Raw genomic sequence first — 57,671 nt, 5'->3', positions numbered from 1 at the left:
TCTTCACGGCGATCAGCGCCATCCGCGCCGCCGTGGACGTCCCGGTCCTCGTCATGACGTACTGGAACCCGGTGCTGCAGTACGGCGTGGAGCGGTTCGCCTCCGACCTCGCCGCGGCCGGCGGAGCCGGGCTCATCACCCCCGACATCACCCCCGACGCCGCGGCGGACTGGCTGGACGCCAGTGAACGACACGGCCTCGACCGGGTCTTCCTGGCAGCACCGACCTCGAGCGACGACCGCCTGTCGCTCGTGACCGAACGGTCCCGCGGCTTCGTGTACACCGTCTCCACGATGGGCATCACCGGTGCCCGGCAGGACCTCGACGCGGCCGCGAAGACCCTCGTCGGTCGTCTCCGCACGGCGGGGGCACAGCACGCGTGCGTCGGCATCGGCATCTCGACCGCGGAGCAGGTCCGCTCGGTCCTCGAGTACGCCGACGGAGCCATCGTCGGATCCGTGTTCGTCAAAGCACTCGCCGACGGCGGTGTCCCGGCGATCACCGAGGTCGCCCGTTCACTCGCGGCCGGCACCGCCCGCTGAGGGTATCCTCAGCACGTCGGCGATGCTGAAAGCCCTACACTCGATCAGAGTTCGTAACGAAAGGCGACCACTGCAGTGATTGCACCCCTCAGCATCCCGAGCCCGAACCCGGACATCGCGACCTTCAGCGTGGGCCCGTTCACGGTGCACATGTACGCGCTCTGCATCATCGCCGGGATCATCGCCGCCACCATTCTCACCTCCCGGCGGCTGACGAAGCGCGGCGCCGAGCCGGGCATCGTGCTCGACATCATCCTGTGGGCCATCCCCTTGGGGATCATCGGTGCGCGGATCTTCCACGTCCTGACCCACCCCGGCGACTACTTCTACCCGGGTGCCGACCTCCTGCGGACGCTCTACATCTGGGAGGGCGGCATCGCGATCTTCGGTTCGCTCATCGGTGGAGCGGTCGGCGCCTACATCGGCTGCCGCATGACGGGGATCCGGTTCTGGACCTTCGCCGACGCCCTCGCGCCCGGCCTGCTGCTCGCCCAGGCGTTCGGTCGCCTCGGCAACTACTTCAACCACGAGCTCTACGGGCTCCCCACGGACCTGCCCTGGGGCCTCGAGATCGAGGCCAGCAACCCAGCGTTCCCGATCGGTCTGCCCGCCGGCACGCTGTTCCACCCCACGTTCCTGTACGAGATCATCTGGAACCTGCTGGGGGTGGCCGTCATCCTCTGGATCGGACACCGCTTCAACCCGCAGTGGGGCCGCCTGTTCGGTGTCTACCTCATCTGGTACGGCGCCGGTCGCACGGTCTGGGAGACCATCCGGATCGACCCGAGCGAGTACCTCTTCGGCATCCGCGCCAATGTCTGGGCCGCGATCCTCGCGATCGTCGTCGGACTCGCGATCATCGTCATCCAGTCGCGTCGCCACACGGGTGCCGAGCCGTCGCCGTACGTCCCCGGCCGTTCCTGGGCCGATCCGAAGGCTGCGGTAGACTACTACGACACCGACGCGGAGAACCTGGGGCTGCGCAGTGCCTCCGCCGACGACGATGCCGACGGAGCAGACCGCACTGCGTCATCCACTCCGTCGTCCGAAGCCACGGTCGCCACAAGCAAGACCGGCTCTCGCTCCTAGGCTGAACGCACCCTCGTCGGCCCGGTGGATCCCGGCTCAGCAGGGGATCCATCACCCGTTTCGTCCCAGGGCCAGCGACGTCCCCCTTCTGATCCCCTTTCGTGAGGACGGTAATTCCATGGCGCATGCACCGTACGCTTCATTCAGCTCGGTTCCGCCCAAGCAGGGCATGTACGACCCGGCGAACGAGAAGGACGCCTGTGGCCTGGCGATGGTCGCGACCCTGACGGGCGAGGCCTCGCACAGCATCATCGACGCGGCCCTCGGTTCGCTCCGCAACCTGGAGCACCGCGGCGCGATCGGTTCCGACGCCGGGACCGGCGACGGCGCGGGCATCCTCACCCAGATGCCCGACGCCTTCCTCCGCGGCGTCGCCGGATTCGACCTGCCGCCGCTCGGTGCGTACGCCGTGGGCATCGCCTTCCTGCCCACCGACGCCTCCGAGCGCGCACAGCTCCAGACGCGCATCGCCGCGATCGCCGCCGAGGAGGAACTCACCGTCCTCGGCTGGCGTGAGGTGCCGGTCGACCCCGACGAGCTCGGGAAGCTCGCCCGTGCGGCCATGCCGGCGTTCGAGCAACTGTTCGTCACCGGGTCCGGCGCGTCGACGCCGACCGGGATCGCCCTCGACCGACTCGCCTTCCGACTCCGGAAGCGGGCGGAGCGCGAGCTCGGGGCATACTTCATCTCCCTGTCGAGCCGCACGCTCGTCTACAAGGGCATGGTCACGACGCTCCAGCTCGAACCGTTCTACCCCGACCTGTCCGACGAGCGGTTCGCGACCAAGCTCGCCATCGTCCACTCGCGGTACTCCACCAACACGTTCCCGTCCTGGCCGCTCGCCCAACCGCTGCGCATGATGGCGCACAACGGCGAGATCAACACCGTCGAGGGCAACCGCAACTGGATGCGCGCGCGGCAGTCGCAGCTCGAGTCCGAGCTCATCGGCGACATCCGCCCCCTGCTCCCCATCATCACGCCCGGAGCGAGCGACTCCGCCTCGTTCGACGAGGTCCTCGAGCTGCTGACGCTGACCGGACGGTCCCTCCCGCACGCCATGATGATGATGGTGCCCGAGGCCTGGGAGAAGCAGACCGGGCTGTCGCAGGAGCGACGCGACTTCTACGAGTTCAACTCCATGCAGATGGAGCCGTGGGACGGTCCGGCCGCCCTCACCTTCACGGACGGCTCACTCGTCGGCGCGACCCTGGACCGGAACGGCCTGCGTCCCGGTCGCTGGCTGGAGACGACCGACGGTCTCGTCGTCCTGGGCAGCGAGATCGGCGTCCTCGACGTCGACCCGAGCCGGGTCAAGCGCAAGGGCCGTCTGCGCCCCGGGAAGATGTTCCTCGTCGACACCGAGGCCGGGCGGATCATCGAGGACGACGAGATCAAGGACGAGCTCTCGGCATCGGCACCCTGGGGCGACTGGCTCGACGCCGGACGCATCAACCTGAGCGACCTGCCGGAGCGCGAGCACATCGTGCACACGCCGGCATCCGTCACCCGCCGCCAGCGGACCTTCGGGTACACCGAAGAGGAGGTGCGCATCCTCCTGCAGCCCATGGGCCAGAACGGTGCGGAGCCGCTCGGCGCGATGGGGTCGGACACCCCGATCGCGGTGCTCTCCGACCGCCCTCGGCTCCTGTTCGACTACTTCGTGCAGCAGTTCGCCCAGGTCACCAACCCGCCGCTCGACTCGATCCGCGAGGAGGTCGTCACCTCGCTGAAGCTCGGGCTCGGCCCGGAGCGCAACCTCCTCTCGTGGGGCCCCGAGCACGCCAAGCAGGTCGTCCTCGACTTCCCGGTCATCGACAACGACGAGCTCGCCAAGATCCAGCACATCGACCCGAACCCGGCGAGCCCGCTGACGACGACCGTCAAGGCGCTCTACCGCGTCGAGGACGGCTCGGCCGGACTCGAGACGCGCCTGCGCGAGATGTGTGACGAGGTCGACCAGGCGATCCTCGCCGGCTCGGAGTTCATCGTCCTGAGCGACCGTGACTCGAACTCCGACCTCGCGCCGATCCCGTCGCTGCTCTCGCTCGCCGCCGTGCACCACCACCTCATCCGCGCCGAGAACCGGATGAAGGTCGGGCTCGTCGTCGAGGCCGGCGACGTGCGCGAGGTTCACCACGTCGCGCTGCTCATCGGCTACGGCGCCTCCGCGATCAACCCGTACCTGGCCATGGAGAGCTGCGAGGACCTCGTTCGCAGCGGCCTCATCCAGGGCGTCACCCGCGAGCAGGCCGTCAAGAACGTCATCAAGGCGCTCGGCAAGGGCGTGCTCAAGATCATGTCGAAGATGGGCATCTCCACGGTGTCCTCCTACGCCGGAGCACAGGCCTTCGAGGCCGTCGGCCTGAGCCAGCAGCTCGTCGACAGCTACTTCACCGGTACGGAGACGAAGCTCGGCGGTGTCGGCATCGAGGTGATCGCCGAGGAGAACGCGAAGCGTCACCGGTACGCGTACCCCGAGGACGCCGCATCGACGGCCCACGAACGCCTGCAGTCCGGCGGCGAGTACCAGTGGCGTCGCGACGGTTCGCCGCACCTCTTCAACCCGGAGACGGTCTTCAAGCTGCAGCACGCGACCAAGACGCGCCGGTACGACATCTTCCGCGAGTACACCCACATGGTCGACTCCCAGGCGGCCCAGCTCATGACGCTCCGCGGGATGTTCACGCTCCGTGCCGGTGCGCGGCCGCCCGTCCCGCTCGACGAGGTCGAGTCGGTCGCGTCGATCGTGAAGCGGTTCTCGACCGGGGCGATGAGCTACGGTTCCATCTCGCGCGAGGCGCACGAGACGCTGGCGATCGCGATGAACAGCATCGGTGCCAAGTCGAACACGGGTGAGGGCGGCGAGGACGTCGACCGTCTCCTCGACCCGACGCGCCGCAGCGCGATCAAGCAGGTCGCCTCCGGCCGGTTCGGCGTGACGAGCATGTACCTCACGCACGCCGACGACATCCAGATCAAGCTCGCCCAGGGCGCGAAGCCCGGTGAGGGCGGGCAGTTGCCGCCGACGAAGGTCTACCCGTGGGTGGCGCGGACGCGGCACGCCACGGCGGGCGTCGGGCTGATCTCGCCGCCGCCGCACCACGACATCTACTCCATCGAAGACCTCAAGCAGCTCATCTTCGACCTGAAGCGCGCGAACCCGAAAGCCCGGATCCACACCAAGCTGGTGAGCCAGTCCGGCATCGGTGCGGTGGCCGCGGGCGTCGCGAAGGCGCTCTCGGACGTCATCCTCGTCTCCGGTCACGACGGCGGAACCGGCGCGAGCCCGTTGAACTCCCTGAAGCACGCGGGCACACCGTGGGAGCTGGGCCTCGCTGAGACGCAGCAGACCCTCATGCTCAACAACATGCGCGACCGCGTCGTGGTGCAGGTCGACGGTCAGATGAAGACCGGACGCGACGTCGTCATCGGCGCACTGCTCGGCGCGGAGGAGTTCGGCTTCGCGACGGCACCGCTCGTCGTCTCCGGGTGCGTCATGATGCGCGTGTGCCACCTCGACACCTGCCCGGTCGGCGTCGCGACGCAGAACCCGGTGCTGCGCGAGCGGTTCACCGGCAAGCCGGAGTTCGTCGTGAACTTCTTCGAGTTCATCGCCCAGGAGGTGCGCGAGTACCTCGCCGAGCTCGGGTTCCGGACGCTCGAGGAGGCGATCGGCCACAACGAACTGATCGACGCCGACCGGGCGATCGACCATTGGAAGGCGTCCGGGCTCGACCTGGCCCCGGTCCTCGTGGGTCCCGTCTTCGCCGACGACGAGCCGCGGATCAACCGCCGGCCGCAGGAGCACGAGCTCGAGAAGCACTTCGACCAGCAGCTCATCACGGCCGCCTCGGACGTGCTCGAACACGGCGGCCACTTCTCGGTCGACCTGCCCATCCGCAACACGGAGCGGGCGGTCGGCACCATGCTCGGCCACGAGGTCACCAGACGACACGGCGAGAACGGGCTCCCGGCAGGGAGCATCGACATCACCCTGCGCGGCTCGGCCGGGCAGTCCTTCGGTGCGTTCCTCCCCGGCGGCATCGCCCTGCGGCTCATCGGCGACTCGAACGACTACGTCGGCAAGGGCCTGTCCGGTGGACAGATCGTCGTCCGGCCATCCGAGCGCGCAGCCTTCGCGCCCGAGGAGAACGTGATCGCCGGCAACGTCATCGGCTACGGCGCGACCCAGGGCACCATGTTCCTGAGCGGGATCGTCGGCGAGCGGTTCCTGGTGCGCAACTCCGGCGCCACGGCGGTCGTCGAAGGCGTCGGTGACCACGCGCTCGAGTACATGACGGGTGGTCTCGCCGTCATCCTGGGTCAGACCGGCCGGAACCTCGGCGCGGGCATGTCCGGCGGCACGGCCTACGTGTTCGACCTCGAACGCGACCAGGTCAACCGCGACTCCCTCGCATCGGGGGAGCTCACCCTGTCCGAACTCGACAGTGCCGACGCCGAGATCGTCCGCGATCTGCTCGAGCGGCACGTCGTGGAGACCGGTTCTCCGCTGGCCGGCCGCCTGCTCGCCGACATCGAGGACTCACTCGCCCGCTTCGTCAAGGTCCTGCCGCGTGACTACGCGGCAGTCCTGGCGACCCGACAGACCGCACTCGACGAGGGGCTCGACCCCGACGGCGACATCGTATGGAACCGAATCCTGGAGGTGACCGGTGGCTGATCCCAAGGGATTCCTGAAGGTACCGGAGCGCGAGCTCCCGAAGCGCCGGCCCGTGCCGGTCCGCATCATGGACTGGAAAGAGGTCTACGAGCAGAGCGACCCCGCGACCGTCCGCAAGCAGGCTGGTCGCTGCATGGACTGCGGCATCCCGTTCTGCCACCAGGGCTGCCCACTGGGCAACCTCATCCCGGAGTGGAACGACCTCATGTGGCGAGGCGAGGGACGCTCGGCCATCGAGCGGCTGCACGCCACGAACAACTTCCCGGAGTTCACGGGTCGTCTCTGCCCGGCGCCGTGCGAGAGTTCGTGCGTGCTGGGCATCAACCAGCCCGCCGTGACCATCAAGCAGGTCGAGGTCTCGATCATCGATCAGGCGTTCGCCAACGGATGGGTCGAGTCCCACCCGCCGGAGCGGCTGACCGGCAAGACGGTCGCCGTCGTCGGCTCCGGGCCGGCCGGCCTCGCCGCAGCCCAGCAGCTGACGCGTGCCGGCCACACGGTCGCGGTCTACGAGCGCGACGACCGCATCGGCGGCCTGCTGCGCTACGGCATCCCCGACTTCAAGATGGAGAAGAAACACCTCGACATCCGGCTGAAGCAGATGCAGGACGAGGGCACCCGGTTCCGCGCCGGCGTGAACATCGGGGTCGACATCAGCTGGGACGAGCTCCGCGCCCGCTACGACGCCGTCGTCATCGCCACCGGTGCCATGGTGCCGCGCGACCTCCCGATCCCCGGTCGTGACTTCTCCGGGGTCCACTTCGCGATGGAGTACCTCGTGCAGGCGAACCGCGTCGGCGCCGGCGACACGGTCTCCGACCAGATCACGGCGGAGGACAAGCACGTGGTGGTCCTCGGCGGCGGCGACACCGGTGCCGACTGCATCGGCACGGCGCACCGTCAGGGTGCCGCCTCCGTCACGAACCTCGCCATCGGCACGCAGCCGGCGGGGGAGCGGCCCGAGCACCAGCCGTGGCCCATGATGCCGACGCTCTTCGAGGTCGCGAGTGCGCACGAAGAGGGCGGCAACCGCGAGTACCTGGTGTCGACCGTCGAGTTCCTCTCCAACGAGGCCGGCGAGGTGCGGGCGATCCGCGTGGCCGAGACGGAGTTCGTCGACGGCCGTCGCGTGCCGAAGAGCGGCACCGAACGGGAGATCCCGGCCGACCTCGTCCTCCTCGCGCTCGGATTCACGGGCCCGGAGGGCGAGACCCTCGAGTCGCAGTTCCAGCTTCCCTTCACGGGGCGCGGCAACGTGGCACGGGAGCACGACTACCAGACCAACCAGCCCGGCGTGTTCGTCGCCGGCGACGCCGGCCGTGGCCAGTCGCTCATCGTCTGGGCGATCGCCGAGGGCCGCGCTGCGGCGTCGGCCGTCGACCAGTACCTCGAGGGCGAGACCCAGCTTCCCTTCCCGGTCCGTCCCACGGACCAGCCCATCTCCCTCTAGGCTTTCAGGCGGACGACAAGCGTCGGACGCATCATGCCGAGCAGTGAGTACCGAAGCGCCTCGTGCGCAGAAACCATGGAGAACACACACACATGAGACGAGCCAAGATCGTCGCAACGCTGGGGCCTGCAGTCTCCAGCTATGAGAACATCCGGGCCATCATCGATGCGGGGGTCGATGTCACCCGGATGAACCTGAGCCACGGCAGCTACGACGTGCACGAGGCCATCTACGCCAACGTGCGCAAGGCCACCGAGGACTCCGGCCGTGCCGTCGCCGTCCTCGTCGACCTGCAGGGCCCGAAGATCCGCCTCGGCAAGTTCGAGGGCGGCCCGTACGACCTCGCCGTCGGCGACATCTTCAAGATCACGACCGAGGACATCCTCGGCACCAAGGAGATCTCCTCGACGACGTTCAAGGGCCTGCCCCAGGACGTCAAGCCGGGCGACTTCCTCCTGATCGACGACGGCAAGGTCAAGGTCGAGGTCGTTGAAGCGGACGACACCGTCGTGACCACGCGCGTCATCGTCGCCGGCCCGGTATCGAACAACAAGGGCATCAACCTCCCCGGCGTCGCCGTCAACGTCCCCGCGCTCAGCGAGAAGGACGAAGCGGACCTCCGCTGGGGACTGCGTCTCGGCGCCGACCTCATCGCCCTCTCGTTCGTGCGCGACGCGGCCGACATCGACCGTGTCCACGAGATCATGGCGGAGGAGGGCCGCAAGGTCCCCGTGATCGCCAAGATCGAGAAGCCGCAGGCCGTCGAGAACCTTGAGGGCATCGTCGAGGCGTTCGACGCGATCATGGTCGCCCGTGGCGACCTCGGTGTCGAGCTCCCGCTCGAGGCCGTCCCGATCGTGCAGAAGCGCGCGGTGGAGCTCGCTCGCCGCATGGCGAAGCCGGTCATCGTCGCGACGCAGATGCTCGAGTCGATGATCTCCAGCCCCATCCCGACCCGCGCGGAGACCTCCGACGTCGCGAACGCGGTGCTCGACGGTGCTGACGCGGTCATGCTCAGTGGCGAGACGAGTGTCGGCGCCTACCCGGTGATCACGGTCCAGACCATGGCCCGTATCGTCGAGTCGACCGAGATCCACGGTCTCGACCGCGTTCCGCCGCTCGGCACGAAGCCGCGCACCCAGGCCGGAGCGATCACGCTGGCGGCCGTCGAGGTGGCGGACTTCGTCGAGGCGAAGTTCCTCTGCGTCTTCACGGAGTCGGGGGAGTCGGTCCGCCGCATGGCCCGTCTCCGCAACCGGATCCCGATCCTGGCGTTCACGCCCGACCCGGCCATCCGTCGTCGGATGGCGCTGAACTGGGGCGTCGAGTCCTTCGTCGTCGAGCGCGTGACGCACACCGACCAGATGGTCGCCCAGGTGGACGAGGTCCTCGTCGCCACGGGCAAGGCCGCCGTCGGTGAGCCGGTCATCATCATCTCCGGTTCCCCTCCCGGCATCCCCGGGACGACGAACGACATCCGCGTCCACAAGGTGGGCGACGTCCTCTAGTCGTCGACAGCAGCGAAGGCCGTGGTCCTCCCGTACGGGGACCACGGCCTTCGTCGTCCGCCGGGGGTGCGGTGGCACCGCGATTCCGGACGCCGTGGGTCTAGCCTGATCCCCATGAACCGTTCCGTCCTCGTCGACGACACCCTCCGCAGCGCAGTGGGCCTGGAGCCGGGAGGCGTCGACCGTGAGGCGACCGGTGCGGCGGGACTCCTGGCCTCCCGATTCGCCGTCCTGGAGCTCGCCGCGGTCGCCGTCGGCGCCGTGGAGGATGCCGCCGACCGACTCCGCATCGCCCTCGGGTACGAGCCGTTGCACACGGCTCTCGACCTCGAGCGGATCGCCGCGGCCTACCAGAGCGACCGCCTGTTGCGGATCGACGGAGCAGCCGTGGACGCGTTCGCGCCACTGTCCGGCTTCTTCGCCGCGGCAGACGGCTGGGTGCGCACGCACGCGAACTACCCGCACCATCGCCGCCGCCTGAGCGCCATGCTCGGGATCGGCGACGAGGCCACCCGCGCAGAGCTCGCCTCGGCGATCGCCTCCCGCTCGGCTCTCGACTTGGAATCGGAGGCCGCGGGAGTCGGCGCACTCCTCGTCGCCGTCCGGAGCGCTGCCGAGTGGTCGTCCACACCACAGGCCGCCGTCGGTGATGGACCGCTCGTCAGGCGTCATGGCGGCTCCGTCGGCTCGGCGATCGCCTCGTGGGTGCGGCCGACGAGGAGACACCCCTTGCGCGGCCTCCGCGTCCTCGACCTGACGCGGGTGATCGCCGGTCCGGTGTCCACGAGGACCCTCGCGCTCCTCGGCGCGGACGTCCTGCGCGTGGATCCACCGCAGGTCCCCGAGATCCCGTGGCAGCACACCGACAGCGGCCAGGGGAAGCGGACGGCGACCCTCGACGCGTCGACACCGCGCGGCCTCGCGACACTGCAGACGCTGAGCGACGAGGCCGACATCCTGGTGACGGGGTACCGGCCAAACGCCCTCGAGCGCCTCGGTCTGCGAGGTCGCGACGGTCTGGTCACCGGCTCCGTCGACGCCTGGGGTACGACGGGGCCCTGGGGTGATCGACGCGGTTTCGACAGCCTGGTCCAGGCCGCCACGGGCATCGCGCTGGTCGAAGGGGAGGACGGCGCCCCGGGTGCCCTGCCGGCTCAGGCGCTCGACCACAGCGCGGGATACCTGCTGGCGGCGGCCATCGTCGACGACGTGGCGGCGGTCGTCGGCGGCGGTGATGCCGGCCGGTCGTCGGTGTCGCTCGCGCGCGTCGGTGCGGCGCTCCAGCGACTGCCACGATCCGGGGAACGCCCGCCGTCCGATCTCCCGGGAGCGCGGTGCCTGGTGACCCACGGTGCGGTGACGACGGCCCGCCCCGCGCTCAGCGCCTTCGACGACCACGCGTCCCCGGCGGCGGTCCTGGGGAGCGCCGAACCGCAGTGGACCCCGCGCAGCTGATCCCGGCACACTCCGCACCGGGAGATGACCGCCGTCCGGTCGCTCGCCTACCCTGGAGGTATGCGCCTCATCCTCATCAGACACGGTCAGACCTCGTCCAACGTCGCCGGCCTGCTCGACACCGCGATCCCCGGGGCCGTCCTCACCGAACTCGGCGAGACGCAGGCGGCCGCCCTCCCCAAAGCGCTCGTGGGGGAGCGGATCGACGCGGTCTACGCCTCCACCGCGGTGCGGGCGCAACAGACCGCCGCACCCGTCGCCGAAGTCAGTGGGCTTCCCGTGATCGTCCGTGACGGACTCCGGGAGATCAGCGCCGGCGACAACGAGATGCTCGGGTCGCCCGAGGCCGTCCAGGTCTACATCGACACCATCGTGGCGTGGGCGATGGGCGACCTCGACACCCGGATGCCGGGCGGCGAGAACGGCCACGAGGTGTTCGCGCGCTTCGACGCCGTGATCGAGGAGCTCGAGGGCTTCGGACTGGAGAGCGTGGTGGTCGTGAGCCACGGAGCGATGCTCCGGTCCTGGCTCGGGCTGCGCGGGGCGAACGTCGACGGGCACTTCATCGGCACGCACCCCATCACGAACACGGGCGTCATCATCGTCGACGGGGACACGACGACCGGTTGGCGGGTCGACACGTGGACGGGCGACGCCGTCGGCGGACCGGAGCTGACGACGGAGGCCGACGGTCCGGCCGCCGCCGTCGAGCGCGGCTTCTGATCAGTTCGCGCCGTCGGCCGAGGTCGCGCCGTCCGTGAGGAACGGTCCGGGCTCTTCGCCGGGCTGACCCGGCAGTGAGCCGACGAGACGGTCGAGCTCAGCGGCGTCGACGTCGATGCCCTGGTCGCTGAGACGGTCCGCCAGCGCTGCCCGGACGTCGAGGTCCGGGGTGAGGGACCGGTCTGCTGCGACCTGCACCAGGATGCCCTGGAGCCGGTCGTCGGTGCTGGCGTCGTGGACGTCCTGGCGCGGGTCGGTGTGCTCTGCGGTCATGGTGTCGGGTCCCATCGTGTCGGACGACGTGAGGTACGCCGTGCTCTCGACGGTACGCTACGGCGTCGCCGACACCTCCCGCAGGGGCTTGACGATCGGGCGCGGTTCACGAGTCGTCGGAGCCTGGACGGGCTGAGTCCGGAGCCTGAGTCCGGGCCTGAAATGGATGAAGAGAGTACCGGTGGTGGGACTCGAACCCACACGTCTTTCGACAAAGCATGTTGAGTGCGCCCGGAGGGCTTTCTCACTCATCGCGGTACCGGTGGTGGGACTCGAACCCACACGTCTTTCGACAAAGCATTTTGAGTGCTCCGCGTCTGCCATTCCGCCACACCGGCGCGTCCGCCGCACGGCGAACAGCAACCTGCATCAGAGTACCGTAGGATTTGAGGGTGACCGAGCAAGAGACCCCTCCCGCAGCCCCACGGCGCGTCGTCGTCGCTGAGGACGAATCCCTCATCCGCCTCGACATCGTCGAGATCCTCCGCGACAACGGTTTCGAGGTCGTCGGCGAGGCCGGCGACGGCGAGACCGCTGTCGCCCTCGCGACGGAACTCCGTCCGGATCTCGTGATCATGGACGTCAAGATGCCTCAGCTCGACGGCATCTCCGCGGCCGAGCGCATCGGTAAGGCGCACATCGCCCCGGTGGTCCTCCTCACGGCCTTCAGCCAGAAGGAGCTCGTCGAGCGGGCGAGCGAGGCAGGCGCCCTCGCCTACGTCGTGAAGCCGTTCACGCCGAACGACCTCCTTCCCGCGATCGAGATCGCCCTCTCGCGCTACCAGCAGATCATCACCCTCGAGGCCGAGGTCGCCGACATGGTCGAGCGCTTCGAGACCCGCAAGCTCGTCGACCGGGCGAAGGGCCTCCTCAACGAGAAGATGGGCCTCACCGAGCCCGAGGCGTTCCGCTGGATCCAGAAGGCCTCCATGGACCGTCGCCTCACCATGCACGATGTCGCGCAGGCCATCATCGAGCAGCTCAGCGCCAAGAAGTAGCGCTCCTCCCTCGTCGCAAGAGCGGCCCGTCCCCTCGGGGGCGGGCCGCTCTGCTGTGTCCGGTGCCGGGCTCGTCAGCCGGTCGGTGCGTCCTTGATGAGGTTCGTGATGCGGATCGTGGAGCACCGTCGTCCCTGCTCGTCGCTGACGGCGATCTCGTGCACGGTGAGCGAGCGACCGAGGTGGATCGGGGTGCAGACACCCGTCACGAGGCCCTCGGTGGCGGACCTGGTGTGCGTCGCGTTGATGTCGATGCCGACCGCGAGTTTGCCCGGGCCCGCGAAGAGGTTGGCGGCCATCGAGCCGAGGGACTCGCCGAGCACGACGTACGCCCCACCGTGCAGCAGCATCGCGGGTTGGGTGTTGCCCTCGACGGGCATGGTGGCGACGGATCGCTGCACCGTGAACTCCGTGAACTCGATGCCCATCTTGGCGGCGAGTGCGCCGCTGCCCCTCGTCCGCAGGAACTCGAGTGCGTCGTCGGTCTCGTTCGTCATGTCCACCTTCGGATCGGGCCTGAGCCGTGTCGGCACCGGCTTGTAGGCTGGGCGCGTGTCGGAATCAGAAAAGCCTACCCTCCTCGTCGTCGACGGCCACTCGCTCGCATTCCGGGCGTTCTACGCCCTGCCGGTCGACAGCTTCCAAACCCGCGACGGTCAGCACACGAACGCCATCCACGGCTTCATCTCCATGCTGATCAGCCTGCTCAAGAACGAGAACCCGAGCCACATCGCCGTGGCGTTCGACATCTCGCGCCGTTCCTTCCGCACCCGCGAGTACCCCGAGTACAAGGGCACGCGCGGTGAGACCCCGGTGGAGTTCAAGGGGCAGGTGCCGCTGCTCGAAGAAGCGCTCAAGGCGATGAACATCACGACGATCAGCAAAGAGGACTACGAGGCCGACGACATCCTCGCCACCCTCGCCAAGCAGGGCGCTGAGGACGGCTTCCGCGTGCTCGTCGTCTCCGGCGACCGCGACACCATCCAGCTCGTCACCGACGACGTCACCCTGCTGTACCCGTCGAGCCAGGGCGTCTCCGCGCTCACCCGGTACGACGGAGCCAAGGTCTTCGAGCGCTACGGCATCCGGCCGGAGCAGTACCCGGAGATCGCGGCGCTCGTCGGTGAGACGAGCGACAACCTCCCGGGCATCCCGAAGGTCGGCGAGAAGACCGCCGTGAAGTGGCTCAACCAGTTCGGCTCCCTCGAGCAGATCCTCGAGCGCGCCGACGAGATCACCGGCAAGGTGGGGGAGAGCCTCCGCGAGCACAAGGAGAACGCGGTCCGCAACCGCCGCCTCAACCGGCTCCTCACCGACGTCGAACTGCCTGTCGGACCGAAGGACCTCGAACGCCGACCGATCGACGCGGACGCGGTGGCGGCCGTCTTCGGGCGGCTCGAGTTCCGCACGCTGCTCGATCGGGTCCTCAAACTCGACGGACTCGAGGCCAACACGGATGTGTCCGCACCGCAGGCGGGCGGCGTGGTCATGCCGCCGCAGAAGGAGCTGCTCGACGAAGAGCTCGAGGCGTGGATCACCCGTGCCGTCGCCGCACATCCCGCCGGGATCGGTCTCCACCTCGACCTCGACGGAGGCCTGCCGGTCGCAGCCGGCCTCGCGACGCCCACGGAGATCGTCTCGCTCGCCTGGCGTCCCGGCGAAGCCGACTACGCCCCGCTCGAAGCGTGGTTGGCGAGCGACGCCCCGAAGATCATGCACGACGCCAAGCCACAGCTCCAGGCGGTCACGCGCGCCGGCCTGACGGTCGGCGGACTCGGCTACGACACCGCGGTCGCCGGCTGGCTCCTGCGTCCGAGCGGCGGCGACAAGACCATCGCCGACCTCATCACGCGCTATCTCGACGAGACGATGCCCGTCGCCGACCCGAACCAGCTCGTCCCCGAGACCGACCCCGTGGGTGCCGGCGGCACCGCCTGGTACGCCCTCCGGGTCGCCGAGGCGACCCGCACGGCGCTCGACGCCGGGTCGCTCGGCGTACTGCTCGACATGGAACTGCCGGTCCTCCAGGTGCTGGCCCACATGGAGCTGACCGGCGTGACGGTCGACCACGACATCCTGAGCGGCCTGTCCGAGCAGCTCGGGAACCGGGCAGCAGAGCTCGCGAGCAACGCGTATGAGCAGATCGGCCGCGAGGTCAACCTCGGATCACCGAAGCAGCTGCAGGAGGTCCTCTTCGACCAGCTCGCCATGCCGAAGACACGCGCCAACAAGACGGGCTTCTCGACGGACGCCGGCGCCCTGGCCGATCTCCAGGAGAAGAGCCCGCACCCGTTCCTGGGGCTCCTCCTCGAGCACCGTGATGCGACGAAGCTCCGCCAGATCGTCGAGACGCTCGACAAGGCGATCACGCCCGACGGCCGTATCCACACGACGTACGTGCAGATCGGGACCAGCACCGGTCGGATCTCCTCGACCGACCCGAACCTGCAGAACATCCCCGTGCGCACCGAGGAAGGACGCCGCATCCGCGCCGCCTTCCAAGCCGGCTCCGGGTACGAGACCCTGCTGACCGCCGACTACTCGCAGATCGAGATGCGGATCATGGCGCACCTCTCCGGCGATGCCGGCCTCATCGAGGCGTTCAAGTCCGGCGAGGATCTCCACCGCTTCGTCGGCGCGCGCATCTTCGGCGTCGCCGCCGAGGACGTGACCCCCGCGATGCGCAACAAGGTCAAGGCGATGTCGTACGGACTCGCCTACGGTCTGAGCGCGTTCGGGCTCTCGAAGCAGCTGCGGATCTCGAGCGCTGAGGCGAAGCAGCTCATGGTCGACTACTTCGAGCGCTTCGGTGCGGTCCGTGACTACCTGCGCAACGTCGTCGAGCAGGCGAAACTCGACGGCTACACCGAGACGATCTTCGGTCGTCGCAGGCTCTTCCCCGAGCTCTCGAGCCCCAACCGACTGGTCAGGGAGAACGCCGAACGCCAGGCGCTGAACGCCCCGATCCAGGGTTCGGCCGCCGACATCATGAAACGCGCCATGATCGGCATCGAGTCCGAGCTGCGCTCTGAATCCCTCAGCTCGCAGATGATGCTGCAGGTGCACGACGAACTGATCTTCGAGGTCGCCGAGGGGGAGTGGGACGCCCTGGAGCGCATCGTCCGAGCGCAGATGGCCGGTGCCGCCGAGCTGTCGGTACCCCTGGAGGTCCAGATCGGCCGCGGGCACGATTGGGACGCCGCAGCCCACTGAGCGCCCTGCGGGTCCGCACCCGGGCGTCGGGCGGGTGCGGACTAGGCTCGACGTCATGTCCCACGAAGAACCTCGTCAGAGCACACCGATCGACGCCATCGCCGAGAGCTGGGTGGAGACCCTCGTCCAGCTGAAACCGGAGGTCGGCACCTACATCGGCCGCACGGACGTCGGCGGGCGGTACGGCGATTACTCGCCTGCCGGCCACGAGGCCTACATCGAAGCGGCATCGCGCACGCTTCGCGAGCTGCGGTCGGCCGCACCGGTCGACGCTGTCGACCGCGTCACCCAGACCGACCTCTCGGCGGAGCTGGAACTCGACCTCGCCTCGTCGGAGGCCGGTCTCCAGCACCGCGACCTCAACGTGATCGCGTCGCCGTCGCAGGAGCTGCGCGACGTCTTCGACCTGATGCCGACCGCGACGGTCGAGGACTGGAGCACCATCCGGACCCGCCTCGGCGCGTTGCCGGACGCGGTCGACGGGTACATCGAGACCCTGCGCGAGGGCATCGCCCGGGGGATCACCCCGGCACGCCGCCAGGTGGCCGAGGTGTACGAGCAGGTCCTCCGCACCGGCGCCGACGACGGGTTCTTCATCGGCTTCGCCGCCAACGCCGGACCGGCGGACGGTCAGCTCCCGGCGTCCCTCGCCGCCGAACTCTCGACGGGTGCCGGCGCCGCAGCCGTCGCCTACAACCGTCTGGCGGACTTCCTCGCGCACGAACTGCTGCCTGCTGCGACCCAGGAGGACGCCATCGGCCGCGAGCTCTACGCACTGCAGTCCCGCCGATTCCTCGGCGCGACGGTCGACCTCGACGAGAGCTACGAATGGGGCATCGAGGAGCTGGCGCGCATGGTGTCGGAGCAGGAGGCGATCGCGAATGAGATCCTCCCCGGCGCGTCCGTCGAGGAGGCGGTCGCCTTCCTCGAACAGGATCCGGCGCGCAAGCTGCACGGCACCGACGCGCTCCAGCGATGGATGCAGGAGACGAGTGACCGTGCGGTCGAGGAGCTGGGGCGCACGCACTTCGACATCCCGCAGGAGATCCGCGCGCTCGAGTGCATGATCGCGCCGACGCAGGAGGGCGGGATCTACTACACCGGCCCGACGGACGACTTCTCACGCCCTGGCCGCATGTGGTGGTCCGTCCCCGCCGGCGTCACCGAGTTCGACACGTGGCGCGAGCTCACGACCGTCTACCACGAGGGTGTGCCAGGACATCACCTGCAGATCGGGCAGGCCGTCGTCAACCGGAAGACGCTCAACCTCTGGCGTCGACAGCTCGCCGGTACCTCCGGCCACGCCGAGGGCTGGGCCCTCTACGCCGAGCGCCTGATGGAGCAGCTCGGATACCTCGACGACCCGGCGGACCGTCTGGGCATGCTCGACGGTCAGCGGATGCGCGCGGCCCGCGTCGTCCTCGACATCGGTGTGCACCTCGGCAAGCCGCTGCCGGACGGCAGCGGGACCTGGACCGCCGAGTACGCCTTCGACTTCATGGGTCGCAACGTCAACATGTCGCCGGAGTTCGTCCGGTTCGAGGTCAACCGGTACCTCGGTTGGCCCGGCCAGGCGCCGTCGTACAAGATCGGCCAGCGCATCTGGGAACAGCTCCGCGACGACGCGGCCCGCCGCGCCGGGGACGCCTTCGACATCAAAGACTTCCACCGTCGGGCACTGGACCTCGGTGGCGTCGGGCTCGACACGCTGCGGTCGGCGATGCTCGGATGACGGCCGAACGGATCGTCGTCGCCGGCGCGTCCGGGTTCATCGGGCGTCGTCTGGTCGAGTCGTTCCGGGCCGACGGCGCCACCGTCTCCGTCATCGGGCGCGGTGCCGCCGACGCGCGGTGGGGTGACCACGCGGGCATCGCCCGGCTGGTCGACGGCGCGGACCTCTTGGTCAACCTCGCCGGGAAGAGCGTGAACTGTCGCTACACCCCGTCGAATCGTGCCGAGATCCTTCGGTCCCGCGTGGACACGACGACCGAGCTGGCGCGGGCGGTGCGTGCAGCCGCTGCGCCTCCGCCGCTCTGGATCAATTCGTCGACCGCCACGATCTACCGCCATGCCGACGACCGCCCGATGACGGAGGCCGACGGTGAGATCGGTTCCGGGTTCTCCGTCGACGTCGCGACCGCCTGGGAGCAGGCGTTCTTCGCGGACGAGCTGCCCGGGACACGACGGGTCGCCCTCCGCATCGCGATCGTCCTGGGCGACGGCGGAGCACTCACCCCGCTCAAGTGGTTGGCGCTCGGCGGCCTCGGCGGACCCCAACTGGACGGTCACTGGCCCCGTTCCCGATCGCGTCGTGCCGCCGGCACGGATCACCGCTTCGGGACGCCGGGCGGGCGGCAGCGGTTCAGCTGGATCCATCTGGACGACGTCGTCGGCATCGTCCGGTTCCTCCGTGGCCATCCCGAACTCGACGGCGTCGTCAACGTGACGTCCCCGAACCCCACCGACAACCGCGGATTCATGCGGACCGTGCGGTACGTGCTCGGGATGCCGGTCGGCCTCCCCGCACCCCGCTGGTTGCTGGAGATCGGGATGTCCATCCTGCGTACCGAGAGCGAGCTGGTCCTGAAGAGTCGCTGGGCGATGCCGGAGCGGTTGCTGCAGGCGGGCTACCGGTTCGAGCACCCGACGCTCGATCCAGCGCTGCGGGACATCCTCTCCGACCGTGGCTTGCCTGCACACCCGGAAAATCGCTAGACTGGACTGTCACAATTGTGACGTCCTATCCGCCTGCCCGTCTCGCAGAGCGACACCGATCCCCGGATCGGTTCACACAACAGCATCGCTTCGATCAACGTCCGTGGTCATCCACGGGTCCGGGGCCGTGCGCGAGGCCGGCCTGAATCATTGTCCACCTGGAGCAATTACTACATGACAAGCGCAACGACCGCCCCCAAGCAGGTCGCAATCAACGACATCGGATCTGCTGAGGACTTCCTCGCAGCGGTCGAAAAGACTCTGAAGTTCTTCAACGACGGCGACCTCATCGAGGGCACCGTCGTGAAGATCGACCGCGACGAGGTCCTCCTCGACGTCGGCTACAAGACCGAGGGTGTCATCCCCTCGCGTGAACTCTCCATCAAGCACGACGTCGACCCCTCCGAGGTCGTCAACGTCGGCGACACGATCGAGGCTCTCGTTCTCCAGAAGGAGGACAAGGAAGGCCGTCTGATCCTGTCGAAGAAGCGCGCGCAGTACGAGCGTGCTTGGGGCGACGTGGAGAAGATCAAGGAATCCGACGGCGTCGTCACCGGTTCGGTCATCGAGGTCGTCAAGGGCGGCCTCATCGTCGACATCGGCCTCCGTGGCTTCCTCCCGGCTTCGCTCATCGAGCTGCGCCGCGTCCGCGACCTCACGCCGTACCTCGGCCAGGAGATCGAGGCGAAGATCCTCGAGCTCGACAAGAACCGCAACAACGTGGTCCTGTCGCGCCGTGCGCTCCTCGAGCAGACGCAGTCCGAGAGCCGCACCACCTTCCTCAACAACCTCCAGAAGGGACAGGTCCGCAAGGGCGTCGTCTCCTCGATCGTCAACTTCGGCGCGTTCGTCGACCTCGGCGGCGTCGACGGTCTCGTCCACGTCTCCGAGCTCAGCTGGAAGCACATCGAGCACGCCAGCGAGGTCGTCGAGGTCGGTCAGGAAGTCACCGTCGAGATCCTCGAGGTCGACCTGGACCGCGAGCGCGTCTCGCTGTCGCTCAAGGCGACCCAGGAGGACCCGTGGCAGGTCTTCGCCCGCACCCACGCCATCGGCCAGGTTGCACCGGGTAAGGTCACCAAGCTCGTCCCGTTCGGTGCGTTCGTCCGCGTCGCAGACGGCATCGAGGGCCTCGTGCACATCTCGGAGCTCTCCGGCAAGCACGTCGAGCTCGCCGAGCAGGTCGTGTCGGTCGGCGAAGAGGTCTTCGTCAAGGTCATCGACATCGACCTCGAGCGTCGCCGCATCTCGCTGAGCCTCAAGCAGGCCAACGAGGGTGTCGACCCCGAGGGCACCGAGTTCGACCCGGCCCTCTACGGCATGCTCACGGAGTACGACGAACTCGGGAACTACAAGTACCCCGAGGGCTTCGACGCCGAGACACAGGAGTGGAAGGAAGGCTTCGACGCCGAGCGCGAGAAGTGGGAGCAGGACTACGCTGCCGCCCAGGCTCGTTGGGAAGCGCACAAGAAGCAGGTCGCTGCCGCAGCCGTCGAAGAGGCCAACCAGGCTTCCTCCTCGACCGCGTCCTCGTCGGCCGGTTCCTCGTTCTCGAGCGACTCCGCCGGCGGCGGCACGCTCGCTGACGACGAGTCCCTCGCGGCCCTCCGCGAGAAGCTCTCGAGCAACTAGTCCCACCAGCACCGACCAGCGTCGGTGTCCAGCAGGGGGTCGCCTTCGGGCGGCCCCCTGCTGCGTTGTGCGAGGGGCGCTCGTCGAAGGCGCTGCACGCTCCGCGGGTACGCTGGCTGACATGTACCTCATCGGCCTCACCGGCGGGATCGCCTCCGGCAAATCGACCATCGCGGCCCGGCTCGCTGAACACGGCGCCGTCGTCATCGACGCGGACGTCCTCTCACGAGAGGCCGTCGAGCCGGGGACCCCGGGACTGGCCGCCATCGCGAAGCGCTTCGGTGCCGACGTGATCGGGCCCGACGGAGCACTCGACCGCGCTGCGCTCGGCTCCATCGTCTTCGCCGACGACCAGGCGCGGGCCGACCTCAACGCCATCGTGCACCCGGAGGTCAAGCGGCGTTCACAGGCCCGGATCGCCGAAGCCTCGAGCGACCCCGGTGCCGTCGTCGTCTACGACGTCCCGCTGCTCGTCGAGACCGGCCGCGCAGACGAGTTCGACCTCGTGGTCGTCGCCGCAGCTCCGGAGGGGGAGCGCGCCCGTCGGCTCGTCGACCTCCGCGGGCTCGACCGGGGCGAGGCGGAACGACGGATCGCGGCCCAGGCGACCGAGGAGCAGCGCGCCGCCGTCGCCGACGTGGTGATCGACACCGCCGGCTCGCTCGAGCACACTCTCAGCCAGGTCGACGCGGTCTGGCACCGCGCCGCCGCGGCCGCTGTACCGGCGCCCGACCGTCAGGACGGCGTCTGAGCGCTTCACCCGCTCCGCTATGGGCGAAGCGGGGCAGTGGTGTCGGTGGTCCTCCGTAGACTCGGAGCATGGAACCAACACGCGCCGTCCGCCCCTTCGAGGTGATCAGCGAGTACGAGCCGAGCGGCGACCAGCCCGCCGCCATCGAGCAGCTGTCCGGGCGCATCAACGCCGGCGAGACCGACGTCGTCCTGTTGGGCGCCACGGGTACCGGTAAGTCCGCGACGACCGCCTGGCTCATCGAAGCCGTCCAGCGCCCGACGCTCGTCCTGGCACACAACAAGACGCTCGCGGCCCAGCTGGCGAACGAGTTCCGCGAGCTCATGCCGAACAACGCGGTCGAGTACTTCGTCTCCTACTACGACTACTACCAGCCCGAGGCGTACGTCCCACAGACCGACACCTTCATCGAGAAGGACTCGTCGATCAACGCCGAGGTCGAGCGACTGCGGCACTCGACCACCAACTCGCTGCTGAGCCGTCGCGACGTCATCGTCGTGTCGACCGTGTCGTGCATCTACGGTCTCGGTGCGGCGGAGGAGTACCTGGAGGCGATGGCGGCGCTGCAGGTCGGGCAGAACATCGGGCGCGACCGCCTCATCCGCAAGTTCGTCGGCATGCAGTACAACCGCAACGACGTCGACTTCTCGCGCGGCAACTTCCGTGTGCGCGGCGACACCATCGAGATCATCCCGGTCTACGAGGAGCTCGCGATCCGCATCGAATTCTTCGGCGACGAGATCGAGGCCCTCTACGCCCTGCACCCGCTCACCGGCGACGTCGTGAAGAAGCTCGACGCGGTGTCGGTGTTCCCGGCCTCCCACTACGCCGCCAGCCCGCAGACGATCCAGCGCGCCATCGGCACCATCCAGGAGGAGCTGGCGGAGCGGCTCCAGTCGCTCGAACGCGAGGGCAAGCTCCTCGAGGCGCAGCGGCTCCGCATGCGGACCACTTTCGACCTCGAGATGATGCAGCAGATCGGCTTCTGCTCCGGCATCGAGAACTACTCGCGCCACATCGACGGTCGCTCGGCCGGTGAGGCACCGAACTGCCTCCTCGACTACTTCCCCGACGACTTCCTCACCGTCATCGACGAGTCGCATGTCACCGTCCCGCAGATCGGCGCGATGTTCGAGGGCGACGCCTCCCGCAAGCGCACCCTCGTCGAGCACGGGTTCCGACTCCCGAGCGCGATGGACAACCGCCCGCTCCGGTGGGACGAGTTCAAGAACCGCGTCGGCCAGACGGTGTACCTCTCGGCGACGCCGGGCAAGTACGAGATGGGCATCGCGGACGGCATCGTCGAGCAGATCATCCGCCCGACCGGCCTCGTCGACCCGGCGATCATCGTCAAGCCCTCCAACGGCCAGATCGACGACCTCCTCGAGGAGATCCGGGTCCGCGCCGAGCGCGACGAACGCGTCCTCGTCACCACCCTCACCAAGAAGATGGCGGAGGAGCTCACCGACTTCCTGACCGAGGCCGGCGTGCGCGTCCGCTACCTGCACTCCGACGTCGACACCCTCCGGCGGGTCGAGCTGTTGAGCGAACTCCGGCAGGGCGTCTACGACGTCCTCATCGGCATCAACCTGCTGCGCGAGGGGCTCGACCTCCCGGAGGTCTCGCTCGTGGCGATCCTCGACGCCGACAAGGAGGGCTTCCTCCGCTCGTCGACCTCGCTCATCCAGACCATCGGTCGTGCCGCCCGCAACGTGTCCGGCGAGGTCCACATGTACGCCGACGTCCTGACCGACTCGATGAAGCGCGCGATCGAGGAGACGGACCGTCGCCGCGAGAAGCAGGTCGCCTACAACGAGGAGCGCGGGATCGATCCGCAGCCGCTGCGCAAGCGGATCGCCGACATCACCGAGGCGCTCGCCCGTGAGGGCGCAGACACCGCGGCGCTGCTCGCCGGACGCGACAACGGCAAGAAGAAGAGCCCGACGCCGAACCTGCGTCGGGAGGGCATCGCCGCCGAGGGCGCGAACGACCTCGAGTCGATCATCGCGGACCTCAACGCCCAGATGCTGGCCGCCGCGGCGGAGCTCAAGTTCGAACTCGCCGGCCGTCTCCGCGACGAGGTCGCCGAACTCAAGCAGGAACTTCGACAGATGGCCAAGGCCGGGCACATCTAGTCCGGCGCTTCGCTGAGAGCGCAGTACCACAGACACCGCTCGGGAGTCCGGTGTCGGTGGTGCTGCGTAGACTCGAAGGGTGTCAATTGCCAAGGTAGATCACCACTCCACGCTCAGCGTCCGCGGTGCCCGCGTCCACAATCTTCAGAACGTCGACCTTGAGATCCCTCGCGACTCGCTCGTCGTCTTCACGGGTCTCTCGGGCTCGGGGAAGTCCTCGCTCGCCTTCGACACGATCTTCGCCGAGGGCCAGCGACGCTACGTCGAGTCGCTCTCGGCGTACGCCCGCCAGTTCCTCGGTCAGGTCGACCGCCCCGACGTCGACTTCATCGAGGGCCTGAGCCCCGCGGTCTCGATCGACCAGAAGTCCACGAACCGCAACCCCCGGTCGACCGTCGGGACGATCACCGAGGTCTACGACTACATGCGGCTGCTCTGGGCGCGCATCGGCGTCCCGCACTGCCCGGTCTGCGGCGAGGTCATCCAGCGCCAGACGGTGCAGCAGATCGCCGACCAGCTGATGGAGCTCGAGGAGCGACGCCGCTACCAGATCGTCGCCCCCGTCGTGAGCCAGAAGAAGGGCGAGTTCGTCGACCTCTTCAAGGAGCTCTCGGCCAAGGGCTTCGCGCGCGCCATCGTCGACGGCGAGGCGATCCAGCTCGCGGAACCGCCGACCCTCAAGAAGCAGGTCAAGCACGACATCGCGGTCGTCGTCGACCGCCTCGTCGCCGGGCCCGAGATCCTCGGTCGCCTGACCGACTCCCTCGAGACGGCACTGCAGCTCACCGACGGCCTCGTGACGATCAACTTCGTCGACGAAGAGGGCGACGACGCCTGGCGCACCTTCTCCGAGAAGCTCTCCTGCCCGAACAACCACCCGTTGCAGCTGACCGAGATCGAGCCGCGGACGTTCTCGTTCAACGCACCGTTCGGTGCCTGCCCGGAGTGCTCGGGCCTCGGCACGCGCATGTCGGTCGACGCGGAGCTGCTCCTCGGCGACGAGGAACTCAGCATCAACGAGGGCGTCATCGTCCCGTGGACCACCCAGGGCAAGGGGCTCTACCAGTACTACGAGAAGCTGCTCGACGGGCTGGCCCGCGACCTCGACTTCTCGCTCGACACCCCCTGGCGCGACCTGCCTTCGAAGGTCCAGGAGGCGGTGCTCCGCGGCGACAACTTCAAGGTCAAGGTCAAGTGGAAGAACCGCTTCGGCCGCGAGATGAGCTACTCCTCGGGCTTCGAGGGTGTCATCCCGTACATCGAGCGTCAGTACCTCCAGGCCGACACCGACAGCCAGCGCGTGCGCTGGTCCGAGTACCTGCGCGAAGTCCCGTGCCAGGTCTGCGGCGGTCGTCGCCTGAAGCCGGAGGTCCTCTCCGTCCTGATCCACGACCACAACATCGCCGAGGTCGCCGAGCTGAGCCTCTCCGACGCCCGCGCGTTCATGGACCGCCTCGAGCTGAGCGACCGCGAGGCCCACATCGCCGCGCAGGTGCTGCGCGAGATCAAGGTCCGACTCGACTTCCTCATCCAGGTCGGACTCAACTACCTCGATCTGGCCCGGACCGCCGGCTCCCTCTCGGGCGGCGAGGCACAGCGCATCCGCCTCGCGACGCAGATCGGCTCGGGACTCACCGGCGTGCTCTACGTCCTCGACGAACCGAGCATCGGCCTGCACCAGCGCGACAACCGCCGCCTCATCGAGACCCTCGTGGCCCTGCGCGACCTCGGCAACACGCTGATCGTCGTCGAACACGACGAGGACACCATCCGCACCGCCGACTGGATCGTCGACATCGGTCCCGGCGCGGGCGTCAACGGCGGCCGCGTCGTGCACTCCGGGTCGTACGAGGCGCTCGAGGCCAACACCGAGTCCCTCACCGGCGACTATCTCTCCGGCCGCAAGGCCATCGAGATCCCGGCGAAGCGTCGTCCGATCGACACGAAGCGTCAGATCCAGGTGATCGGAGCGCAGGCCAACAACCTGAAGAAGGTCAGCGCGGACTTCCCGCTCGGAGTCCTCACCGCCGTCACCGGCGTGAGCGGCTCCGGGAAGTCCTCGCTCGTCAACGACGTCCTGTACCGGGTCCTGGCGAACAAGCTGAACGGCGCGCGCAAGCTGCCCGGCAAGCACACCAGGGTCACGGGTCTGGAGCACCTCGACAAGGTGGTCCACGTCGACCAGGCGCCCATCGGCCGCACCCCTCGCTCGAACCCCGCCACGTACACCGGCGTCTTCGACAAGATCCGCAACCTCTTCGCGGAGACGCAGGAGGCCAAGGTCCGCGGCTACCTCGCCGGACGGTTCAGCTTCAACGTCAAGGGCGGCCGCTGTGAGGCCTGCTCGGGCGACGGCACGATCAAGATCGAGATGAACTTCCTGCCCGACGTCTACGTCGCCTGCGAGGTGTGCGGGGGAGCGCGGTACAACCGCGACACCCTGACCATCCACTACAAGGGCAAGAACATCGCCGAGGTCCTCGACATGCCGATCGCCGAGGCTGCCGACTTCTTCGAGCCGATCTCCTCGATCCACCGGTTCCTGAAGACGCTCGTCGAGGTCGGCCTGGGCTACGTCCGTCTCGGCCAGAGCGCCACGACGCTGTCCGGCGGCGAGGCCCAGCGCGTCAAGCTCGCGACGGAGCTGCAGCGGCGGAGCAACGGGCGCAGTGTCTACGTCCTCGACGAGCCGACCACGGGTCTGCACTTCGAAGACGTCCGGAAGCTGCTGCTCGTCCTCGGCGGGCTCGTCGACAAGGGCAACACGGTCATCGTGATCGAGCACAACCTCGACGTCATCAAGTCCGCCGACTGGCTCATCGACATGGGCCCCGAGGGTGGAGCCGGTGGCGGGACGGTCCTCGCCACGGGAACACCCGAGCACCTCGCGACGGTCCCCGGCAGCCACACGGGCTTCTTCCTGAACGAACTGTTCGAGGCAGAGGCCGGCGGCAGCCGCAAGGCGGGCTGACGTGGCGGCCGTCCGCGGCGGAAGTGGTCTGGCGTACCGGCCGAAGGCGGGGGAGATCCCCACCATGCCCGGCGTGTACCGCTTCAGCGACGACTCGGGCCGGGTGCTCTACGTCGGCAAGGCGATGAACCTCCGCGCGAGGCTCAGCAACTACTTCGCGCCCCTGCACACCCTCCACGAGCGCACGCGCCGCATGGTGACGACCGCGACCGGGGTCACCTGGACGACGGTCGGCAGCGACGTCGAGGCGCTGCAGCTCGAGTACACGTGGATCAAGGAGTACGACCCGCCGTTCAACGTCAAGTTCCGCGACGACAAGTCGTACCCGTACCTCGCGGTCACCCTCGGTGACGAGGCGCCGCGCGTCATGGTCACCCGGAACACCCGGATCCCGGGGGCCAAGTACTTCGGCCCGTACCCGAAGATCTGGGCCGTCCACGACACGGTCGACCTCATGATCAAGGTCTTCCCGATCCGCACCTGCTCCGACTCGGCGTACAAGCGGGCCATGGCCTCGGGGAAGCCCTGTTTCCCCGGACAGATCGGGCGGTGCGGCGGCCCGTGCTCCGGCAAGGTCACCATCGAGGAACACCGCGCGATCGTCGACGACTTCGTCTCGTTCATGGTCGGCAACGACCGCCGGTTCACGACGCGCATCACCGCCGACATGAAGGCCGCCGCGGCCCGCCAGGACTACGAGTCCGCGGCCGTCTACCGGGATCAGCTCCAGGCGCTCGACCAGGTGCTCGCGAAGAGCGCGGTCGTCCTGCGCGACGCCGTGGACGCCGACCTGTTCGGCATCGACCACGACGAGCTCGCCGCGTCGGTGCAGCAGTTCATCGTCCGTGGCGGCCGCATCCGCGGTGTGCGGTCGTGGACCGTCGACAAGGAGCTCGACATGTCGACCGCCGAGCTCGTCGACAGCGTCGTCCAACGGGTGTACGCCGCCGCGAGCGGGACCGAGGTCCCGAGAGAGGTGCTCGTCCCGGAACTGCCGGACGACGCCGAGAGCCTCGAGGACTGGCTGGCCGAACGCCGCGGCTCGAAGGTCGCCCTCCGCGTCGCCCAGCGCGGTGAGAAGGCGACGCTCATGGAGACCGCGGTCGTCAACGCCAAGCAGGCCCTCATGCTCTACAAGACCCGGCGCAGCTCCGACTTCGTCGCCCGGACGCAGGCGCTCGAGGACATCCGCGATGCGCTCGGGATGCCCGAGGCGCCGCTGCGGATCGAGTGCTTCGACGTGTCGCACCTGAGCGGTACCAACATCGTGGCGTCGATGGTCGTCTTCGAGGACGGGCTGTCCCGCAAGGACGAGTACCGCCGCTTCGGCGTCGCCGAGTCCACCGACGACACCGACTCGATCTACCAGGTCGTCTCCCGGCGACTCGCGCACCTCACGTCGTCCGAGCCCGTCGAGACGGTCGACGAGACCACGGGGGAGCGCAAGCGCCGGAAGTTCACCTATCCGCCGCAGCTCCTCATCGTCGACGGCGGGCAACCGCAGGTCGCCGCTGCCGCGCGTGCGCTGGAGGAGTCCGGCCTGACCGGGATCACCCTGTGCGGACTGGCGAAGCGACTGGAGGAGATCTGGTTGCCCGAGGACCCGTATCCGGTGATCCTGCCGCGGGGGAGCGAAGCGCTGTTCCTCCTCCAGCGTGTCCGCGACGAGGCGCACCGGTTCGCCATCAGTTTCCAGCGACAGAAGCGGAAGCGCGACATCTCGACCGTCCTCGGTGAGATCCCCGGGCTCGGTCCGGCGAAGGTCCGCGAGCTGCTCAAGCACTTCGGATCCGTCGCGCGCCTGAAGACCGCGACGCCGGCCGAGATCACCGAGGTCAAGGGCATCGGCGACAAACTGGCGGCCACGGTGCACGAGGCGTTGACCTCCGGCTCCGCACAGCCCTCGCAGGCCTCGCGGAATGGGTAGGCTGGGACTTCAGACCTTCGAGGAAAGCGTGTCGATGACCCCGGGCCAGCCGCAGCACCAGCAGGAAGTCCTCATCGTCACGGGGATGTCCGGCGCCGGACGCTCCACCGTCGCGAACGCGCTCGAGGATCTCGGCTGGTACGTCGTCGACAACCTGCCCCCGCAGATGCTCCGTCCCCTCGTCGACCTCGCCGAGCGCGCCGGATCACGTCTGCCGCGGATCGCCGCGGTGGTCGATGTCCGGGGCCGCGACTTCTTCAGCGAGCTGCAGGAGATCGTGCCGGCGCTCCGGGGCGGGACGCACCTCCGCATGATCTTCCTGGAGGCGACCGACGCGGCGCTCGTCCGCCGGTTCGAAGCCGTCCGCAGGCCGCACCCGCTGCAGGGCGAGGGAACGATCCTCGACGGCATCGTGGCGGAGCGTCACCGACTGAGCGAGATCCGTGAGTCGAGCGACGTCATCATCGACACGAGCGACCTCAACATCCACCAGCTCGCCACGACCACGCGTGAGCTCTTCGCCGGCGCGGAGACACCGGGTGTCCAGGTCACCGTGCTGAGCTTCGGGTTCAAATACGGCCTGCCGCCTGATGCGGACCTCGTCGCCGACATGCGGTTCCTCCCGAACCCGTTCTGGGTTCCGGAGCTGCGTGCGTTGAGCGGTCAGGACCCCGAGGTCAGTGAGTACGTGCTCTCGCAGACCGGAGCCGCCGAGTTCCTCGAGAGCTACGCCCACGCCCTCGAACCCGTCCTCGCCGGGTACCAGCGTGAGAACAAGCGTCACGTCACCATCGCCGTCGGCTGCACGGGGGGCAAGCACCGCTCGGTCGCGGTCGCCCTCGAACTCGCCGACCGGCTGCGGAACCAGTCCGGCGTCGCCGTACACGTCCGGCACCGAGACCTCGGGCGCGAATGACGCCCACGGGCCCGACGCAGCCGCGGCGGAGCCCGAACGGTCCGAGGCACCACGCCTCCGGATCGCGAACATGCAGGATCGACGCCGCACTCCGACGGCGCGATCACGACAGATAGGAACCACCGTGGCCCTCACCGCCGACGTCAAGAACGAACTGGCGCTCGTCCGCGAGACCCGCAACTCGGTCCGAGCGGCCGAACTCGCGTCCCTGCTCCGCTTCTCCGGCGGACTCCACACGATCTCCGGACGCGTGGCGATCGAAGCCGAACTCGACAGTCCGACCCTCGCGCAGCGGGTGCGGCGCGACATCGGCGAGCTCTACGGGATCCGCAGCGAGATCCTCGTGCAGAACCCCGGCAGCTCGGGCAAGCCGAGCCTGTTCGTGGTGCGCGTCATCGAGGGTGGCGAGACCCTCGCCCGGCAGACCGGACTCCTCGACGCCCGGCGGCGTGCGGTCCGCGGGCTGCCGAACCGGCTGACCACCGGGTCGCGCGACGAACTCGCCGCCGTCTGGCGGGGGGCGTTCCTCGCCACCGGGTCGCTCACCGACCCCGGCCGATCCGCGTCACTGGACGTCGTGTGCCCCGGTAACGAGTCCGCGATGGCGCTCGTGGGTGCCGCCGGCCGCATCGGTGTCTCCGCGAAGGCGCGGGAGGTCCGCGGTATCCATCGTGTCGTCATCCGCGAGGGCGACGCGATCAGCGGCATGCTGTCGCTCATGGGTGCCACCGGCACCGTCACCTCCTGGGAGGAGATGCGGCAGCGCAAGGAGGTCCGGGCGACCGCGAACCGCCTCGTCAACTTCGACGACGCCAACCTGCGCCGCTCCGCCCAGGCGGCCGTGGCGGCCTGCGCGCGCGTCGAGCGCGCCCTCGAGATCCTGGGCGACGAGGTGCCCGACCACCTGCAGTACGCCGGTGCCCTGCGCCTCGACCACCGTGAGGCCAGCCTCGACGAACTGGGCCACTTCGCCGACCCTCCGATGACGAAGGACGCCATCGCCGGCCGCATCCGGCGCCTGCTCGCCATGGCGGACAAGCACGCGAGCGATCTCGGCATCCCGGGCACCGACGCCAACCTCCCGGCGGATTACGAGGACTGAAACAGCTGGTGAATCCTCGCCGACCCGCCATCGTCGCGGTTCGTCATGCTGGGAACAAGCCCCGACTCCCGACGGTTGCCGCTCACTAGACTGGGTGATGACGCTCAGAGCCGTGTGCAGACAGCGCACGGGACAACACGAGGAGATCACGAAGAATGGCTGTTTACTCACTGCCCGAATTGCCGTACGACTACAGTGCGCTCGAGCCGCACATCAGTGCGACCATCACCGAGCTCCACCACGACAAGCACCACGCCACCTACGTGGCCGGCGCGAACACGGCCCTCGAGAAGCTCGCTGAGGCCCGCGACGCCAACGACTTCACGAACGTCAACAAGCTCGAGAAGGACCTCGCGTTCAACCTCGGCGGTCACGTCAACCACACCATCTGGTGGAACAACCTCTCCCCGGACGGCGGCGACAAGCCGACCGGTGAGCTCGAGTCGGCCGTCGACGAGTACTTCGGCAGCTTCGACAAGTTCCAGGCGCACTTCACCGCCGCGGCGCTCGGCGTGCAGGGATCCGGATGGGCCGCGCTCACCTGGGACACCCTCGGTCAGCGCATCAACATCCAGCAGTTCTTCGACCAGCAGGGCAACTTCCCGGCCGGCACCGTCCCGCTGCTGCTGCTCGACGTCTGGGAGCACGCCTACTACCTCGACTACAAGAACGTCCGCGCCGACTACGTCAAGGCGTTCTGGAACATCGTCAACTGGGCCGACGTCCAGGCACGCTTCGAGGTCGCGCGCAAGCAGACCAACGGCCTGCTGGTACTGTCGTAGTTGACCGGTCCGTCCCGGTCCCACGGGCCGGGACGGACCACCTTCCTCCTCACTCGGGGAGGGCGCTCACTCCGAGCAGACCGTACAATCGCGCCGTCTGGCGCCTCAGTATCAGGAGTCATCTGTGTCCGTCAAGATCGGCATCAACGGCTTCGGCCGCATCGGCCGCAACTTCTTCCGCGCCGCCCTCGCCAAGGGCAGCGACCTCGAGATCGTCGCTGTCAACGACCTCACCGACAACAAGGCGCTCGCCCACCTCCTGAAGTACGACTCCATCACGGGTCGTCTGGACGCGACGGTCGAGCTCGACGGCGACAAGATCATCGTCAACGGCAAGCCCATCATCGTGCTCGCGGAGCGCGACCCCGCCGACCTCCCCTGGGGCGAGCTCGGCGTCGACATCGTCATCGAGTCGACCGGTCGCTTCACGAAGTCCGACGACGCCCGCAAGCACATCACCGCCGGCGCCAAGAAGGTCCTCGTGTCCGCTCCCGCCACCGGCAGCGACGTCGCCACGATCGTCCTCGGCGTCAACGAGGGCACCTACGACGCCGCGACGCACGACATCATCTCGAACGCGTCCTGCACGACGAACTGCCTCGCGCCGCTCGCCAAGGTCCTGCTCGACAACTTCGGCATCGAGCGTGGCCTCATGACCACGGTCCACGCCTACACCGCCGACCAGAACCTGCAGGACGGCCCGCACAGCGACCTCCGTCGTGCGCGCGCCGCCGCCGTCAACATCATCCCGACCTCCACCGGTGCAGCCAAGGCACTCGGCCTGGTCATCCCGGAGCTCGTCGGCAAGCTCGACGGCTACGCCCTGCGCGTCCCGGTCCCGACCGGTTCGATCACCGACCTCACGGTCGAGCTGACCAACCCGGCCACGGTCGAGGAGATCAACGCCGCGTACAAGGCTGCCGCCGAGGGCCCCCTCAAGGGCATCCTGAAGTACACCGAGGACCCGATCGTCTCGAGCGACATCGTGACCGACCCGCACTCCTCGATCTTCGACGCCGGCCTCACCAAGGTCATCGGCTCGCAGGTCAAGGTCGCCTCCTGGTACGACAACGAGTGGGGCTACTCGAACCGCCTCGTCGACCTCACCGAGTACGTCGCGGACCGCCTCTAACCAACCGGCTGTCTGCCGCACTCCTCACCCGAGCAGCCAGACACCGCATGGTCCGAACGGGCGTCCTGAATCATCTTCAGGGCGCCCGTTCGGCTTCGTCGGTGGTCATGGCTCAGCGCAGAGAAAGACCCTCCTCATGACCCTCCGCACCCTCGACTCGCTGGGCGACCTCAGCGGTCGCAGAGCCGTCGTCCGCCTCGACCTCAACGTTCCGCTCAAGGACGGCGTCATCACCGACGACGGCCGCATCCGCGCGGCACTCCCCACCCTCAACGCGCTCATCAACCAGGGTGCGCGTGTCGTCATCGTCTCGCACCTCGGCCGCCCCGACGGCACACCCGACGCGAAGTACAGCCTTGCGCCCGTCGCGCAGCGGCTGTCCGAACTCCTCGGCAAGCCCGTGACCTTCGCCGCCGACACCGTCGGCAGTGCCGCGACCGACGCCGTCGCCGCGCAGACCGACGGCGACGTCGTGCTGCTCGAGAACCTGCGCTTCAACTCGGCCGAGACCAGCAAGGACGACGGCGAACGCGAGGCGTTCGCCGCCAAGCTCGCCGCCTTCGGCGACGTCGTCGTCTCCGACGGCTTCGGTGTCGTCCACCGGAAGCAGGCGAGCGTGTACGAGCTCGCGAAGCTGCTCCCGAGCGCTGCCGGGCTGCTCATCGCCGCCGAGCTCGAGGTCCTCGACCGTCTCACCGAGACCCCGGAGCGCCCCTACTCGGTCGTCCTCGGCGGCTCGAAGGTCTCCGACAAGCTGGGCGTCATCGGCCACCTGCTGCCGCGCGTCGACTCGCTGCTCATCGGCGGTGGCATGCTGTTCACCTTCCTCGCCGCCCAGGGGCACGCCGTCGGCTCGAGCCTGCTCGAAGCGGACCAGATCGAGACCGTCCGCGGGTACCTCGCGAAGGCCGACGAGCTCGGCGTGACCATCGTCCTGCCGACCGACGTCGTCGTCGCCTCGGCGTTCGGTGCCGACGCCGAGCACGTCGTGCGCCCGGCCGACGCCATCGAGGACACCCCGTTCGGTGCCTCCGGACTCGGACTCGACATCGGACCGGACACGGCTGCTGCGTTCGCCGAGATCGTCGCCGCGTCCAAGACGGTGTTCTGGAACGGCCCGATGGGCGTGTTCGAACTCGCGCCCTTCGCCGCCGGTACGCGCGCGGTCGCTGAAGCACTCACCCGCACGGACGGCCTGAGCGTCGTCGGTGGCGGTGACTCGGCCGCAGCGGTTCGTGCGCTCGGCTTCGATGATGACCAGTTCGGTCACATCTCAACTGGTGGCGGCGCCAGCCTCGAGTTCCTCGAGGGCAAGCGCCTGCCTGGACTGGAGGTCCTCGGATGGCAGCAGTAACCCCCGGGCGCACGCGTGTGCCCCTGATCGCCGGCAACTGGAAGCTCAACCTGGACCACCTCCAGGCGATCGCCCTCGTCCAGAAGCTCGATTGGACGCTCAAGGACGGCAAGCACGACTACGCCGACGCCGAGGTGGCCATCTTCCCGCCGTTCACCGACCTCCGCTCGGTCCAGACGATCGTCGCCGCAGACAAGCTCAAGCTGGCCTACGGCGCGCAGGACTTGTCGCAGCACGACTCTGGCGCCTACACCGGTGAGATCTCCGGAGCATTCCTCGCGAAGCTCGACTGCCGCTACGTGCTCGTCGGACACTCCGAGCGCCGGACCCTGCACAACGAGACCGACGAGGTCGTCCAGGCGAAGACGGCCGCAGCCGTGCGACACGGCCTCGTCCCCGTCATCTGCATCGGCGAGACCGCCGAAGACCTCGAGGAACACGGCCCGTCGGCCGTGCCCGTGGCACAGCTCAAGGCGGCCATCGACGGACTCGCGCCGGACGCGGACATCGTCGTAGCCTACGAGCCGGTGTGGGCCATCGGTTCCGGTCAGGCGGCGACGCCCGACCAGGCGCAGCAGGTCGCGGCCGCTCTCCGCAGCACGCTCGCCGAGGTCCTCGGCGACGACGCGGCGCAGCGCACGCGGATCCTCTACGGCGGTTCGGTGAAGGCCTCGAACATCGCCGGTTTCATGCGCGAACCCGACGTCGACGGTGCCCTCGTCGGTGGTGCGAGCCTGCTCGCCGAGGAGTTCGCCGGGATCGCCCGCTTCTCGCAGCACGTCGGGCTCTGACCGACCTGCTGCACCAGCAGCACCGACACGGCTCGGCCCGCGGCACCAGCCGCGGGCCGAGCCGTGTCCGCTGAACCGTCGAGGTATACTGGACGGCGGTTCAGCCCCTCTGAACGCGAATGCGAAAGGTCTCACGTGGAGATTCTCCAGGTCATCCTGCAGGTGCTGCTCGGCATCACCAGCCTCCTGCTCACCTTCCTGATCCTGCTGCACAAGGGCCGCGGCGGCGGCCTGTCCGACATGTTCGGTGGCGGCTCCTCCAGCAACCTCGGTTCGTCAGGGGTCGCCGAGCGCAACCTCAACCGCTTCACCGTCATCCTCGGCCTGACCTGGGGTGCCTGCATCGTCGTGATCGGGCTCCTGACGAAGTTCGCCGCCGCCTAGACCGGCCGCGAAGCCCCGATCCCGGGGACGCAACTCGACGCATCACACCCGAACCACTCTCGACAGTACGAGAAAGAGGAAACACCATGGCATCAGGCGGAAGCGCTATCAGGGGATCACGCGTCGGCGCCGGTCCCATGGGCGAGCAGGACCACGGCTACCACGCGGACCGCATCGCCATCTCCTACTGGGACGCCCTCGGCAACGAGACGGTCCGCCACTTCGCGGCGAACGTCCCCGACGAGGAGATCCCGGAGACGATCGACTGCCCGACGTCCGGTCTGCCGGCCGGTCGCGACAAGGCGAACCCGCCGGAGGTCGCGAAGCTCGAGCCGTACAAGACGCACCTCGCCTACGTGAAGGAACGACGCACGGAGGAAGAGGCCGAGCAACTGCTCGAAGAGGCACTCCAGCAGCTCCNTTCCCCTCGGGGAACGGCCTTTCTGCATGCTGGCACCGGCTCGGCGGCCGGCCTCCGCTAGTACTCCGGGAGGATCAACGAATCCGGGACCTCGGCGGCCGCATCCTGGTCGACGAAGAACACCGTCCGTTTGCGTCCCTTGGCACCGGCGGCGGGCACCTCGTTGTAGCTGGCACCCGCGAGGGCGAGGCCGAGTGCCGACGCCTTGTCGGCGCCGGCGAGGACGAGCCAGACCCGCACGGAGGAGTTGATGGCCGGCCTGGTCAGGCTGAGTCGCTCTGACGGCGGCTTGGGGGAGTTCCGCACCGGGACGACCGAGGTGTCGGTGACCGAGACCTCGGCCCGCTCCGGGAAGAGCGACGCGACGTGACCGTCGGGACCGACACCCAGGAACGTGATGTCGAACCGCGGGTGGTCCTCGCCGGGCCGCGCGAACCGACGGAGCTCGTCCGCGTAGCGCACCGCGGCGGCGTCGAGGTCGATGCCGTCCTCCGGCGCCGGGTATCCGTGCACGTGTTCGGCGACGAGGCCACGCTCCGGAAGCGCCAGCAGGGTCTCCAGCAATGCCTCGCGTGCCTGCAACTCGTTCCGATCGGCGTCGTCCCGAGCGACCCAGCGCTCGTCCCCCCACCAGAGGTGCACCCGGGACCAATCCACCCGGTCGCGGTCCTTCGACGCGGCCACGGCGGCGAGCGTCCCCGTGCCGACGGTACCGCCGGTCAGGACGACGTGGACCGTCTCCTGCGACTCGAGCAGTTCGCGGGTTCGGGAGAGGAACCGCTTGGCGACCGAGGTCGTCAGTTGGTCGCGGTCCTGGTAGACGAGGACGCGTCGCTCGGTCGGCATCAGCTCGTCCGAGCGCGGAGCGTGACCGGCTCGCCGAGGCCGGGGAGGCCCACGGTGATGACCTGTCCGTACAGGACGTCCGGGTCGAGCGTGCGCAGCTCCTCGGCGAGGCAGTCGCGCAGACTGCGACGGGGGAGCGAGAGGTCGTGCGTCGGCTGTCCGGGCTGGATCAGCGTCGCGATGTCGGGAACGGGACGCTCGAGGACGACGTTGCCGGACGCCCGCGTGAGGCGGACCCCGTGGATGCCGCTCGACCCGTGCGCCATGCTGAGCTCGTGGGTCACGTCGACCTGCAACTGCAGCTGGAGCCAGGCGGCGAGCAGCTCGGTCGACGGGGAGTCCGATGCTCCGGACACCTCGATCGCCGTGACGGGCTCGTACGGCGGCTGGTCGAGCACCGCCGCGAGCTGTGCACGCCAGAGCGTGAGCCTGGTCCACGCGAAGTCCGTGTCTCCGGGGGCGTAGTTCGCCGCGCGACCGCGGAGGGCGGCGTGGGTGTCCGCCGCCGCGGACGCGTCGGTGATGCGACGCTGGGCGATGCGGCCGATCGGAGACGTCGAGACGCGTTCGGGTGCCTCACCGGGCCACCAGGCGACCACGGGTGCGTCGGGCAGGAGCAGCCCGGTCACGAGGCTCTCCTCGTTCTCGGCGACCGCACCGTAGGCGCGGAGGATGACCACCTCGCTCGCTCCGGCGTCGCCGCCGACGCGGATCTGGGCATCGAGCCGGTCCCCGATGGAGGAGTGCTGGTCGTCGTGCTCCGTGGAGAGGACGATGACCCGCATGGGGTGCTCGCGGGAGGCCTCGTTGGCGGCCTCGATGGCCTCCTCCTCGGCTCCGAGCCGCGTCGAGATCACCAAGGTGAGCACGCGACCCAGGGCGACGGCGCCGCCGTCCTCGCGGATGGTCACGAGCGCCTTCGAGAGCTTGCTCGTGGTCGTGTCTGGCAGGTCTACGATCATGGTCGTCTCCAGGTGCGTCCGTCGCGGTTCATGAGGTCGTCGGCCGAGGACGGGCCCCAGGTGCCGGGAGCGTACTGCTCGAGCGGCGTGTCCTGAGCGGCCCAGTACTCCTCGATCGGGTCGAGGATCTTCCAGGAGAGCTCGACCTCCTCGTGACGGGGGAAGAGGGGCGGGTCGCCCAGCAGGACGTCGAGGATGAGGCGTTCGTACGCCTCGGGGCTCGCCTCGGTGAAGGCGTGGCCGTAGCCGAAGTCCATTGTGACGTCGCGGACCTGGGTGCCGGCACCCGGGACCTTCGAACCGAAGCGGATGGTGACACCCTCGTCGGGCTGGACCCGGATGACCAAGGCGTTCTGGCCGAGCGCCGAGGTCTGGCTCTCCGCGAACAGGTACTGCGGAGCACGCTTGAAGACGACCGCGATCTCGGTGACGCGGCGTCCGAGGCGCTTCCCGGCACGCAGGTAGAACGGCACGCCGGCCCACCGACGCGTGTTGATGTCGAGCCGCATCGCCGCGTAGGTCTCGGTCGTCGACTCCGGGTTCATCCCGTCCTCGTCGAGGAAGCCCAGCACGTGCTCGCCGCCCTGCCAACCACCGGCGTACTGCCCACGGGCCGTCGCGGCCCCGAGGTCGTCGGGGAGGCGGACGGCCGCGAGGACCTTCTCCTTCTCCGCGCGCAGGTCTGCGGCGTTGAAGGAGATCGGCTCCTCCATCGCCGTGAGGGCGAGGAGCTGCAGCAGGTGGTTCTGGATGACGTCGCGCGCCGCTCCGATGCCGTCGTAGTACCCGGCACGACCGCCGACGCCGATGTCCTCGGCCATGGTGATCTGCACGTGGTCGACGTAGTTGGCGTTCCAGATGGGCTCGTACAGCTGGTTCGCGAACCGGAGCGCCAGGATGTTCTGGACGGTCTCCTTGCCGAGGTAGTGGTCGATCCGGAAGATCGAGTCCGACGGGAAGACCGACTGCACGATGTCGTTCAGCTCGCGAGCCGTCTTGAGGTCGCTGCCGAACGGCTTCTCGATGACCACCCGGCGCCACTGACCGTCAGCGGGTTCCGCGAGTCCCGAGCGACGGAGCTGCTCGGTGACCTGCGGGAACGCCTTCGGCGGGATCGAGAGGTAGAACGCGTGGTTGCCCATCGTCCCGCGATCCGCATCGAGCTCCTCGATGGTCTCCTTCAGCTTCTCGAACGCCGCGTCGTCACCGAATTCACCGGGGACGAACCGGATGCCCTGGGCGAGCTGGTTCCAGACGTCCTCGCGGAACTCGGTCCGGGCGTACTGCTTGACGGATTCGTGGACGACCTCCATGAAGTCCTGGTCCTCCCAGTCCCGCCGGGCGAACCCGACGAGTGAGAAGCCGGGGGGCAGGAGGCCCCGGTTCGCCAGGTCGTACACGGCCGGCATCAGCTTCTTGCGGGACAGGTCGCCTGTCACGCCGAAGATGATGAGGCCGCTCGGACCGGCGATCCGATTGAGGCGTCGGTCGGTGTCCACCCGCAGCGGGTTGGACTCCGGGGTGATTTCCACCGGGGACATGAAGCTCCTTGTGCAGTGACGCGCTAGTCGTTGACGGCGTCGAAGAGGGTGACGATGTTCTGGTCCGGCGACGTGAGGGTCAGCGTGAGGACCGGACGACCGTGCTCGGCGAGGACGCGGGCGTCGCCGCCTGCCTGGGCCTCGATGAGCTGGCCGAAGGTGAACGGGCGCTCGGGGATCTCCAGGTCGACGGGGGCCGTCTCGGTGATCTGCAGGAACACGCCGTTCGCGGGGCCGCCCTTGTGGTACTGACCCGTCGAGTGCAGGAAGCGCGGACCCCACCCGAAGGTCGTGGGTCGTGCCGCCTTCGCCGCGACGAGGTCGCGGATGCTCTCGAGCTGCGGGGAGGCGAGACGGTCGACGTAGCCCTGGATCGCGACGTAGCCGTCGGAGGGGAGCTGCGCGAGCAGTGCCTCGACGGCGCCGGACAAGGTGGTCACGCCGTCGAGCAGACCGGCCGAGCCGCGGACCTCGACACCGTCGGCGACGAAGGCGGGTGCCTCAGGCTCCGGACGGTTGTCGAGCAGACCACGGGTGGCGACCTTCGCGGACTCGACGTCCGGCTGGTCGAACGGGTCGATGCCGATGAGGCGCCCGGCGACGACGGTCGCGTACTCCCACACCAGCATCATCGCGCCGAGGCTGCCGCTGACGAGGATCTCGCCCTCGTGGCGGTCGTGGCGCAGCAGGTGGAACTCGTGGGCGTCGTCGACGATGCGGACGATCTGGAGGTCGGCCGGCTTCGACTCGAGCTCGGGAGCGAGCGGGTTGAGCACGACGGGCAGCAGGCCGCGACCGGACTTACCGGTCGATTCGGCGATGAGCTGTTCGGCCCAGTCCGGGAATCCGACGATGTGCGTCCCGTCGGTGATGAGACCGACCTTGTCGCGCAGCGGAACGGTGCCACCGATCGCCGCACCCAGGATGAGTCCCGGGTTCGACGCGTCGTCGATCGCGAGTTCACCGAGCACCGCGTCGGCCTCGTCGAGCAGCGCGCCGATGTCGACACCGGCGAGACCGGACGGCACGAGACCGAAGGCGGTGAGCGCGCTGTAGCGACCGCCGACGTTGGGGTCGGCGTTGAAGACCCGGTAGCCGGCCTCGTTCGCCGCCGCCTCGAGCGGGGAGCCCGGGTCGGTGACGATGACGATGCGGCCGGCGGGGTCGATCCCCGCAGCCGTGAACGCGGCCTCGTAGGCGCGGCGCTGGCTGTCGGTCTCGACCGTGGAGCCGGACTTCGAGGAGACGACGAGCACCGAGGTCTCGAGGCGGTCACCCAGGGCCGCGAGGACCTGACCGGGAGCGGTCGAGTCGAGGACGGTGAGGTTGCCACCCAGCGTGTTCGTGATGACCTCGGGCGCGAGCGAGGAACCGCCCATGCCCGCGAGCACGATGTGGTCGATACCCTCGTCGTTGAACTGCTCGCGGAGCGCGAGGATCGGCTCGACCAGCGGGCGGGAGATGGAGACCGCCTGGACCCAGCCGAGGCGCTTGGACGCCTCGGCCTCGGCCGCAGGACCCCACAGCGTGGGGTCCTGGTCCGTGATGCGCGACGCGACGAGGTCGCTGACGAGCGTGGGGACCACCGATGCGACAGCGGCTTCCGCCGCGCCGCTCACGCGGATCTTGAAGCTCACTTGGAGGCCTCCAGAGCCGTCTTCACGGTCTCGAGCAGCTCGTCCCAGGACACGATGAACTTCTCGACGCCCTCACGCTCGAGCAGCGCCGTCACCTCGTCGTACGACACGCCGAGTGCGGCGATGGCATCGAGGACCTCGTTCGCAGCCGCGTAGGAGCCGGTGACGGTGTCGCCGGTGATGACGCCGTGGTCGAAGGTCGCCTCGAGGGTCTTCTCCGGCATGGTGTTGACCACGCCGTCGGCGACGAGCTCGGTCACGTAGAGCGTGTCGGGGAGGTCGGCGGACTTGACGCCCGTCGAGGCCCAGAGCGGACGCTGCTTGTTGGCGCCGGCCTCGAGGAGCGCGGTGGCACGCTCGCTCGCGAACTCCTGCTCGAAGACCTGGTACGCGAGCTGGGCGTTCGCGACGCCGGCCTTGCTCTTCAGCGCGGTCGCCTCGGGGCTGCCGATCGCGTCGAGACGCTTGTCGATCTCGGTGTCGACCCGCGACACGAAGAACGAGGCGACCGAGTGGATCGTCGAGAGGTCGTGGCCCGCGGCCTTGGCCTGCTCGAGACCGGTGAGGAACGCGTTGATGACCTCGCGGTAGCGGGTGAGGCTGAAGATCAACGTGACGTTGACGCTGATGCCGGCGCCGATGACCGCGGTGATGGCCTCGAGGCCCTCGACCGTCGCGGGGATCTTGATCATCGCGTTGGGCTGGTTGACCTTGGCCCAGAGCTGCTTGGCCTGGTCGATCGTCGAGGATGCGTCGTGCGCGAAGCCCGGTTCGACCTCGATCGACACGCGGCCGTCGTACCCGTTCGAGGAGTCGTAGACCCCACGGAAGATCTTCGATGCCGCGGCCACGTCGTCGGTGGTGATCTCGAAGACCGCCTCGGTGACGTCCTTGCCGTCGGCGGCGAGCTGGGCGACCTGCTCGGCGTAGACGTCGCCGTTGCTGAGCGCGGACGCGAAGATCGTCGGGTTCGTCGTGACACCGACGACGTTGCGGTCGGCGATGAGCTGCTCCAGCCCACCGGACTGGATGCGTCCGCGGGAGAGGTCGTCGAGCCAGATGCTGACGCCGGCGGCGGACAGCTGGGCGGTTGGGGTTTCAGTCATGTTCTTCTGTCTCCTTCGCCCGGGCTACTTGCCGAGCGTCTCGTGTGCTGCGGAGACGACTGCCTCCGTGGTGATGCCGAACTCACGGAACAGCGTCTTGTAGTCGGCGGACGCACCGAAGTGCTCGATCGACACGGTCCGGCCGGCGTCGCCGACGATGCTCTTCCAGGTCAGGCCGAGACCCGCCTCGACGGAGACGCGTGCGGTGACGGCCTTCGGGAGGACGGACTCGCGGTACTCGGCGGACTGCTCCTCGAACCACTCGAGTGCGGGCACCGAGACGACGCGGGCGTTGACGCCCTCGCCGCGCAGGACCTCACGGGCCTCGACGGCGAGCTGGAGCTCGGAGCCCGTCGCGATGAGGATGACGTCCGGCGTGCCGCCGGGAGCCTCGGCGAGGATGTACGCACCCTTGGCGACGTTCGACGCTGCAGCGAAGGTCTCGCCGGTGGCGTCGCCCGTGCCGCGCTCGAACACCGGGATGTTCTGACGGGTCAGCGCGATGCCGGTCGGGCCGCCGCGACGCTTGAGGATCTCGAGCCAGGCGTAGGCCACCTCGTTCGCGTCACCCGGTCGCACGACGGCGAGGTTCGGGATGGCACGGAGCGAGGCGAGCTGCTCGATCGGCTGGTGCGTGGGGCCGTCCTCACCGAGGGCGACGGAGTCGTGGGTCCACACGAAGATGGACGGCACGTTCATGAGCGCGGCGAGACGGACGGCCGGACGCATGTAGTCGCTGAAGATGAGGAAGGTGCCACCGAACGCGCGGGTCGGGCCGTGCAGGACGATGCCGTTGAGGATCGCGGCCATGGCGTGCTCGCGGATGCCGAAGTGCAGGACGCGACCGTAGGGGTTCCCGGTCCACTCGTGGGTGGAGTGCTCGCTCGGGATGAACGACGCACCGCCCTCGATCGTCGTGTTGTTCGACTCGGCGAGGTCGGCCGAACCGCCCCAGAGCTCCGGGATGACCGGGCCGAGGGCGTTGAGCACCTTGCCGGATGCGGCGCGGGTCGAGACGTCCTTGCCGGCCTCGAACACGGGCAGCGCCGACTCGACACCCTCGGGGAGTTCGCCGGCCTCGAGACGCTCGAGCAGCGCAGCGCGCTCCGGGTTGGCCGCGGCCCAGGCGTCGAACGTCTGCTGCCACTCGGCGCGTGCCTCGGCACCGCGGTCGATCGCCTTGCGGGTGTGCTCGATGACCTCGTCGGCGACGAAGAAGTTCTGCTCGGGGTCGAAGCCGAGCACCTCCTTGACGGCCGCGAGCTCCTCGGCGCCCAGCGCCGAACCGTGGATCTTGCCGGAGTTCTGCTTCTTGGGAGCCGGCCAACCGATGATGGTCTTGAGGATGATGAGCGACGGCTTGTCGGTCTCGGCCTTCGCGGCCTCGATCGCGTCGTTGAGCGCGTGGACGTCCTCGACGTACTCGCCCGTCTTCTTCCAGTCGACGACCTGGACGTGCCAGTGGTAGGCCTCGTAGCGGGCCTTGACGTCCTCGGTGAAGGCGATGTTGGTGTCGTCCTCGATCGAGATCTGGTTGGAGTCGTAGATCGCGATGAGGTTGCCGAGCTGCTGGTGACCGGCGAGCGAGGAGGCCTCGCTCGTGACGCCTTCCTGCAGGTCGCCGTCACCGGCGATGACGTAGACGAAGTGGTCGAACGGGCTCGTGCCGGCCTCGGCCTCGGGGTCGAACAGGCCACGCTCGAAGCGGGACGCGTACGCGAAGCCCACGGCGGAGGCGAGCCCCTGGCCGAGGGGACCGGTGGTGATCTCGACGCCGTCGGTGTGGCCGTACTCCGGGTGACCCGGCGTGAGCGAGCCCCAGGTGCGGAGCGCCTCGAGGTCGGAGAGTTCCAGACCGTAGCCGCCCAGGTAGAGCTGGACGTACTGGGTCAGCGAGCTGTGCCCGACCGACAGGACGAAGCGGTCGCGTCCGAGCCAGTCCTGGTCCTTCGGATCGCGTCGCATGACCTTCTGGAACAGCAGGTAGGCGGCGGGGGCGAGACTCATCGCCGTTCCCGGGTGGCCGTTGCCGACCTTCTCCACCGCGTCGGCGGCGAGGATGCGCGCCGTGTCGACTGCTTTGCTGTCAATGCTTTCCCACTGCAGATCTGCCACTGAATACTGACCCTTCTCATCGGAACAGGAGGCCGACGAGCGGTCGAGCCTTCTTCTGTGCGTTCGCGGCCCACGTCGTCTTCGGCGTCCGAGCACACGACACCGCTCTTCGAACTGGGTGAAGGGGGGCGCACGCGTGCACAGTGGCTGGCGAGCACTTCCCAGCATAGCGAACCCCTGCAGCCGAGGGTCGATGTTCGACGAGCGCGAACACGCGACGTCACGGATCGTCGCAGAGCTTGCAGGACGGGCGTCACCCGGTGAGGGACCGCGCGTCTGCGCACCGTGAGTAGGGAGCCGTCCGCGCGTGTCGTAGAATCGTCTGCGGACCGCGCACCGGGCGAGCAGTGCGTGGTGAACCGAACGTTAGAGGAGCAATGGACGTCGCTGTAGCAGAACGTGTGTCGAGCCCCAAGCTCGGTTTCCGACGCAAGGCGAAGGCGTACATCGCCCTCACCAAGCCGCGGGTCATGGAACTGCTGCTCGTGACGACGATCCCCGTCATGATCCTCGCGAAGGGCGGTCTGCCCGACTGGTGGCTCGTCATCGCGACCGTCATCGGCGGGTCGTTGAGCGCCGGCTCCGCGGCGGCGTTCAACTGCTACATCGACCGCGACATCGACGCGGTCATGGACCGCACGAAGAAGCGCCCCCTCGTGACCGGCGAGCTCACGCCGCGCGAGGCACTCGTGTTCGCGTGGACGCTCGGCGTCGTCTCGACGGTCTGGCTCCTCGCCACCACCAACTGGCTCGCGGCCGCACTGTCCGTCGGCGCGATCCTCTTCTACGTCTTCGTGTACACGCTGTGGCTGAAGCGACGCACCCAGCAGAACATCATCTGGGGTGGCATCGCGGGCTGCTTCCCCGTCGTCATCGGCTGGGCCGCCGTCACCGGTTCGCTCTCGTGGGCACCGATCATCCTCTTCGCGGTCGTGTTCCTCTGGACGCCGCCGCACTACTGGCCGCTGTCCATGAAGTACCGCAGTGACTACCAGGCCGTCGGCGTGCCGATGCTCGCCGTCGTCCGCGGTCGCGCGCAGGTCGGCCTCCAGGTCATCCTGTACGCGTGGGCGACGGTCGTCTGCTCGCTCCTGCTCATCCCGGTGGCCGACATGGGGCTGCTGTACAGCGCCGTCGCCCTCCTGTCCGGCGGCTGGTTCGTCTACGAGACCCACCGCCTCTACAACCTCGCGATCCGCCACGAGCACGTCTCGCCGATGCGCGTCTTCCACGGTTCGATCACCTACCTGACCCTCCTGTTCCTCGCCGTCGGCATCGACCCGCTGCTCCCGTTCTGACCCGGTGGCTGACGCAGCGGAACGCGGCCGGCTGATCGCTGCGGCGGGGGAGAGCCCCGACATCGTCTTCGATCGGTTCGTCTCCTGGGCCGAGGCCGGCGGACTGAGCCTGTACCCGGCGCAGGAGGAGGCGCTCATCGGCATCGTCGACGGCGCCAACGTCATCCTCTCCACCCCGACGGGCACCGGCAAGAGCCTCGTCGCCGCCGGCGCACACTTCGCGGCGCTGAGCTCCGGTCGCCGCAGCTACTACACGGCCCCGATCAAGGCGCTCGTCAGCGAGAAGTTCTTCGCACTCGTCGAGATGTTCGGCGCGGAGAACGTCGGGATGGTCACCGGGGACTCCTCGGTGAACGCCGACGCGCCGATCGTCTGCTGCACCGCGGAGATCGTCGCCAACCTGGCGCTCCGGCACGGCGAGGACGCCGGCATCGACCAGGTCGTGATGGACGAGTTCCACTTCTACGCCGACCCCGACCGCGGGTGGGCGTGGCAGGTGCCGCTGCTCACCCTCCCGGACACGCAGTTCATCCTCATGTCCGCGACCCTCGGCGACGTCGGCGACCTCGCGCGCGACCTCGAGCGCCGGACCGGCCGCGAGACCGCCATCGTGACCGGTGTCGAACGACCGGTCCCGCTCCATTTCTCCTACGCGACCACACCGATCCACGAGACCGTGGAAGACCTCCTCCACACGGGACAGGCTCCGATCTACATCGTCCACTTCGCGCAGGCGGCGGCGCTCGAGCGGGCCCAGGCGTTGACCAGCCTCAAGGTCGTCACCCGCGAGCAACGCGACGAGATCGCCGACGCCATCGGCGACTTCCGGTTCAGCACCGCGTTCGGCACGACGCTGTCCCGGCTCGTCCGCAGCGGGATCGGCGTGCACCACGCCGGCATGCTGCCGAAGTACCGACGCCTCGTGGAGCAGCTGGCCCAACGTGGTCTTCTCCGCGTCATCTGCGGGACGGACACCCTCGGCGTCGGGATCAACGTCCCGATCCGCACGGTCCTGTTCACGGCGCTCACGAAGTACGACGGCACGAAGATGCGCCAGGTGAACGCCCGGGAGTTCCACCAGATCGCCGGTCGTGCGGGTCGAGCCGGCTACGACACCGCGGGCACCGTCGTCGTCCAGGCTCCCGAGCACGAGACCGAGAACCTCAAGCTCATCGAGAAGGCCGGCGACGACCCGAAGAAGCGCCGGAAGATCATCCGGAAGAAGGCGCCGGAGGGGTTCGTGTCCTGGGGGGAGCCGAGCTTCCAGCGCCTCGTCGCGGCCGAGCCTGAGACACTGACCAGCCACATGCAGCTCACCCACGCGATGATGCTCAGCGTCATCGCACGCGGCGGCGACAGCTTCGGCACCATCCGCTCCCTCGTCTTCGACAACCACGAGCCTCGGGCGAGACGCTTCGCCCTGGCCAGGCGGGCACTCGAGATCTACCGCACCCTCCGAACGGCAGGGGTGATCACCCAGACGATCGACCCCGAGACGGGTGAGGTCGTCATCGGCCTCACGGTCGAACTGCAGCCGAACTTCGCGCTCAACGCTCCGCTGTCGCCGTTCGCCCTCGCCGCGTTCGAGCTGTTGGACCCCGCGGAGCCCGGCTTCGCCCTCGACGTCATCTCGGTGGTCGAGTCGACGCTCGACGATCCGCGCCAGATCGTCATGGCCCAGCAGCACCTCGCCAGGGGCGAGGCCGTGCAGGCGATGAAGGCCGAGGGGATCGAGTACGACCAGCGCATGGAGCTCCTCGAGGCGGTCACCCATCCGAGACCGCTGGCGGAACTCCTCGAGGCGGCGTTCACGAGCTACACCGCCGCGCAGCCGTGGGCACTCGACCTCGAGCTCCGCCCGAAGGCGGTCGTCCGCGACTTCATCGAGCGTGCACTGAACTTCAGCGAGTTCGTCTCGTTCTACAGTCTCTCGAGGTCCGAGGGACTCGTCCTGCGATACCTCTCCGACGCCTTCCGGGCGATCCGGCAGAGCGTGCCGGACGAGTTCAAGGACGAGGAGCTCCAGGACCTGATCGAGTGGCTCGGAGAACTCGTCCGACAGGTCGACTCGAGTCTGCTCGACGAGTGGGAGGAACTGTCCCACCCGGACCCCGAACGCCATGCGGAGACGAGTCGGTCACTCCCACCCACGCCACGGAGCGTCCTCGCCAACCGCCGGGCGTTCACCGTCCTCGTCCGGAACGAACTCTTCCGCCGGGTCCAGCTCGCGTCGCTGGAGCACTACGACGCGCTCGGCGAGCTCGACGCGTCGGCTGGATTCGACGCCGACACCTGGGCGGACGCCATGGATCCGTACTTCGAGGAGCACGGTGAACTCCCGACCGGCGCTGCAGCACGGAGCCCGGCGCTGCTGGTCGTCGACGACGAGGACGAGCGCCCCGTCGGCGACACGGGCGGTGTCTGGCGGGTGCGTCAGGTGTTCGCCGATCCGGCCGGCGACCATGACTGGGGGATCAGCGCGGTCATCGATCTCGACGCCTCCGACGAGACCGGGACCGCGGTCGTCCGCGTGACCGCGGTCGGGATGCTCTGAGTCGTCAGCAGGCGCAGTGAGTCGTCAGCAGGCCCGCTGACCCGTCAGCGGAAGTGCGTCTGAGCCGTCAGCGGGAGACGCTGAGGGATGCCGACTCCTCGACGCGTGACGCGGTCCGGACCGGGATCCGCTGCTGCAGCACGACCCAGGTCATCGCGGCGACGAGCAGTCCGGCGAGCACCATGTGCAGCCCGACGAGCACCTCGGGGAGTCCGAGGCGGGCCTGGGTGAGCCCCACGATGATCTGCACCACTTCGACCGCGAGCAGCGTGGAGACCGCGGTGCGCACCCCGCGCGACCCGCGGCGGGCACCGAGCGCGATCGCGCCGACGAGCAGCACGATGGTGCCGGCGAGCGTCGCGTAGGCGGGCCAGCTGTGCAGGTGCTGGAGGAACTCGGGGTCGAACCCGTTGCGCGGCGCCGGCACCTCCTTCGAGTTGTCGCCGGCGTGCGGGCCCGAGCCCGTCGTCAGGATGCCGAACACGACGGTGACGGCGACGAAGAGGCTCGTCAGGTGGACGACGCCGAGGTACCAGCCGGGCATGACCTTCACCGCACCACGGGGCCCGCGGTAGACCCGATGGACGAGCATCGTCGCGAGGGCGACCAGGACGATCGAGATGACGAAGTGCAGCCCGACCACGTACGGGTTCAGCCCGGTGAGGACGGTGATGCCGCCGAGGACCGCCTGCGCGGGGATCGACAGGCCCTGGAGCAGGGTCAGTCGGAAGAGGTCGGGGCGCTGCCGACGCATGCGGATCACCGCGAGGAACGCGGCGATCACGATGGCCGCGAGGACGAAGGTCAGAAGGCGGTTGCCGAACTCGATGAAGCCGTGGATGCCCATCTCCGGCGTGTTGACGAAGGAGTCGTCCGTGCAGCGCGGCCACGTCGGGCATCCGAGCCCGGAGGCCGTCAGGCGGACGGCGCCCCCGGTCCCGATGAGGACGAGCTGGAAGGCGAACGAGAGCCAGGCGACGACCCGTACGCGCTTGTCGATCGTCGTCGGCAACCACTGCCAGAACCGGGTGGCCCGCACCCGGTCGGGAAGGGACGGTGCCGGCGTCGGTCGACCGGCGGTCTTGGAGTGGTGTGACACGGGTCGATCCTTCGGTTCGCGGTGGCCACGGCTGCGGTATCCACCGTCCTCACCCACAACCCACAGGAAGCTGTAGGATTATGAGGTTCACGGTGCGCGCGAGAAGCGCCATGGTTCATGAACATTGTAGGTTCGCGAAGAAGCCGCCCGCACATCCCCTCCCCAATCCGCTCCGATCAGGCGCGTGCCATGGGAGGGAATGACGACCTCCAGCCGGTGGTTGTCTCCAGGGAGGAAAGAGGGACACATGTCAGACATCCTGATCGATCGCCCGGAGCTCGCCGGACTCGGCCAATACGAGTTCGGATGGCACGACGGCGACGTCGCCGGCGCTTCAGCGCGCCGCGGCATCTCCACGGAGGTCGTGGCCGACATCTCCGCACTGAAGAGCGAACCGGACTGGATGCTGCAGCGCCGCCTCAAGGCCCTGCAGCTGTTCGAGCGCAAGCCCATGCCGACGTGGGGCGCCGACCTCTCCGAGATCGACTTCGAGAACATCAAGTACTTCGTCCGGTCCACCGAGAAGCAGGCTCAGACCTGGGAGGACCTGCCGGACGACATCAAGAACACCTACGAGAAGCTCGGCATCCCCGAGGCGGAGCGCCAGCGCCTCGTCTCCGGCGTCGCCGCGCAGTACGAGTCCGAGGTGGTCTACCACCAGATCAACGAGGAGCTCGAGGCGCAGGGTGTCATCTTCATGGACACCGACACGGCGTTGCGTGAGCACCCCGAGTTCTTCGAGGAGTACTTCGGCACGGTCATCCCGTCCGGCGACAACAAGTTCGCCGCGCTGAACACCGCCGTGTGGTCGGGTGGCTCCTTCGTCTACGTGCCGCCCGGCGTGCACGTCGAGATCCCGCTGCAGGCCTACTTCCGGATCAACACCGAGAACATGGGTCAGTTCGAGCGCACGCTGATCATCGCCGACGAGGGCAGCTACGTGCACTACATCGAGGGTTGCACCGCGCCGATCTACAAGTCGGACTCGCTGCACTCCGCGGTCGTCGAGATCATCGTCAAGAAGAACGCCCGCGTCCGCTACACGACGATCCAGAACTGGTCGAACAACGTCTACAACCTGGTCACGAAGCGCGCCACGGCCGCCGAAGGCGCGACCATGGAGTGGATCGACGGCAACATCGGATCCAAGGTCACGATGAAGTACCCGTCCATCTACCTCATGGGCGAGCACGCCAAGGGCGAGACCCTGTCCGTCGCGTTCGCCGGTCCCGGCCAGCACCAGGACGCCGGCGCGAAGATGATCCACATGGCTCCGTACACGCAGTCGTCCATCGTCTCCAAGTCGATCGCCCGAGGCGGCGGACGCGCGGGATACCGCGGCGAGGTCCGGGTGGACGCCAACGCCCATCACTCGGCCAACACCGTGCGCTGCGACGCGCTCCTGGTCGACACCATCTCCCGCAGCGACACGTACCCGGCGATCGACATCCGTGTGGACGACGTCCAGCTCGGACACGAGGCGACGGTGTCCAAGGTCAGCGAGGAGCAGCTCTTCTACCTCATGAGCCGCGGCATGCCGGAAGACGAGGCCATGGCGATGATCGTCCGCGGCTTCATCGAGCCGATCGCCCGCGAACTGCCCATGGAGTACGCACTCGAACTCAACAAGCTCATCGAGATGGGCATGGAAGGATCCGTCGGTTAATGACGACTGCAGCACCGACTCAGACCGAAGGACAGCACGGCATCACGGCACACAGCGACGGCGCAGGACGCGTCATCCCGGTGCAGACCCGATCGGAGCGCTTCAGCTCCTATGATGTCGCCGACTTCCCAGCGGTGACGGGACGCGAGGCGGTCTGGAAGCTCAGCCCGGTCGCGCAGTTCACCGACCTCACCGCGGGGGAGCTCGACGGCTCGCCCACCCCGATCACGCACGACGACGTCGACGGCTTCAGCGTCGAGTGGATCAGTCGCGACGACGCCCGCGTCGGCTCCGCCGGCGTGCCGGAGGAGCGCGCCTCCGCGAACGCCTGGTCGAGCTTCGACCAGGCGCTGGCGATCTCGGTCACGGGCGAGGAGTCCAAGACCCTGCGCCTCGAGCGGAGCGGGCTCGGCGACGGCGCCCGCGCTGCGCACACCGTCATCACCGCCGCACCGTTCAGCCGCGGCCTCATCATCATCGAGAACGCGGGCGACGCCCGCCTCACCGAGAACGTCGAGATCGTCGTCGGCGAGCAGGCCGACGTGACCGTCGTGACCGTGCAGTGGTGGGACGACGCAGCCGTGCACCTCGCCAGCCACTTCGCGTCCATCGGTCGCGACGCCCACCTCAAGCACGTCGTGGTGTCGCTCGGCGGCAAGGTCGTCCGGGTGAACCCGACCCTGCACCTCGCCGGTCAGGGCTCGGACCTCGACTCGCTCGGCGTGTACTTCTCCGACGCGGGTCAGCACCTCGAGCAGCAGGTCTACATGCACCACGACGCACCGAACACCCGCGGGCGCGTGACCTACAAGGGCGCACTGCAGGGCGAGGGTGCGCGGTCCGTGTGGATCGGCGACGTCCTCATCAGCAACCGTGCCGTCGGCACCGACAGCTACGAGCAGAACCGCAACCTGGTCCTCTCCGACGGCACCCGTGCCGACTCCGTTCCGAACCTCGAGATCGAGACCGGCGACATCGCCGGTGCCGGTCACGCGAGCGCGACCGGACGCTTCGACGACGAGCAGCTCTTCTACCTGCAGGCTCGAGGCATCCCTGAGGACGAGGCACGACGACTCGTCGTCCGCGGCTTCCTCGTGGAGATCATCCAGCAGATCGGCGACACCGAGCTGCAGGAGCGCCTCTCGGCGGCCATCGAGGCCGAACTGCTCGGCGCCGACGGACAGGGCACCGGCGGAGCGCAGCACTGATGGCGACGAAGGTGTGCTCGTTCGACGAGCTCGCCGTCAACCAGGCCAAGCGGGTCGTGGTGGACGGCGTGCCGATCGCCCTCGTGCGCGACGCATCGGACGAACTGTTCGCGATCGGCGACGTCTGCACCCACGGCGACATCTCGCTGTCCGAAGGCTTCGTCGAGGACGGCAACCTCGAATGCTGGGCACACGGCTCGCAGTTCTCGCTCACGACGGGCAAGCCGCTCACCCTTCCGGCCTACGAGCCGGTCCCCGTCTACACCGTCGAGCTCATCGACGGCGACATCTACATCGACCCGACCGCAACGAAAGAGATCTAGCACCATGTCAGTCCTCGAAATCCGCGACCTGCACGTCAGCGTCGAAACCGAACAGGGCACCAAGCCGATCCTGCGTGGCGTCGACCTCACCATCCGGAAGGGCGAGACCCACGCGATCATGGGTCCGAACGGTTCGGGTAAGTCCACGCTCGCGTACACGATCGCCGGCCACCCGAAGTACACCGTCGACAGCGGATCCATCACGCTGGACGGCGAGGACGTCCTCGCGATGAGCGTCGACGAGCGCGCCCGTGCCGGACTCTTCCTCGCGATGCAGTACCCCGTCGAGATCCCCGGTGTCACGGTCACGAACTTCCTTCGCACGGCGAAGACCGCGGTCGACGGCGAGGCGCCCGCGATCCGCGGCTGGATCAAGGACGTCCGCGAGTCGATGAAGAACCTGCGCATGGAGCCTGCCTTCGCCGAGCGCAACGTCAACGAGGGCTTCTCCGGTGGCGAGAAGAAGCGTCACGAGATCCTCCAGCTCGAGCTGCTGAAGCCGCAGTTCGCAGTCCTCGACGAGACCGACTCCGGCCTCGACGTCGACGCCCTCAAGATCGTGTCCGAGGGCGTCAACCGCGCCAAGGAGAACACGGGCCTCGGCGTCCTGCTGATCACGCACTACACGCGCATCCTGCGCTACATCAAGCCGGACTTCGTGCACGTCTTCGTCGCCGGCAAGATCGCCGAGCAGGGCGGTCCCGAGCTCGCCGACCGACTCGAGAACGAAGGCTACGACCGTTTCCTCGTCGATGCCGTCGTCGCCCCGGAAGGTGCCTGAAGCCGCGCGAGCGGTCTAAGATAACGACATGGTAACAACGCTCAGTCCGCAACGATTCGACGAGGTCGAAGAGGCGCTCAAGGACGTCATGGACCCCGAGCTCGGGGTGAACGTGGTCGACCTCGGTCTCATCTACGACCTGGGTTGGGATGACGAGAACGACGCGCTCATCATCCACATGACCCTGACCTCCGCCGGATGTCCGCTCACGGACGTCCTCGAGGAGCAGACGGGTCAAGCGCTCGACGGCATCGTCGACGCCTTCCGCATCAACTGGGTGTGGATGCCGCCGTGGGGACCGGAGCGCATCACGGACGACGGGCGCGACATGATGCGTGCCCTCGGCTTCTCGATCTGATCGAACCTCAACGACGACGGACGGCTGCAATGCAGCCGTCCGTCGTCCTGTTCCCGGCGGCGTCGTCCGGCTGATCCCGGATAGGGTCGAGGCATGACCGAGATCGTGTCCGCAGACCCTCTCGACGTCCTGCGCAGCCGGACGAGCGAGAAGTGGTCCGAGTACCCCGACGACGTCCTGCCCATGTTCGTCGCCGAGATGGACGTCCCCCTGGCACCCGTGATCCGCGATGCCCTGCACGCGGCGATCGACCGCGGTGACGCCGGGTATGTCGCGAGCCGCACACGGCTCCCACAGGTGTTCGCCGACTTCGCAGCGCGACGCTGGGGATGGGACGTGGATCCCGGCTCCGTGTTCACCACCGCCGACGTCAGCATGGGCATCGTCGAGATCATGCGTCGCGTCATCTCGCCCGGCGAGGGCGTCGTGATCACCTCGCCGGTCTACCCGCCGTTCTTCGACCTCGTCACCGAGGCCGGGGGAGTCGTGGTGGACGTCCCCTTGCTCGGGTCCAGCCGCGCCGACGATCCCGCCGGAGGCTGGCGGCTCGACCTGGACGGTCTCGAAGCCGCCTTCCGCAACGGCGCGAAGGCGTTCCTGCTCTGCAACCCGCACAACCCGATCGGTCGGCCGCACACGGTCGACGAACTCCGCTCGGTCGCCGCGCTGGCCGCGCGGTACGGGGTCACGGTCGTGAGCGATGAGATCCACGCTCCGCTCACCCAGCCGGGCGAGCGGTTCGTCCCCTATCTCGGCGTGTCCGACGAGGCCGCCGAACACGGGTACGCCGTCCTGTCGGCGAGCAAGGCCTGGAACCTCGCCGGCCTGAAGTGCGCGGTAATGGTCACCGCCGGCCCGGGGCCGCGGAGCGTGGTCGCGGGGATGCCGGTCGAGGTGTTCTGGCGGACGGGCCAGTTCGGTGTGCTGGCTTCGGTCGCCGCCTTCGAGGCCGGAGAGCCCTGGTTGGACGGGCTCCTCGGGTTGCTCGACGGCAACCGGCGGCTGCTCGGTGAGCTGCTGGGCACCGAGTTGCCAGAGGTCGGCTACCGTCCGCCTGCCGCCGGGTACCTCGCCTGGCTGGACTGCACCGCGCTCGATTGGACCGAGCCCCCGGCGCGGCGCATCCTGCGCGAGGCGCGCGTCGCCCTGCAGGAGGGAGCCCCGTTCGGGCCCGGAGGCGTCGGCCACGCACGACTCAACCTGGCCTGCTCACCCGAGCTCCTCACCGAGGCGGTCGGACGGATCTCCGCCCTGCGTTGACGGTCGTCCGGCTGCGCCGGAACCCTGCCGGAACGGCCGCGGTGCTGAGCATCGGATTCACGATTTATACTGGGAGGCTGACCCCCACCCTCCGCGTTGTCGAAACGCACCCGAAGAAATGGACTATGCCTGTGCTGAGTGTGCACGACCTCGAGATCCGCGTGGGGGCACGCGTGCTCATGGAGCACGTGAACTTCCGTGTGTCCGCCGGCGACAAGATCGGCCTCGTCGGCCGTAACGGTGCCGGTAAGACGACCCTGACCAAGACGCTGGCGGGGGAGACCCTCCCGACGAACGGCAAGATCGATCGCGGTGGCGAGATCGGGTACCTGCCGCAGGACCCGCGCTCCGGCAACCCGGAGGACCTCGCCCGCACCCGCATCCTCGATGCGCGCGGTCTCGGCCAGCTCGCGCTCGGCATGCACGAGTCGAGCATGGCCATGGCGAGCGACGACCCGAAGGTGGCGGAAGCCGCCATGAAGAAGTACGGCAACCTCACCGACCGGTTCAACGCGCTCGGCGGCTACGCCGCAGAGGCCGAGGCGGCCTCCATCGCATCGAACCTGAACCTGCCCGACCGCATCCTCGATCAGCAGCTGAAGACGCTCTCGGGTGGACAGCGCCGCCGCATCGAACTCGCGCGCATCCTCTTCTCCGACGCCGAGACGCTCATCCTCGACGAGCCGACCAACCACCTCGACGCCGACTCCGTCGTCTGGCTGCGTGAGTTCCTCAAGCAGTACAAGGGCGGGTTCATCGTGATCTCGCACGACATCGAGCTCGTCGGCGAGACCGTCAACCGGGTCTTCTACCTCGATGCGAACCGCACCGTCATCGACATCTACAACATGAACTGGAAGAACTACCAGCGTCAGCGCGAAGCCGACGAGGAGCGCCGGAAGAAGGAGCGCACCAACGTCGAGAAGAAGGCGACGGCGCTCCAGCTCCAGGCGGCCAAGTTCGGTGCGAAGGCCAGCAAGGCGGCCGCAGCCCACCAGATGGTGGCTCGCGCCGAACGAATGCTCTCCGGGCTCGAAGAGGTCCGCGCGCAAGACCGCGTGGCCAAGCTGCGGTTCCCGACCCCGGCGCCCTGTGGTCGGACGCCGCTCATGGCGAGCAACCTGTCGAAGAGCTACGGCTCGCTCGAGATCTTCACGGCCGTCGACCTCGCGATCGACCGTGGCTCGAAGGTCGTCATCCTCGGATTCAACGGTGCGGGCAAGACGACCCTGCTGCGGATCCTCGCCGGAGTGGACCAGCCCGACACCGGGCAGCTCGAGCCCGGGCACGGCCTGCGGATCGGCTACTACGCGCAGGAGCACGAGACGATCGACGTGAAGCGCAGCGTGCTGGAGAACATGGTCTCCTCGTCGCCGAACATCACCGAGATGGAAGCGCGCAAGGTCCTCGGCTCGTTCCTGTTCACCGGCGACGACTCCAACAAGCTCGCGGGCGTGCTGTCCGGCGGCGAGAAGACGAGACTCGCTCTCGCGATGATCGTCGTCTCTGGCGCGAACATGCTCCTTCTGGACGAACCGACCAACAACCTCGACCCGGCCAGCCGGCTGGAGATCCTCGACGCGCTCGCCCACTACGAGGGTGCCGTCGTGCTCGTGAGTCACGATGAGGGCGCCGTCGAGGCGCTCAACCCCGAGCGGGTGCTCATCCTGCCCGACGGCGTCGAGGACCACTGGAACAAGGACTACCAGGACCTCGTCAGCCTGGCCTAGCGCCAGCGGGCCAGCGCGCCCGGCCCGTGAGCATCACGGGCCGGGTACGCCCCGTCCGTCGACGGCTCGGGGCAGTCGGGTCAGCGACTCGCTTCGAGGATCTCATCCTCGATGTCGGCGTCAGACCGTGCCTTCGCGGCGAGCCGTTCGGCGCGCGCAGCCGCACGCCGTTGCTCCTTCGGGTCGTCGGAGTTCAGGATGCGGTACTCCTGACGGACGGCATAGGCGAGGAAGATGAAGCCCATCAGCGCGAAGACCACCCATTGCAGCGCATACGAGAGGTGCATCCCCTCGTTCGGCTCGGGCTTGATCGGACCGAGCGGTGCCGCCTCGGCAGGCGCCGGGCTCTCCGAGAGGAGCATGCCGTACGCACCGGAGTAGAGCGTCTCGCCGCGGAGTTCGGCGATCTGCGGGAGGTTGATCGTGGCCACCTGGCCGTCGGCGGCCCCGCGGCCCGGGAGCGTCGGTTCGCCGGGTCGGATGCGGACGACGACCGAGACCTCTCCGCTCGGAGGCGCCGGGACCGACTCGGGTGCTTCGAGTGAATCGTTCGCGGCGACCCAGCCACGGTCGACGATGAACACGTCTCCGTTGGCAAGTCGGAGCGGTGTGAGGACGTTGAAGCCCGCCTGGTTGTTCCGGGGACGGTTCCGGACCAGCAGCTGTTCGTCAGGCAGGTAGGTACCGCTCATCGACACCGGATGCCATTCGTCGGCCACGCTGAAGGAGTCGAGCGACGGTAGCGCTTCGTCGAGCGGGATCGGAGTCGCGTCCCAGTTGGTCTCGATGCGCTGGACCTCCTCCTCCTTCTCGCTCGCCCGGGCGAGCTGCCAGTTGGAGAGGAGGACGCACACGATCGCGAACACGATCGCGACGCCGAGGTAGCCGAGCCAACGGCGGCTGAAGGCGAACCGCCAACCCGCGCTCATGAGCCGACCGCCGACGCCAGCGGACGCCGCTCGAGCGGGAAGGAGCGGGCTTCGAGGAAGGCCTCCAAGAAGTCGACGTGTTCGTCGCAGGCGGTCCAGACCTTCACGCGGTCCTCCGCGTGGATCTTCGGATTGCGCCACTCGATCCGCCAGCTCGCCGCCGCGCGGCAGCCGGCCCGCGAGCACATCACGCCGTCGGGCTCGGCACCGAACCCGATCATGCCTGGTCGGCCGGACGAGGCGGAACCGAGTCGTCGACGATGATCGGCCGCTGGGATACGACGACACCGGTGGGGCGCTCGATGGCCCCCTGTGACGGCAGCGACCCGGCGTTCGCGATGATCACGGCGACGTACGGCAGGAAGATGGCACCGGCTGCGACCGCGAACATCCAACCGCCCTGGACGAACGGGAGCGCAGCGAGGCAAAGCAACCGGACACCCATGGTGATCGAGTACTTGATGAGCCGCTGCCGGCGCTCCTGTTCGGGAGCCGGTGGGAGGGAGGTGATGCTCTGCTGCTTCATGCCATGACCAGCCTACGCGCTCGGCGGGTGGGCGAAGCCCCCAAATCACCGGGAGAAAGGGAGTACCCCCATATGCTGGTACGGGTCCGCGGCCGGAACGCCGCGCGCCCCGACGGCCGCCGCACGAGTCGGCCGGTATCGCCGCAGGAGAGGAATCGACCATGACCGCACCACGCACCGTACTCGTCACCGGAGGCAACCGGGGGATCGGCTTCGCCATCGCCGAGGAGTTCGTCGCGCAGGGTCACCGCGTCGCCGTCACCGCACGATCCGGCGAGGGCCCCGCGGGCACGTTGACGGTCCGCGCGGACGTCACCGACGCCGCCTCCGTCGACGCGGCGTTCACCGAGATCGAGTCGGAGCTCGGGCCGGTCGAGGTGCTCGTCGCGAACGCGGGCATCACGAAGGACACCCTGCTCATGCGGATGAGCGAGGACGACTTCGACCAGGTGGTCGACACGAACCTCGGCGGCTCCTTCCGCGTCGTCAAGCGCGCGTCCAAGGGCATGCTCAAGGCACGCTTCGGGCGCATCGTGCTCATCTCCAGCGTCGTGGGTCTCTACGGGTCCGCCGGACAGGTCAACTACGCGGCCTCGAAGAGCGGCCTCATCGGCATGGCGCGATCCATCACCCGCGAGCTCGGTGCACGTGGGATCACGGCGAACGTGATCGCCCCGGGGTTCATCGAGACCGACATGACCGCCGAACTGCCCGCCGAGACCCAGGCCGAGTACAAGAAGAGCATCCCGGCAGCGCGTTTCGCGAGTGCGAACGAGGTCGCGAAGGT

Annotated in this window: 45 protein-coding genes, 1 tRNA gene and 1 pseudogene (2 of these 47 only partly in view); 34 read left to right on the top strand and 13 right to left on the bottom strand. The window is 68.5% G+C overall.

Going from position 1 to position 57,671, the window contains the following annotated elements:
- The 7 genes from trpA to IFU11_RS01020 all read left to right on the top strand — a co-directional run.
- Positions 1-542 carry the 3' portion of a tryptophan synthase subunit alpha gene (trpA, locus tag IFU11_RS01050; protein WP_137241674.1) on the top strand. 271 nt of this gene lie to the left of the window's left edge, so only the last 542 of its 813 coding nucleotides appear in the window; its start codon lies beyond the left edge, outside the window; the stop codon is at positions 540-542.
- Between the two features lie 75 nt (positions 543-617).
- Positions 618-1,631, top strand: coding sequence for a prolipoprotein diacylglyceryl transferase (gene lgt / locus IFU11_RS01045; protein WP_192017941.1), 1,014 nt, complete (start codon positions 618-620; stop codon positions 1,629-1,631).
- Positions 1,632-1,749: 118 nt separating this feature from the next.
- Positions 1,750-6,312, top strand: coding sequence for a glutamate synthase large subunit (gene gltB, locus IFU11_RS01040; protein ID WP_159878807.1), 4,563 nt, complete (start codon positions 1,750-1,752; stop codon positions 6,310-6,312).
- On the top strand, positions 6,305-7,762 hold the full coding sequence (locus IFU11_RS01035) for a glutamate synthase subunit beta (RefSeq protein ID WP_085510898.1): 1,458 nt from the start codon (positions 6,305-6,307) through the stop codon (positions 7,760-7,762). The genes gltB and IFU11_RS01035 overlap by 8 nt, the downstream gene beginning before the upstream one ends.
- 92 nt (positions 7,763-7,854) lie before the next feature.
- Positions 7,855-9,270: a pyruvate kinase gene (gene pyk / locus IFU11_RS01030; protein WP_064296910.1), complete on the top strand. Its 1,416-nt coding sequence runs from the start codon at positions 7,855-7,857 to the stop codon at positions 9,268-9,270.
- Positions 9,271-9,384: 114 nt separating this feature from the next.
- A complete protein-coding gene (locus IFU11_RS01025; protein WP_192017940.1) occupies positions 9,385-10,725 on the top strand; it encodes a CoA transferase in 1,341 nt (446 codons plus the stop codon).
- Between the two features lie 60 nt (positions 10,726-10,785).
- Complete coding sequence (locus tag IFU11_RS01020; RefSeq protein ID WP_191941112.1) at positions 10,786-11,448, top strand: histidine phosphatase family protein; 663 nt, start codon at positions 10,786-10,788, stop codon at positions 11,446-11,448.
- On the opposite strand, the gene IFU11_RS01015 is transcribed toward IFU11_RS01020, so the two are convergent.
- Positions 11,449-11,721, bottom strand: coding sequence for a hypothetical protein (locus tag IFU11_RS01015; protein WP_137241668.1), 273 nt, complete (start codon positions 11,719-11,721; stop codon positions 11,449-11,451).
- A 257-nt stretch (positions 11,722-11,978) separates the two neighbouring features.
- A tRNA-Leu gene (locus IFU11_RS01010) sits at positions 11,979-12,059 on the bottom strand.
- Positions 12,060-12,113: 54 nt separating this feature from the next.
- On the opposite strand from IFU11_RS01010, the gene IFU11_RS01005 reads away from it, so the two are divergent.
- Entirely contained in the window at positions 12,114-12,719 is a 606-nt protein-coding gene (locus tag IFU11_RS01005; protein ID WP_064296913.1) for an ANTAR domain-containing response regulator, read from the top strand.
- Between the two features lie 74 nt (positions 12,720-12,793).
- Here the strand turns inward: IFU11_RS01005 and IFU11_RS01000 are convergent, their stop codons facing one another.
- On the bottom strand, positions 12,794-13,216 hold the full coding sequence (locus IFU11_RS01000; protein ID WP_137241667.1) for a hotdog fold thioesterase: 423 nt from the start codon (positions 13,214-13,216) through the stop codon (positions 12,794-12,796).
- A gap of 55 nt (positions 13,217-13,271) precedes the next feature.
- Between IFU11_RS01000 and polA the strand changes: the two genes are divergently transcribed.
- The 16 genes and pseudogenes from polA to IFU11_RS00920 form a co-directional block, all read left to right on the top strand.
- Entirely contained in the window at positions 13,272-15,932 is a 2,661-nt protein-coding gene (gene polA / locus IFU11_RS00995; protein WP_137241666.1) for a DNA polymerase I, read from the top strand.
- Between the two features lie 55 nt (positions 15,933-15,987).
- On the top strand, positions 15,988-17,664 hold the full coding sequence (locus tag IFU11_RS00990) for a DUF885 domain-containing protein (RefSeq protein ID WP_192017939.1): 1,677 nt from the start codon (positions 15,988-15,990) through the stop codon (positions 17,662-17,664).
- Positions 17,661-18,647: an epimerase gene (locus tag IFU11_RS00985; protein WP_192017938.1), complete on the top strand. Its 987-nt coding sequence runs from the start codon at positions 17,661-17,663 to the stop codon at positions 18,645-18,647. Before IFU11_RS00990 ends, IFU11_RS00985 begins: the two co-directional genes overlap by 4 nt.
- 174 nt (positions 18,648-18,821) lie before the next feature.
- Positions 18,822-20,279, top strand: coding sequence for a 30S ribosomal protein S1 (gene rpsA, locus IFU11_RS00980; RefSeq protein WP_056005690.1), 1,458 nt, complete (start codon positions 18,822-18,824; stop codon positions 20,277-20,279).
- A 121-nt stretch (positions 20,280-20,400) separates the two neighbouring features.
- Positions 20,401-21,030, top strand: coding sequence for a dephospho-CoA kinase (gene coaE / locus IFU11_RS00975; protein ID WP_137241664.1), 630 nt, complete (start codon positions 20,401-20,403; stop codon positions 21,028-21,030).
- A 68-nt stretch (positions 21,031-21,098) separates the two neighbouring features.
- A complete protein-coding gene (gene uvrB / locus IFU11_RS00970; RefSeq protein WP_192017937.1) occupies positions 21,099-23,165 on the top strand; it encodes an excinuclease ABC subunit UvrB in 2,067 nt (688 codons plus the stop codon).
- Positions 23,166-23,244: 79 nt separating this feature from the next.
- Complete coding sequence (gene uvrA, locus IFU11_RS00965) at positions 23,245-26,136, top strand: excinuclease ABC subunit UvrA (RefSeq protein ID WP_137241663.1); 2,892 nt, start codon at positions 23,245-23,247, stop codon at positions 26,134-26,136.
- Between the two features lies 1 nt (position 26,137).
- Complete coding sequence (gene uvrC, locus IFU11_RS00960; protein WP_079002525.1) at positions 26,138-28,063, top strand: excinuclease ABC subunit UvrC; 1,926 nt, start codon at positions 26,138-26,140, stop codon at positions 28,061-28,063.
- Positions 28,064-28,097: 34 nt separating this feature from the next.
- Positions 28,098-28,979: an RNase adapter RapZ gene (gene rapZ, locus IFU11_RS00955; RefSeq protein WP_064296920.1), complete on the top strand. Its 882-nt coding sequence runs from the start codon at positions 28,098-28,100 to the stop codon at positions 28,977-28,979.
- 124 nt (positions 28,980-29,103) lie between these two features.
- Positions 29,104-30,081: a DNA-binding protein WhiA gene (gene whiA / locus IFU11_RS00950; RefSeq protein ID WP_064296921.1), complete on the top strand. Its 978-nt coding sequence runs from the start codon at positions 29,104-29,106 to the stop codon at positions 30,079-30,081.
- Between the two features lie 155 nt (positions 30,082-30,236).
- Positions 30,237-30,863 (top strand): superoxide dismutase, encoded by a 627-nt coding sequence (locus tag IFU11_RS00945; protein ID WP_064296922.1) that lies wholly within the window; start codon positions 30,237-30,239, stop codon positions 30,861-30,863.
- Positions 30,864-30,987: 124 nt separating this feature from the next.
- Positions 30,988-31,995, top strand: coding sequence for a type I glyceraldehyde-3-phosphate dehydrogenase (gene gap, locus IFU11_RS00940; protein WP_064296923.1), 1,008 nt, complete (start codon positions 30,988-30,990; stop codon positions 31,993-31,995).
- Between the two features lie 136 nt (positions 31,996-32,131).
- Complete coding sequence (locus IFU11_RS00935) at positions 32,132-33,349, top strand: phosphoglycerate kinase (RefSeq protein WP_192017936.1); 1,218 nt, start codon at positions 32,132-32,134, stop codon at positions 33,347-33,349.
- Positions 33,337-34,140 carry a triose-phosphate isomerase gene (gene tpiA, locus IFU11_RS00930; protein ID WP_192017935.1) on the top strand — a complete coding sequence of 268 codons (804 nt, stop codon included), beginning with the start codon at positions 33,337-33,339 and terminating at the stop codon, positions 34,138-34,140. Before IFU11_RS00935 ends, tpiA begins: the two co-directional genes overlap by 13 nt.
- A 135-nt stretch (positions 34,141-34,275) precedes the next feature.
- The gene (gene secG, locus IFU11_RS00925) at positions 34,276-34,524 is read left to right on the top strand and encodes a preprotein translocase subunit SecG (protein ID WP_056005661.1); all 249 of its coding nucleotides are present in this window, start codon (positions 34,276-34,278) and stop codon (positions 34,522-34,524) included.
- An 86-nt stretch (positions 34,525-34,610) separates the two neighbouring features.
- A pseudogene (locus tag IFU11_RS00920) lies at positions 34,611-34,944 on the top strand (RNA polymerase-binding protein RbpA); the annotation flags it as partial.
- Between the two features lie 58 nt (positions 34,945-35,002).
- On the opposite strand, the gene pgl reads toward IFU11_RS00920, so the two are convergent.
- Genes pgl through tkt form a run of 6 tightly spaced genes read right to left on the bottom strand, consistent with a single transcriptional unit; the run spans position 35,003 to position 43,152 of the window.
- On the bottom strand, positions 35,003-35,791 hold the full coding sequence (gene pgl / locus IFU11_RS00915; RefSeq protein ID WP_086473265.1) for a 6-phosphogluconolactonase: 789 nt from the start codon (positions 35,789-35,791) through the stop codon (positions 35,003-35,005).
- On the bottom strand, positions 35,791-36,753 hold the full coding sequence (locus tag IFU11_RS00910; RefSeq protein ID WP_079705959.1) for a glucose-6-phosphate dehydrogenase assembly protein OpcA: 963 nt from the start codon (positions 36,751-36,753) through the stop codon (positions 35,791-35,793). Before IFU11_RS00910 ends, pgl begins: the two co-directional genes overlap by 1 nt.
- Positions 36,750-38,294, bottom strand: coding sequence for a glucose-6-phosphate dehydrogenase (gene zwf, locus IFU11_RS00905; RefSeq protein ID WP_064296929.1), 1,545 nt, complete (start codon positions 38,292-38,294; stop codon positions 36,750-36,752). Before zwf ends, IFU11_RS00910 begins: the two co-directional genes overlap by 4 nt.
- A gap of 23 nt (positions 38,295-38,317) precedes the next feature.
- A complete protein-coding gene (locus IFU11_RS00900) occupies positions 38,318-39,931 on the bottom strand; it encodes a glucose-6-phosphate isomerase (RefSeq protein ID WP_192017933.1) in 1,614 nt (537 codons plus the stop codon).
- Complete coding sequence (tal, locus tag IFU11_RS00895) at positions 39,928-41,037, bottom strand: transaldolase (protein WP_192017932.1); 1,110 nt, start codon at positions 41,035-41,037, stop codon at positions 39,928-39,930. Before tal ends, IFU11_RS00900 begins: the two co-directional genes overlap by 4 nt.
- Positions 41,038-41,061: 24 nt before the next feature.
- Positions 41,062-43,152: a transketolase gene (gene tkt, locus IFU11_RS00890; protein ID WP_064296932.1), complete on the bottom strand. Its 2,091-nt coding sequence runs from the start codon at positions 43,150-43,152 to the stop codon at positions 41,062-41,064.
- A 377-nt stretch (positions 43,153-43,529) separates the two neighbouring features.
- On the opposite strand from tkt, the gene IFU11_RS00885 reads away from it, so the two are divergent.
- Both IFU11_RS00885 and IFU11_RS00880 read left to right on the top strand, forming a co-directional pair.
- A complete protein-coding gene (locus IFU11_RS00885) occupies positions 43,530-44,450 on the top strand; it encodes a heme o synthase (protein WP_064296933.1) in 921 nt (306 codons plus the stop codon).
- A 4-nt stretch (positions 44,451-44,454) separates the two neighbouring features.
- The gene (locus IFU11_RS00880) at positions 44,455-47,004 is read left to right on the top strand and encodes a DEAD/DEAH box helicase (RefSeq protein WP_192017931.1); all 2,550 of its coding nucleotides are present in this window, start codon (positions 44,455-44,457) and stop codon (positions 47,002-47,004) included.
- A gap of 67 nt (positions 47,005-47,071) precedes the next feature.
- Here IFU11_RS00880 and IFU11_RS00875 read toward each other — a convergent pair whose 3' ends face one another.
- Positions 47,072-48,043 carry a COX15/CtaA family protein gene (locus IFU11_RS00875; RefSeq protein WP_137243062.1) on the bottom strand — a complete coding sequence of 324 codons (972 nt, stop codon included), beginning with the start codon at positions 48,041-48,043 and terminating at the stop codon, positions 47,072-47,074.
- Between the two features lie 307 nt (positions 48,044-48,350).
- Between IFU11_RS00875 and sufB the strand changes: the two genes are divergently transcribed.
- From sufB to abc-f, 7 genes are all read left to right on the top strand, one after another.
- Positions 48,351-49,769, top strand: a complete 1,419-nt coding sequence (gene sufB / locus IFU11_RS00870) for a Fe-S cluster assembly protein SufB (protein ID WP_056005633.1) — start codon at positions 48,351-48,353, stop codon at positions 49,767-49,769.
- Positions 49,769-50,977 carry a Fe-S cluster assembly protein SufD gene (gene sufD, locus IFU11_RS00865; RefSeq protein WP_191941116.1) on the top strand — a complete coding sequence of 403 codons (1,209 nt, stop codon included), beginning with the start codon at positions 49,769-49,771 and terminating at the stop codon, positions 50,975-50,977. Before sufB ends, sufD begins: the two co-directional genes overlap by 1 nt.
- Entirely contained in the window at positions 50,977-51,300 is a 324-nt protein-coding gene (locus IFU11_RS00860) for a non-heme iron oxygenase ferredoxin subunit (RefSeq protein ID WP_064296937.1), read from the top strand. The genes sufD and IFU11_RS00860 overlap by 1 nt, the downstream gene beginning before the upstream one ends.
- A gap of 4 nt (positions 51,301-51,304) precedes the next feature.
- Positions 51,305-52,081, top strand: a complete 777-nt coding sequence (gene sufC, locus IFU11_RS00855; protein WP_079002531.1) for a Fe-S cluster assembly ATPase SufC — start codon at positions 51,305-51,307, stop codon at positions 52,079-52,081.
- 28 nt (positions 52,082-52,109) lie between these two features.
- Positions 52,110-52,439: a metal-sulfur cluster assembly factor gene (locus IFU11_RS00850; protein WP_056005622.1), complete on the top strand. Its 330-nt coding sequence runs from the start codon at positions 52,110-52,112 to the stop codon at positions 52,437-52,439.
- 93 nt (positions 52,440-52,532) lie between these two features.
- Positions 52,533-53,699 (top strand): MalY/PatB family protein, encoded by a 1,167-nt coding sequence (locus IFU11_RS00845; RefSeq protein WP_192017930.1) that lies wholly within the window; start codon positions 52,533-52,535, stop codon positions 53,697-53,699.
- A gap of 131 nt (positions 53,700-53,830) precedes the next feature.
- Positions 53,831-55,429, top strand: a complete 1,599-nt coding sequence (gene abc-f / locus IFU11_RS00840) for a ribosomal protection-like ABC-F family protein (protein WP_056005615.1) — start codon at positions 53,831-53,833, stop codon at positions 55,427-55,429.
- Between the two features lie 80 nt (positions 55,430-55,509).
- Here abc-f and IFU11_RS00835 read toward each other — a convergent pair whose 3' ends face one another.
- From IFU11_RS00835 to IFU11_RS00825, 3 genes are read right to left on the bottom strand one after another with little or no spacing between them, the layout of a single operon-like run.
- Positions 55,510-56,358: an SURF1 family cytochrome oxidase biogenesis protein gene (locus IFU11_RS00835; protein WP_192017929.1), complete on the bottom strand. Its 849-nt coding sequence runs from the start codon at positions 56,356-56,358 to the stop codon at positions 55,510-55,512.
- Positions 56,355-56,579, bottom strand: a complete 225-nt coding sequence (locus IFU11_RS00830) for a hypothetical protein (RefSeq protein WP_192017928.1) — start codon at positions 56,577-56,579, stop codon at positions 56,355-56,357. Before IFU11_RS00830 ends, IFU11_RS00835 begins: the two co-directional genes overlap by 4 nt.
- Positions 56,576-56,884, bottom strand: a complete 309-nt coding sequence (locus IFU11_RS00825; protein WP_086473255.1) for a DUF3099 domain-containing protein — start codon at positions 56,882-56,884, stop codon at positions 56,576-56,578. The genes IFU11_RS00830 and IFU11_RS00825 overlap by 4 nt, the downstream gene beginning before the upstream one ends.
- A gap of 161 nt (positions 56,885-57,045) precedes the next feature.
- Here IFU11_RS00825 and fabG point away from each other — a divergent pair, with 161 nt between their 5' ends.
- Positions 57,046-57,671, top strand: partial view of a 3-oxoacyl-ACP reductase FabG gene (gene fabG / locus IFU11_RS00820; RefSeq protein WP_079705970.1) — the 5' portion only. 85 nt of this gene lie beyond the right edge of the window; the window shows 626 of its 711 coding nt (coding positions 1-626); the start codon lies at positions 57,046-57,048; its stop codon lies off the right edge, out of view.

The sequence above is a fragment of the Plantibacter sp. CFBP 8804 genome, assembly GCF_014841225.1.
Taxonomy (GTDB): domain Bacteria; phylum Actinomycetota; class Actinomycetes; order Actinomycetales; family Microbacteriaceae; genus Plantibacter; species Plantibacter auratus.
This window is presented reverse-complemented; position numbering and strand designations above follow the sequence as displayed.

What these genes read in the sequence shown, in the direction of transcription:
- IFU11_RS00835 (WP_192017929.1), bottom strand. Translation starts at nt 56,358, where the DNA reads ATGAGCGCGGGTTGGCGGTTCGCCTTCAGCCGCCGTTGGCTCGGCTAC.
- IFU11_RS00935 (WP_192017936.1), top strand. Translation starts at nt 32,132, where the DNA reads ATGACCCTCCGCACCCTCGACTCGCTGGGCGACCTCAGCGGTCGCAGA.
- IFU11_RS00850 (WP_056005622.1), top strand. Translation starts at nt 52,110, where the DNA reads ATGGTAACAACGCTCAGTCCGCAACGATTCGACGAGGTCGAAGAGGCG.
- IFU11_RS00825 (WP_086473255.1), bottom strand. Translation starts at nt 56,884, where the DNA reads ATGAAGCAGCAGAGCATCACCTCCCTCCCACCGGCTCCCGAACAGGAG.
- rpsA (WP_056005690.1), top strand. Translation starts at nt 18,822, where the DNA reads ATGACAAGCGCAACGACCGCCCCCAAGCAGGTCGCAATCAACGACATC.
- sufB (WP_056005633.1), top strand. Translation starts at nt 48,351, where the DNA reads ATGTCAGACATCCTGATCGATCGCCCGGAGCTCGCCGGACTCGGCCAA.
- IFU11_RS00885 (WP_064296933.1), top strand. Translation starts at nt 43,530, where the DNA reads ATGGACGTCGCTGTAGCAGAACGTGTGTCGAGCCCCAAGCTCGGTTTC.
- IFU11_RS01015 (WP_137241668.1), bottom strand. Translation starts at nt 11,721, where the DNA reads ATGACCGCAGAGCACACCGACCCGCGCCAGGACGTCCACGACGCCAGC.
- pyk (WP_064296910.1), top strand. Translation starts at nt 7,855, where the DNA reads ATGAGACGAGCCAAGATCGTCGCAACGCTGGGGCCTGCAGTCTCCAGC.
- pgl (WP_086473265.1), bottom strand. Translation starts at nt 35,791, where the DNA reads ATGCCGACCGAGCGACGCGTCCTCGTCTACCAGGACCGCGACCAACTG.
- IFU11_RS01020 (WP_191941112.1), top strand. Translation starts at nt 10,786, where the DNA reads ATGCGCCTCATCCTCATCAGACACGGTCAGACCTCGTCCAACGTCGCC.
- coaE (WP_137241664.1), top strand. Translation starts at nt 20,401, where the DNA reads ATGTACCTCATCGGCCTCACCGGCGGGATCGCCTCCGGCAAATCGACC.
- sufD (WP_191941116.1), top strand. Translation starts at nt 49,769, where the DNA reads ATGACGACTGCAGCACCGACTCAGACCGAAGGACAGCACGGCATCACG.
- IFU11_RS00860 (WP_064296937.1), top strand. Translation starts at nt 50,977, where the DNA reads ATGGCGACGAAGGTGTGCTCGTTCGACGAGCTCGCCGTCAACCAGGCC.
- sufC (WP_079002531.1), top strand. Translation starts at nt 51,305, where the DNA reads ATGTCAGTCCTCGAAATCCGCGACCTGCACGTCAGCGTCGAAACCGAA.
- gltB (WP_159878807.1), top strand. Translation starts at nt 1,750, where the DNA reads ATGGCGCATGCACCGTACGCTTCATTCAGCTCGGTTCCGCCCAAGCAG.
- rapZ (WP_064296920.1), top strand. Translation starts at nt 28,098, where the DNA reads ATGACCCCGGGCCAGCCGCAGCACCAGCAGGAAGTCCTCATCGTCACG.
- IFU11_RS01025 (WP_192017940.1), top strand. Translation starts at nt 9,385, where the DNA reads ATGAACCGTTCCGTCCTCGTCGACGACACCCTCCGCAGCGCAGTGGGC.
- IFU11_RS00910 (WP_079705959.1), bottom strand. Translation starts at nt 36,753, where the DNA reads ATGATCGTAGACCTGCCAGACACGACCACGAGCAAGCTCTCGAAGGCG.
- IFU11_RS00945 (WP_064296922.1), top strand. Translation starts at nt 30,237, where the DNA reads ATGGCTGTTTACTCACTGCCCGAATTGCCGTACGACTACAGTGCGCTC.
- IFU11_RS00830 (WP_192017928.1), bottom strand. Translation starts at nt 56,579, where the DNA reads ATGATCGGGTTCGGTGCCGAGCCCGACGGCGTGATGTGCTCGCGGGCC.
- tal (WP_192017932.1), bottom strand. Translation starts at nt 41,037, where the DNA reads ATGACTGAAACCCCAACCGCCCAGCTGTCCGCCGCCGGCGTCAGCATC.
- IFU11_RS01000 (WP_137241667.1), bottom strand. Translation starts at nt 13,216, where the DNA reads ATGACGAACGAGACCGACGACGCACTCGAGTTCCTGCGGACGAGGGGC.
- IFU11_RS00845 (WP_192017930.1), top strand. Translation starts at nt 52,533, where the DNA reads ATGACCGAGATCGTGTCCGCAGACCCTCTCGACGTCCTGCGCAGCCGG.
- zwf (WP_064296929.1), bottom strand. Translation starts at nt 38,294, where the DNA reads ATGTCCCCGGTGGAAATCACCCCGGAGTCCAACCCGCTGCGGGTGGAC.
- IFU11_RS00990 (WP_192017939.1), top strand. Translation starts at nt 15,988, where the DNA reads ATGTCCCACGAAGAACCTCGTCAGAGCACACCGATCGACGCCATCGCC.
- uvrB (WP_192017937.1), top strand. Translation starts at nt 21,099, where the DNA reads ATGGAACCAACACGCGCCGTCCGCCCCTTCGAGGTGATCAGCGAGTAC.
- tpiA (WP_192017935.1), top strand. Translation starts at nt 33,337, where the DNA reads ATGGCAGCAGTAACCCCCGGGCGCACGCGTGTGCCCCTGATCGCCGGC.
- IFU11_RS00985 (WP_192017938.1), top strand. Translation starts at nt 17,661, where the DNA reads ATGACGGCCGAACGGATCGTCGTCGCCGGCGCGTCCGGGTTCATCGGG.